The sequence below is a fragment of the Streptomyces sp. NBC_00878 genome (assembly GCF_026341515.1).
Classification (GTDB): Bacteria; Actinomycetota; Actinomycetes; order Streptomycetales; family Streptomycetaceae; genus Streptomyces.
In genome coordinates this window covers 1-56,438 of sequence record NZ_JAPEOK010000003.1, presented here as the reverse complement: position 1 = coordinate 56,438, position 56,438 = coordinate 1, and the positions used below count along the sequence as shown (strand labels likewise).

The window sequence follows — 56,438 nt, the reverse complement described above, 5'->3', positions numbered from 1 at the left end:
GGGCGAGGATGCGCCGCCGGTCCAGAGGATCGACACGTCGGAAGACCAGGTTCTGGTCGACGAGCTGGTCGACCAGCTTGGTGAGGGTCGGGGGCGGCAGGAAAGCCGCTTCGGCGACCGCCGCCATCGGGTGCCCCGCACCGTCGGAGAGCAGGGAGAGCACCCGCCAGGCGTCGAGCGAGCAGCCGTGCTCGTCCAGGGCGGCCTGGAGCCGGCGCGCGGCCAGTCGCTCGGCCCGCGTCAAGAGGCGCATGAGGTCCTGGGACCGAAGCGGAGGTGGGGTCGGCATCCTTCTCCTCGCTCGCGGGGGTCAGCCCATCGTACAAGTCCCGCTTCCCACAAGGATCTCCCGCATCTGCCGCCGCAGGGCGTGCGGGTGCCGCACGTCCGGACCCGGCCGCCGCACACTCCCGGCGCGGATCTGTGCCGCGGCGGGCGTGGACCGTACCCCGAGACGGACTGGAGTTCACCGGGCGTTCCCGGAATCATGCCCCCATGGTCCGGCTCGACCCGCCTCCGCTCGACTGGTTCACGGCCGACGACTCGGTCGTCAGCGTGGCGCTGGTCTTTCCCATGCAGGGCGCCGCCGGGATCTTCGGACCCACGTGCGAGTTGTGCGCGCGGCTCGCCGTCGAGGAGGTCAACCGCTCGGGCGGGGTGCTCGGCAAGGAGCTGCGGCTGCTGCCGGTCGACGGCGGCGCCGAACCGCACCGCATCGCGGAGAACGTCGAGGCGCTGGTCGACCTCGGCATCGTGCAGGGCGTCACCGGCTGGCACATCTCCTCCGTACGCCAGGCGCTGGCCCCGCGGATCGCCCACCGGGTGCCCTACGTGTATACGGCGCTGTACGAGGGCGGCGAGGACACGGCCGGAGTGTTCCTGACGAGCGAGACCCCGAACGACCAACTGCGGCCCGCCATGCACCTGCTGGCCCGCGAGCACCGGGTGCGCCGGTGGTTCGTCGTCGGCAACGACTACGTCTGGCCGCGCCGCACGGCCCGCGCGGCACACCACTACGCGCGCGAGTCGGGCGGCGGCATCCGCGCGGAGGCGTATCTGCCGCTCGGCACCCACGACTTCGACGGGGTGCTGCGCCGGATCGAGCGGTCGGACGCGGACGCCGTGCTGATGCTGCTCGTGGGCAGCGACGCGGTCCGCTTCAACCGGGCGTTCGCCGCGTCTGGCCTCGACGAGCGCTGCCTTCGGCTGAGCACCTTGATGGACGAGAACATGCTGATGGCGAGCGGCCCCACGGCCACCGCCGGCCTCTACAGCACGGCCGGGTTCTTCGCGTCCCTCGCCAATCAGGACACCCTCGACTTCCACGGCCAGTACGCCGGGCGATACGGAGTCGAGGCGCCGGTTCTCGGCAGTCTCGGCGAATCGTGTTACGAGGGCGTCCTGTTGCTGGCCGCGCTCATCGACCGGGCCAGGACCCTCGACGTCTCCGCGATCGGCGCGGCGGCGGACACCGTCTCGTACGAGGGCCCGCGCGGGCTGCTCCACCTGCGCGGCAGTCACGTACGCCAGCGCATCTACCTGGCGCGGGCGGACGGCGTGGACTTCGACGTCGTGGCCCAGCTGGATCTTCACGAAACCCGGCCTTGACATGCTCGCGCCTCCGCGAAGATACTTCCCACAGGAAGTAATTAGAATGCCTCGGGCGAACTGTGAATTCATGGACAGAATTCCGCCTGAGGCATTTTTTGTTGCCCGGTGAGAGCCGGAAGATACCGCCGGGAAAGTAAGGCGAAACGCCGCGGAAACAGGATGACTTGAGGCTGTGGACCGCACTTCAGGAGGAGGTTGTCCTCCCAGCCCGAGGGGGTTCTTTTGTCCAGCGGTTCCAGCCGTTCCAGCGATTCCAGCGGTTTCCACGGCTTCCAGGGGTCCGGTCCTTCCCGACGCCGGGTGATGGCGGGCGCCGCCGCGCTCGTCGCCGTCGTCACGCTCGCCGCGTGCGGCGCCAAGACCGACACCGCGGGCGGCACGTCCGACGCGGCGGCCAAGGCCGACACGAGCGGCGACACGGTCAAGGTCGGCCTGCTCAACTCGCTCTCCGGCACCATGGCGATCAGCGAGGTGACCGTACGCGACTCGCTGAAGCTGGCGATCGACGAGATCAACACCTCGGGCGGCGTGCTCGGCAAGAAGATCAAGCCGATCAGCGAGGACGGCGCCTCCGACTGGCCGACGTTCGCCGAGAAGGCGAGCAAACTCATCAAGGAGGACCGGGTCGCGGCCACCTTCGGCTGCTGGACCTCGGCGAGCCGCAAGGCCGTGAAGCCCGTCTTCGAGAAGAACAAGTCACTGCTGTTCTATCCCGTGCAGTACGAGGGACTTGAGGAGTCCCCGTACATCTTCTATACGGGTGCCACCACCAACCAGCAGATCGTCCCGGGGCTCGACTACCTCAAGAGCCAGGGCAAGAAGAGCATTTACCTCGTCGGCAGCGACTATGTCTTCCCGCGCACCGCCAACAAGATCATCAGGGCGTACGCGAAGGCCAATGGCATGAAGGTGCTCGGCGAGGACTACGCGCCGCTGGGGTCCACCGAGTTCAGCACCATCGCCAACAAGGTGAAGGCGTCGAAGGCCGACGCGGTCTTCAACACCCTCAACGGCGACTCGAACGTGGCCTTCTTCAAGGAATACAAGTCGGCGGGTCTGACCGCCACGAGCATGCCGGTGGTCTCGGTGTCGATCGCCGAGGAAGAGGTCAAGTCGATCGGATCGCAGTACCTGGCCGGGCAGTTGACGGCCTGGAACTACTACCAGACGACCGCGGGCGAGGCGAACACCAAGTTCGTGAAGGCGTACAAGGCCAAGTACGGCCAGGACAAGCCGACCAGTGACCCGATGGAGGCCGCGTACACCTCGGTCTACCTGTGGAAGGCGATGGTCGAGAAGGCCAAGTCCTTCGACCCGGAGAAGGTGAAGGCGGCCTCCGACGGCATCACCTTCGACGCTCCCGAGGGCAAGGTAACCGTGGACGGCGCGAGCCAGCACATCTACAAGACCGCCCGGATCGGAAAGATCGGCACCGACGGGCTGATCGAGCAGGTGTGGGACTCCGGCAAGGCGATCAAGCCGGACCCGTACCTGAAGGGCTACTCCTGGGCCTCCGGCCTCTCCTGACCGACCGTCACGTGGGGTCGGCCTTCGGCAACGAAGACCGGCCCCGCGTCCGCCTCCCCGGAGCCGCCGCATGACCGTGATCCTCGGTCAGACCTTCACCGGCATCAGCATCGGTGCCGTCCTGCTGCTCATCGCGCTCGGTCTCTCGCTCACCTTCGGCCAGATGAACGTCATCAACATGGCCCACGGCGAGTTCATCATGGCTGGCGCCTACACGACGTACGTCCTCCAGAAGTCCATCTCCAGCGCGGGCCTCTCGCTGCTCGTCGCACTGCCGGTCGCCTTCCTGGTGGCCGGCGGGCTCGGCGCGCTTCTTGAGTGGCTGCTCATCCGCCGCCTGTATCTGCGGCCGCTCGACACGCTGCTCGTCACCTGGGGCGTCTCGTTGATGCTCCAGCAGCTCGCCCGGGACATCTTCGGCGCGCCGAACGTGCAGACCCGCGCGCCCGATCTGCTCACCGGGAACATCACCGTCATCGGCGGCGACGATCCGCTGACCTTCGCCAACAGCCGTCTGTTCATTCTGGGGTTGGCGATCACGGCGGTGGTCGCGCTGTCGCTGACGCTGCGGCTGACTCCGCTCGGCCGCCGGATCCGCGGGGTCGTGCAGAACCGTGATCTGGCCGAGGTGTCCGGCATCTCCACCTCGCGGGTGGACCGGACCGCGTTCTTCCTCGGGTCCGGGCTCGCGGGAGTCGCGGGAGTCGCGCTGACGCTGGTCGGTCCGATCGGTCCCACGATGGGCACCAACATCATCATCGACGCGTTCCTGGTGATCGTGGTCGGCGGCATCGGACAGCTCAAGGGGACGGTCATCGTCGCGTTCGTCCTCGGCGTCCTGCAGTCCGTCCTGGAGTACTCCACCACCGTCAGCGTCGCGAAGGTGCTCGTCCTCGTGGCCATCGTCGCGTTCCTCCAGTGGCGGCCCCAGGGGCTGTACACGCTGCGTACGAGGAGTCTGGTATGACCCTGCTGCCCCTGCTCAAAGGCCGGTCGGCGCGCGCCTGGGGCGGATTCGCCGCGGCTGCCCTCGCCCTGTTCGCGGTAGCCCCGCTGGCGCTCTCGGACTTCCGGCTCGGGCTGCTCGCCAAGTACCTGTGCACCGCGATGGTCGCCGTCGGCATCTGTCTGGCCTGGGGCCGCGGCGGGCTGCTCACCCTCGGGCAGGGCGTGTTCTTCGGGCTCGGCGGCTACGCGATGGCGATGCATCTGAAGATCGCCGACGCGGGTCCTGGCAACCTTCCCGACTTCATGCAGCTCTACGGCACGGCCACCGAACTCCCTTGGTGGTGGCGGCCGTTCGAGAACCCGCTCTTCGCCATCGCCGCGACCGTACTGCTACCGATGGCCGTCGCCGCGATCCTCGGTTCGTTCATCTTCCGCCGCAGGGTGAAGGGCGCGTACTTCGCGATCCTCAGCCAGGCGCTCGCCGCGGCCTTCGCGATCTGGCTGATCGGCCAGCAGGCCACGACCGGCGGCACCAACGGACTCACCGACATCCAGGGCTTCTTCGGCTACGACCTCAACGACCCGGTCAACCAGCGGATGGTGTACTTCATCATCGCCGCCGCGCTGTTGCTGCTGATCGCCCTCGCCCGGCAGCTGATCCACAGCCGCTACGGCGAACTCCTCGTCGCCGTACGGGACTCGGAAGAGCGGGTGCGCTTCCTCGGGTACAACCCGGCGAACGTGAAGCTCGTCGCGTACGTCGTGGCCGCAGGCATGGCCGGGCTCGCGGGCGCGCTGTTCGTGCCCGCGGTCGGCATCATCTCCCCCGCGATGATCGGCATCGTGCCGTCGATCGAGTTCGTCATCGGTGCCGCGGTCGGCGGGCGGGCGAGCCTGGTCGGCGCGGTGCTCGGCGCGATCGGGGTGGCGTGGGCCAAGACGGCACTGTCGGAGGAGTTCCCGGCGGCCTGGACGTACTTCCAGGGCCTGCTCTTCATCGTGGCCCTGGCGTTCCTGCCGGGCGGTCTCGCCTCGCTGGTGGGGATCGTACGGCGGCGCAGGTCGTCACGCGCGACCGGGGACTCGACCGGGGGCAAGACACCTGCCCTTCCTCTTGGAGAAGCAGCATGAGTGAACTCTCGGGCCTTGAGATACGCCGACTACGGGTGTCCTTCGACGGGTTCACCGCCGTCGACGGGGTGGACCTCGACGTGCGGCCGGGCGATCTGCGCTTCCTGATCGGACCGAACGGCGCGGGCAAGACCACGCTCGTCGACGCCGTCACGGGTCTCGTGAAGGCCGAGGGCTCCGTGCTCTTCGGGGGCAAGGAGCTGCTCGGGCGGAGCGTGCACGACATCGCCCGGTCCGGGATCGGCCGTACATTCCAAACGGCCACCGTCTTCGAGGAGTTGACGGTCCTTCAGAACCTGGACATCGCGGCCGGTGCCAGGCGCGGCGTGCTGACGATGCTCCGGCGCCGCAAGGGCGTGCCGGAGCCCGTCGCACGTGCGCTGGACACGGTCGGGCTCACGGAGCTGGCCGACTCCCCCGCCGGGACGCTCGCGCACGGGCAGAAGCAGTGGCTGGAGATCGGCATGCTGCTCGTGCAGGACGTACGGCTGCTGCTGCTCGACGAACCGGTCGCCGGGATGAGCCACGACGAACGGCAGGCCACGGGCGAGCTGTTGGAGCGCATCAGCGAGGAGCGGACCGTGGTCGTCATCGAGCACGACATGGACTTCATGCGGTCCTTCGCGCGCAGCGTCAGCGTGCTGCACGCGGGCAAGGTGCTCAGCGAGGGGACGGTGGCCGAGGTGCAGGCCGATCCCAAGGTGCAGGAGGTGTACCTCGGGCACGCGGCCGTCCAGGACGCCGAGTTGATCCTGCCGGAGGAGCCCGAGCCCGCGGGTGGCACGGCGCCCGGCGCGGCCGTACAGGAACAGGAGGCGTGAGGCGGACATGAAGCTGGAGATCGACGACATACGGGTCGGCTACAACCGCAGTCTGGTCCTGCACGGAGTCTCCGTGGAGGTGCCGGACGACGGTGTCTCCGCGGTGCTCGGGCACAACGGCGCGGGCAAGAGCACGCTGCTGCGGGCGGCCGTGGGACTGCTCACCCCGTCGAGCGGTGCGATCCGTCTCGACGGCGAGGACGTCACACGCCGCAAGCCCCACGAACGCGTGGCGCGCGGCATGGCCTACGTGCCACAGGGCCAGCAGGCCTTCCCCCATCTCACGACGGCGGAGAACCTCCAGTTGATCGCGGACGGCCGTAAGCGCGGCAAAGCGGCGATTGCCGAGGCGCTGGATCTGTTCCCCGCGCTGAGGACTCTGTCGGGGCGGCGGGCGGGGCTGCTCTCCGGCGGTCAGCGGCAGCAACTGGCCATCGCCCGGGCCCTGGTGACGGACCCTCGGATTCTTCTGCTCGACGAGCCGACCGAGGGCATCCAGCCTTCGGTCGTGGCGGAGATCGAGGAGACGATCCTCGCGCTGGCCGCCCGCGGCGGGCTCTCGGTGCTCCTCGTCGAGCAGCACGTCGGCTTCGCGATGCGGGCGGCGCAGCGCTACTACGTCCTGGAGGCCGGGCGGGTCACGTCGTCCGGTGAGGGCGGGCAGGAGGCGGAGCGGTCGGTGCGGGAGGCATTGAGCGTGTAGCGGTTCACTCCACGTTGAGCGCGTAGCGGCTCACTCCACGTTGAGCGTGTAGCGGCTCACTCCACCTGAAGCTCCGTCCTGCGGCGCTCCAGGTGGGCGCGCTCGGCCGGGTTCTCGGTGAGGGCGATGGCCGCCTCGTACGCCGCTGCCGCTTCCGTCGGCCGCCCGGTGCGCCGCAGCAGGTCGGCTCGTACGGCGTGGAAGGCGTGGTAGCCGTCGAGATCGAGGGCGTCGACGAGGGCGAGGGCAGTGCGCGGGCCCTCGGTCTCGGCGACCGCCACCGCGCGGTTGAGGGCGACGACCGGGTTCGGGGCGAGGATCATGAGCTGGTCGTAGAGCGCGAGGATCTGGCCCCAGTCGGTGGCGGCCGCGGTGGGCGCGTCGCTGTGGACGGCGTTGATCGCGGCCTGGATCTGGTACGGGCCTGGTCGGTCCAGGCGCAGGCAGCGGCGCACCAGGGACTGTCCCTCGGTGATCAGGTCACGGTCCCAGAGGCGACGGTCCTGGTCGGCGAGGAGGACCAGGTCTCCGTCGGGGGTCTCCCGGGCCGGGCGGCGCGCCTCGATCAGGAGCATCAGCGCGAGCAGCCCGAGGACCTCCGGCTCGTCCGGCATCAGCTCGGCGAGGAGGCGGCCGAGGCGGATGGCCTCCGCGCAGAGGTCCGCCCGGCCCCCATACCCCTCGTTGAAGATGAGGTAGACGACGGCCAGCACTCCCCTGACGCGATCGGGGAGGTCGGCCTCTCGCGGGACGCGGTACGGGATACGGGCGTCGCGGATCTTGGCCTTGGCCCTGACCAGGCGCTGGGCCATGGTGGGCTCGGGGACCAGGAAGGCGCGGGCGATCTGGGCGGTGGTGAGCCCGCCTAGGAGTCGCAGGGTGAGGGCGACCTGGGCCTGGGTGGCGAGCGCGGGGTGGCAGCAGGTGAAGATCAGGCGGAGCCGGTCGTCGCGCACGGGGCCCTCCTCGGGCGGTGCGTCGGGGGCGTACAGCTGGGCCGCCTCGGCGTGCCGGACCTCACGCGTGGACTCGCGGCGCAGCCGGTCGACGGCCCGGTTCCGGGCGGTGGTGATGATCCACCCGGCCGGGCTCGGCGGGATTCCCGTCTCCGGCCACTTCCGCACCGCCGTGGCGAAGGCGTCCTGGACCGCTTCCTCGGCGAGGTCGATGTCGCCGAAGAAGCGGACGAGGACGGCGACCGCACGGCCGTATTCCGCGCGGAAGACGGCCTCGATGGCGGCCTTCGCGGTCATCGGTCCTCAGTCCTCTGTCCTCACTCCCATGCCCTCAGCCCTCGGCCTCGCCCATGAAGGGCCGCACCTCGATGGGAAGCGTGGTCGCCAGCGTCGCCTTGCGGCCCCATTCGAGCGCCGCGTCGAGGTCGGGTGCCTTGATGAGACAGATCCCGCCGAGGTATTCCTTACTCTCCGTGTACGGGCCGTCGGTGATCAGTACGTCCCCCTTGTCGGCCCGCAGCACGGTGGCCGTCTCGGGCCCGTGCAGTCCCCCGGCGAACACCCAGGCGCCGGCCTCCTTCAGTTCGGCGTGGAAGACCTCGAGGTTGTGCATGATCCCTTGCAGGACCTCGGGTGCGGGCGGCTCGCCCACCGGCTGCATGACGCTCAACAGGTAGTGCTTCATGACGCTCCTCCTTGGTGGTCTCTCACTGACTACACGAAGGGGGAACCGCCGGATCGACACACGCCACGACATCCACGGAAGATTTTTTCGGTCACCGCCCCGGCGCACCCGCAGGTGTGTAGTACTGGGCCCGGACCCGGCGCAGCCACGCCTCGACGGGCGCCTCGTCGGGCTGTTCCGGCAGGGCGCTGCGGGTCTCGTCGAAGGCAGCCTCGTAGTGCTTGAGCAGGGGCAGCGCGGCCATGGCGTCGGCTGCCACCTGTTCGCCGAAGCGGTGGTACTCCTCGGGTCCTCGACGCGGATGCTCAGACGCCCGGTGGCGTACAGCTCGAAGCCCTGATGGCACAGGCGGCGCAGATGTCGGGCATGCTTCGCGGTCCGCTTTCGGGTGTCCGCGGAGAACGAGCTGTCGCCACGGTCGTAGAGGCGCTTGAACTGCTGGGTGGCGTACCCGAGATAGGCGTCGCGGACGCGCTTCGCGGACAGCAGCGTCGTGCGGATGCCGATGAGTTCGTCGCCCAGCTCCGTGCGGACCTCGTACAACTCGTCGGGCAGCCAGACGAGTTCCATGACGGTCGGATTGCCACTCAGGGCGAGCCGACACCACTTCCGGGCCTCGTGGAGGCAGACATCAGGTCGCGTGCTCGTGTAGGTCTCGGGCTGTGGCTTGAGCCCATGTAGGTCCGCTGTGGGCGCGGCAAAGAGTCCGAGTCGGTCGACGTCTGAGTCTGGGCGAGCCAGGCCATATGCGGTGCTGCCCACGATGCCGGACAGCAGGGTGGCGCCGCGAGGGAGCTTCACGAGATGATCTCCAATGCGGTGCGGGCCTTGCCTGACAGCGGAAGGTCTGCGTCTGTGCACATCCACGCAAAAAGGTCCCGAGCCTTGCGGGCCTTGAGGGCGAACGCGACCGTCCGGGCTCCCACCTGCTGTACATGACCGCCGGTGATGGGTAGGACGGACCGCATGCCCTCGATGAACTCGGGGGTGCCGATCACCTTGAAGCGCCCACCCTCCGTTGCCGAGACATGGCCATCGCCGTCGACATACCCCCGCACGAACGGCCGCGCGAGATGCGCCGGGGGTGTCGGCCACTGGAGAGTCAGCGACTTGCGCGGGGTGATCTTCCAGACGTTGGCGAGGTCGGTGACGTGCTGGGCGGAGCTGACATGTAGCCGATGGCTCGGCTGGCTGCCGGTCCGCTGAACGCCGATGCTGCGTCGATGGCCGATCAGGCTGGCAGACGCCTTCACCAGGTGTGCCCCGGCGTCGCCGGACAGCGAGAGCTGCCAGATCCGATGACCCCGCACACAACCATCAGCCGCAAGGAGGCCAGCCAGCCACGCGGTGGGCGCAACGTCGCCAGCAAAGAACTCGTGGTCGAAGTCGCTGCGGTCCGGGCGCGGCTTCCAGCCGTTGGCGCGGCGGTTGGCCTCTCGGTGGCAGGTCCGGCAGGCCCGCCATCCTTGCTTGGTGATCCGCGTGTTCTCCTGGGTCCAGGCGTGCCCGAGCTTGCAGGCGTCGCGGAGTCTCCTGGTCACCTCTGCCCCCATTCATCGCTCTCGGCCTGCTCCTCGGGGGCTGCGGACACGAGCGCGGCGAAGCCTCGACAGGGGCTGCGGAATATGGCGAACATGCCGAGGCGGTCCACGTCCGAGCCCGCGTAGGCCAGGCTGTAGGCGGTGGAGCCGACGATGTCGGACAGCAGGATGTTGTTCTTGGCGGTCACGGCTGTCGCCCCTCTCCCCCGCCACCTTGCTGCCTTGTGCGAGCTGGGCGGCTCACACAAGGTCATCACCCGGGGGACGGCCGCGTACAGCGATTTTCCGAGGGCGCGGGCGGCGTTCCGGGGGAACTGGGTGACGACCGTGCCCCCGGATCCTCAGTTCGCGAACGGCACCTGCGCCGCGGGGGCCGGGCGCTCGGCGAACGGGTGCCGCCACAGCCCCTGCGCGGCCAGCCGGGGCAGGACGCCCTCGCCGAACCAGTACGCCTCCTCCAGGTGCGGGTAGCCGGAGAGCACGAACTCGTCGATGCCGAGGCGGTGGTACTCGGCGATGCGTTCGGCGACCTCGTCGTGGCTGCCGACCAGGGCGGTGCCCGCGCCGCCGCGCACGAGACCGATACCGGCCCAGAGGTTGGGGTGGATCTCCAGGCCAGTGGGGGTCCCCCCTGCTCCAACGGAGTTCAGAGCTTGGGGGAGGTTGCCGCCACCGTGCAGGGCGAGCATGCGCTGCTGCCTCTCGGACTCGCTGCGGGCGAGACCGGCCTGTACGGACTTCACGGTCTCCGGGTCGAAGCCGGCCAGCAGCCGGTCCGCCTCCGCCCATGCCTGCTCGGACGTGTCACGGGTGATGACGTGCAGCCGGATGCCGAACCGGACGCTACGCCCCTCCTGCTGGGCCAGCGCGCGGACCCACGCGATCTTCTCGGCGACCTGTGCGGGCGGTTCGCCCCACGTGAGGTACACGTCCACGTGCTTGGCCGCGACCTCGCCCGCGATGGGCGAGGAGCCGCCGAAGTAGACCTCGGGGACGGGGTCGGGCACGCGGGCGAGGCGGGCGTCCTCGACCTGGAGGAACTCGCCGGACAGGCCGACGGTCTTGCCTTCCCACAAGTCCCGGACGATCTGCAGGAATTCGCTGGTACGACGGTAGCGGGCGTCCTTGTCGAGGAAGTCGCCGTAGGCACGCTGCTCGTGGTTCTCCCCGCCGGTGACGACGTTGAGGAGGAGCCGTCCGCCGGACTGGCGCTGGAAGGTCGAGGCCATCTGCGCGGCGAGCGTCGGCGAGACGAAGCCCGGCCGGAAGGCGACCAGGAACTTCAGCCGCTCGGTGTGCCGGCTGACCATCGCGGTGGTCAGCCAGGCGTCCTCGCACCAGGCGCCGGTGGGTGTGAGCGCGCCGACGAAGCCCAGGTCCTCGGCGGCGCGGGCGATCTGGCTGAGGTAGGCGACCGTGGGCGGCCGATCCCGGCCGGACGCCGTGGCCGGGGTGCCGTGGCCGCCGCCGACGACATGACGGCTGTCGCCGTTGGTGGGCAGGAACCAGTGAAAGGTGAGGGACACGGGTCCGTTCTCCGATCGAGGGGTGCTGGCGGGGTGTCGTGGGCGGGATGCCCATGGACGGGGTGCCGTGGGTGATTCCGGCTTCGGCGTGGGCGTTCCTCCTGGTCTCAGAGCAGTCCATGACACGGAGGCAGCGTGCGGTTCAGTACGTACCGGCCGATGTGCTGGATCTTCCAGCGGGCCGGGTCGTGCAGGGTGTGGGTGTGGGTGCGGGCGTCGCGCCAATGCCGGTGCAGATTGAGGGAGTTGAGGGCGGACCGGGTGCCGGACACCTCGAAGAGGGCTCCCGACACCTCGACGGCGGTGGTCGCGGCGTGCACCTTCGCGGCGGCCACGGCGATGGACGCCTCGGCGGCCGACGCCTCCGTCAGGTCGGCGCGGGCCGTGTCGACCGCTCGTGCTGCCGCACCGAGCAACTCGTCGGCCAGTGCGGCGGCGACTGCCAGGGCCTCCGCGTCGTCGGCGATCGCCTTGGCGGCGCCCCGTGCGGAGGCGGTCGGGGACACGGTCAGCCGGCCGCTGCGAGGATCGGCGTACGGCCGCCCAGGGCGTCGGAGAACTGGTCGAGCACCTGGGTCAGTGCCTCGTCGGCCGCGGCGGCCACCGTGAGTCCGCCGTCCCCGCCCACCGTGATGTCCTTGTCGAGGGTGAACCAGCCCTGGACGATGTGCCGGGCGCCCATGGAGCTGAGCACCGGGCGCAGGGCGTAGTCGATGGCCAGCACATGGGCGGTGGTGCCGCCGGTGGCCAGGGGCAGCACGGTCTTGCCGCCGAGGGCGTACTGCGGGAGCAGGTCGAGCAGCGCCTTGAGGACGCCGGAGTAGGCGGCCTTGTAGACGGGGGTACCGATCACGATGCCGTCGGCACGGCCGAAGAGCTCGGTGGCCTCGATGATCGCCGGATGCCTGAAGTCGGCGCCGAGCAGGGCCTCGGCGGGGATCGTACGGACGTCGAGCGGGACCACCTGGTGGCCCTGCGCGGTCAGCCGCGTGTCCAGGTGGCGCAGGAGCCGGTTCGTGCGGGAGGAGGCGGAGGGGCTGCCGGAGACGGACAGGACGGTGGCCATGGGCCCTCTTTCGGGACAGAGGGGTGCCTCCGTGCGGGAGACACCACGGGGTGGGCGGTCACGCGTGGACGGGCGCGGACTCGGGCTCGGTGTGCGGGAGTTGGGCTTCCGGTTCACGTACGAGGGGCGGTACGCGGCGGCCGAAGTACTCGGCCTTTTCCCTTGTTGCGGGGAATTCGGGCAGGTCGAATTCGGTGGGAGCCGATGCGCTGCCGAATTCGGGCGACGTAAAGCGACGCACGGCTTGTCGGCAGCCGTGGGCGTCGGAATGCCGGGAGGAAGAGGGGGGTGAGGCGCAGCGGATCCGGTGGATCAGGCCGCGCGGCAACATGCGGCGCTGGAGACACGCGCGAGGTCGACATGGCGTCGCCGCGTGAGGTCCAGTCGCATCGTCATGTTCCCGATCGTGGCAGCCGCCGGTCGGGACCGTCAAGGAATACCCGATCGGTCTCGCATCGCGGACCGGCGAATTTCACGAAGGTGTGACAGGGCAGCCCTTGAACAGGTCGGAGCGGGCGCAGCATTCTGCTGCGGTGCGAACAGAGCAGCTGGAATACATCGCGGCGGTCACCCGGCTCGGCTCGTTGCGCCGGGCCGCCGAGGAACTCCACCTCTCCCAGCCCGCGTTGAGCGAGACCGTACGGAATCTGGAGCGCGAACTCGGGGTCGACCTCCTGGAGCGCAAGCGGACCGGCGCGAGGATGAGCGCGGAGGGGCGGGAGCTCCTGCCGCACATCATCAACGTCCTCGACGCGGTGGACCGGCTGCGGGGCGCCGCGGGCGAGCAGCACCGCATCAGCCGGATGGTGCGCGTCGGCACGGTGAACGCGGCGACGGTGCCGCTGCTCATTCCGGCCGTACGGGAGTTCCGGGCCACGCACCCGGCGACGCAGGTGGAGGTCGTCGGCGCCCAGCAGTCGGAGATCCACCGGGCCCTGTCGGAGGGCGGTTTCGACCTCGGTCTGGTGAACCACCTGGAGGGTGATGACGTGGCCGCCGACTTCGAGGCCACGGAGCTGCTGCGCGGACGGCCGGTGGTGTGCGTACGGCCGGACAGTCCACTCGCGTCGCTGTCGGTGGTGTCCGTGTCCGACCTGCTCGCCGAGCCGCTCATCGCGATGCGCTCCGGCTATGTGATGCACCGGTACGTGCACCGTCTGCTGGGCGGTCGTGAGCCGTCCTTCGCCTACTCCACCGACGGCGCGGAGATGGGCAAGCTGATGGTGGCGGAGGGGCTGGGGGCCACGGTCCTGCCCGATTTCAGCGTGATCGACGACCCGCTGGAGCGGCAGGGCACGATCACCTGCCGTCCGCTGGCCGACGACTCGACGCGGGTGCTGCTGATGCTCCAGCGGCGCAAGGCGGACTCGGTGCCGCGGGCCGCCCACGATCTGCACGAGGCCTTCGTGCGCCGGGCGGCGGCACTCGGGGGGACGGTGACCGGGCGACCGTGACACGGCGCGGACCGGGTGACACGGCGCCGATCATGACCGGCGCCGGTCGGGTCTCGCCTCCGGCAGGGACCACCCCGCGCGGGAATCAGTCCTCGTCGAGCGCCGGTACCACCACGAGGAAGGTGTCCGACTTCAGGTCCATCACGACCGCCGCAGGCTGCCCCTCGGCGCGACGCAGCGCCGCGTACTCCTCCGCGGGCCATGATCCGCGCGGGGCTCCCGCGGGGAACCTCTCCAGCACCTTCGTGCCCATGACGGCAGCCACCTCCAGCATCGACCAACGGCTCTTCTCGAGTTCGTCTGCCCCCCATCTGCGAAAACATGTGCAGGCACCCGCGACCCGGATGGCCGCAATGGCCCGATCGGCGCATCCAAGGGGGCCTTCACCAGGGAAGTGATCAGGGAGGGACACCGAAACGGAAGGCTGAGAACTCATGAGCAGTGACGTCTGGGAAGGCGGGCTGCGGTGCCTGGTGACGGGCGCGACGGGGTACATCGGCGGCCGGCTCGTCCCGGAGCTCCTCGCCGCGGGCCACCGGGTGCGCTGTATGGCCCGCTCCCCCGGCGCCCTCCGCGACCACGAGTGGGCGGGCGACGTCGAGGTGGTGCGCGGGGACGTCACCGACCCCGCGTCCGTCGCCGGGGCGATGCAGGACATCGACGTCGCGTACTACCTGGTGCACGCCCTCGGCACGGGCAAGGGCTTCGAGGAGGTCGACCGCAGGGCGGCGCGCACCTTCGGGGAACAGGCACGGGAGGCGGGCGTACGCCGGATCGTCTATCTGGGCGGGCTCACCCCCGCCGGGGTACCGGAGAAGGAGCTGTCGCCGCATCTGCGGTCCCGGGCCGAGGTCGGCCGCGTCCTGCTGGACTCCGGGGTGCCGACGACCGTGCTGCGCGCGGCGGTCATCATCGGTTCGGGTTCGGCGTCCTTCGAGATGCTGCGCTACCTCACCGAACGGCTGCCGGTGATGGTCACTCCGAGCTGGGTCCGTACGCGGATCCAGCCCATCGCGGTACGGGACGTGCTGCGCACGCTGGTGGGCGCCGCGCGGATGCCGGACGACGTCAGCCGGGCCTTCGACATCGGCGGTCCGGAGATCCTGACGTACCGGGAGATGATGGTCAGATACGCGGCGGTCGCGGGCCTGCCGCGTCGGCTGATCGTGCCGGTGCCGGTGCTGACGCCTGGGCTGTCCAGCCACTGGGTCGGGCTGGTCACGCCCGTACCGAGTTCCATCGCGCGCCCGCTCACCGAGTCACTGCGCCACGAGGTCGTCTGCCACGAGCACGACATCGCCCGGCATGTGCCCGACCCGCCGGGCGGGCCGATCGGCTTCGAGGAGTCGGTGCGGCTTGCGCTGCGACGCGTCCGGGAGGCGCGGGTCGCCACGCGCTGGTCGTCCGCCTCGGTGCCGGGTGCCCCGAGCGACCCGCTGCCGACCGACCCCGACTGGGCGGGCGGCAGCCTCTACACAGACCGGCGCGAGTTGTCGGTCGACGCCCCGCCCGAGGCCCTGTGGCGGGTGATCGAGGGCATCGGCGGTGACAACGGCTGGTACTCCTTGCCCCTCGCCTGGGCCGTGCGCGGTTGGCTGGACCGGCTGGCCGGCGGGGTGGGCCTGCGCCGAGGGCGCCGCGACGCGGCACGCCTGCGGGTCGGCGACTCGCTCGACTTCTGGCGCGTCGAGGAGATCGAACGAGGACACCTGCTGCGGCTGCGCGCCGAGATGCGCCTGCCGGGCCTCGCATGGCTGGAGATGTACGTCGACACGGACGACGACGGCGGCGTCCGTTACCGCCAGCGCGCCCTCTTCCATCCGCACGGACTGCTCGGCCACGCCTACTGGTGGAGCGTGTCGCCGTTCCACGCGGTCGTGTTCGGCGGCATGGCCCGCAACATCGCCCGGACCGCGGCCAGGACGGAGCCCGCTGCGGCGCGGCTCGGCACGCCCGGGGGCTGATGGCCGGTGCCCGACGCCCACCGTCCCTGCCTGTCCCGCGCCGCCCCCGCCCCCGCCCCGTCCCGGCCCGGAATTCGGGAGTCGTGTCATGAACGTCTCGGTCGTCCTGTTCACCTCCGACCTGCGACTGCACGATCATCCACCGCTCCGTGCGGCGCTCGACGGCTCCAGCGCGGTGGTGCCTCTGTTCGTCCGTGACCGGGCCGTCGACGAGGCCGGATTCGCCGCTCCGAACCGGCTGGCGTTCCTCGCCGACTGTCTGCGGGATCTCGACGCGGGACTGCGTGAGCGCGGCGGCCGACTCGTGTTCCGGTCCGGCGATGTCGTCGACCAGGTGTGCAGGGTGGTCACGGAGACGGACGCCGACGAGGTCCACATGGCGGCCGGTGCGAGTGCCTACGCCCACCGGCGTGAGGAACGGCTGCGCACCGCCCTGGAGTCGGAGGGGCGCCGGCTGCACGTGCACGACGCGGTGGTCACCGCGCTGGCACCGGGGGCCGTGACCCCGGCCGCCTCCGACCACTTCGCCGTCTTCACGCCGTACTTCCGGCACTGGGCACGCCGGCACCTGCGTGACGTGCTCGGCGCACCCCGCACCGTGCACGTACCGGAGGGCATCGGTTCGGAAGCACTTCCTGGGCGCGGGGATCTGTCCGGGCTGTCGGAGGGGCTGGCCGCGGGCGGCGAGACGGAGGGCAGGAACCAGCTGACGGCCTGGCTGCGGGCCGGGATCGGCTCGTACGACGATCGCCACGACGACCTGCCCGGGGACGCCACCTCGCGCCTCTCCCCGCACCTGCACTTCGGCACGCTGTCTCCCGTCGAGCTCGTCCACCGGGCGCGGAAGGCGGGCGGGCCGGGCGCCGAGGCGTTCGTACGGCAGCTCGCGTGGCGGGACTTCCACCATCAGGTGCTGGCCGCACGGCCGGACGCCGCCACGGCGGACTACCGCACCCGGCGCGACCTGTGGCGGTCGCAGACCTCGGCCGCACAGGACATCGATGCCTGGAAGGAGGGGCGGACCGGCTATCCCGTCGTCGACGCGGCCATGCGCCAACTACGGTACGAGGGCTGGATGCACAACCGGGGACGCCTGCTGACCGCGAGCTTCCTCACGAAGACGCTGTACGTCGACTGGCGGATCGGCGCCCGTCACTTCCTGGAACTGCTGGTGGACGGCGACGTCGCGAACAACCAGCTCAACTGGCAGTGGGTGGCGGGAACCGGCACCGACACCCGGCCCAATCGGGTCCTCAATCCGGTCCTCCAGGGCAAGCGGTACGACCCGGACGGCACGTACGTCAGGCGCTGGGTGCCCGAACTCGAAGGGCTCGACGGGGCCGCCGTGCACGAGCCGTGGAAACTCGAGGGCCACGAACGCGCCGCCCACGACTATCCCGGCCCGATCATCGAACTCGCCGACGGGCTGGCGCGTTTCAGACATGCTCGCGGGCAGGCCTGAGGCCCCGCCGGTTCCTCGGGCCACCGGTCCCGGTACGCACGGCCGGTTCGCCCAGCGCACGGGCCGGCCGCCGGGGACGGTCAAGAGCCACGTCCAACGCGGGCTGTATCCGCTGCGTCACTGTCTGCGTGCGGGCTACGCATCTCCAGGCGCCTCCGACCCGCCCACCTCTACACATAAAGAAGAAATAAGAGCAGAATGTACGTACGCGGCGTCTACCGCATACCGCACAGTCGCGGTCAGGCCTGCAGAGACAAAGGAGTCGAGTCATGGCCAACGTCTCGAACACCCGGGGTGACATCACCAGCCACCCTGATGTATCCGAAATGCGGGACCGTTACGCCCGCATGCTCGGTGGTCGCGATGTGGCGCTCGTGGACGGACCGGTGTTCCTGCTCGGTCTGTACTGCGCCACCTCCCCGTGGATACTCCACTACACGACAAGCCAGCCCGCACTCGTGACGCACAACCTCATCATGGGCATCGCGATAGGCGTACTGGCCCTCGGATTCACCACCACCCCGACCCGGATGTACGGCCTGAGCTGGGCCATGTGCGCCATGGGTACGTGGTTGATCATCTCGCCCTGGATCGTCGGCGAGAGCCCTGACACGGGCGTCGTGCTCAACAACATCATCATCGGCGCTCTCGCCGTGGTGCTGGGGTTCCTGTGCGCGGCCACGTCCGCGAAGAGCACATCACAGACGTAGCAGGACGTCTGCGCCGATGAGGACCGTCGGCCGGTCCGCGCGTTCACGCCGCGGGCCGGCCGACGCATGTGCGCCCGGCCCGGTCGGCGCTACGGCACCAGCCACGGCTCCTGCGGCAGCGGACTGCCCGTTTCGAGGAGCGACTTCAGGTTGGCCAGCACGGCGGGCCAGCCCGCGGACACCTCCTTGACCGCGGTCTCGTCGGCGAGGTCCTCGTGCGTGACAGTCAGCCGGACGATCCCGCCGTGCGGCCGGATGTCGTAGGTGACCCTGGAGTGCTTGTCCTGCTGCCCCTCGTCCTCGGGCGCGGCCCAGGTGGCCACCAGCCGGGTGGGCCGCTCGCTCTCCACGACGGTGCCGACCACGTCGGCGATCCCCGATCCGTCGATGCGCCGATGCTCCCACCGGGAGCCGGGGCGCCAGTCCTCGGAGACGTTGCTGTGACCCCAGTACGCGGCGGTCAGGTCGGCGTCGGTGAGCGCGTCCCAGACCTTCTCGGGTGTGCTGGCGATGTAGGTGACGTACACGAATGTCGGCTTGTCGCTCATGTCTTCCTCGGCTCGTCGCTTGACCGCACTGAGCGCGCGCAGACGCGGGCGCTCGAACTTGTCGATCCACCGCTCCTGGATCTCGTGAAGCGGTACGGGGTTGAGGTAGTGCAGCTTTTCCCGCCCCCGCCGCACCGTGCTGACCAGGTTGGCCGCCTCCAGGACGGCCAGGTGCTGGGTGACCGACTGACGGGTCATGTCGATGCGCTCGCACAGCTCCCCCAGCGTCTGTCCGCCGTGCTCGTGCAGCCTGTCGAGCAGCCGCCTGCGCGTCCCGTCGGCCAGGGCTTTGAAGACCTGGTCCGTCTCCGCGTCCCCACCCGGCACTGGTCCGCTCTCCGGCTCTGGTTCCTCTTCCTCATCCGATCGCACACTCAACGTTATGCAGGTAATTACCTGCATGTCAATCGTTCGGTACCGTCCGCCGTCCCGTCCGGTGCCGTCTGCCATCCGGGGTACCCCGGCGATATTCGCTGGCAGCGCGCGGCCGGCTCGCTCACACTGTCGCGGTGAGCCGAACTTTCAGTGCGTGGGTGACGTCGGGTGAGGACTTCCTCGGCGCCGTCGGCCCCTTCTCCGTCGACGTGCCGTGGTGGTCCGAGGTCGAGCCGGTAGTCCGGCGACTGCAACAGGCGCTCGGGGTGCGGGTGTTGGTGGTGCGCCTGCTGTCCGTGGACGGTGGGGAGGGCGGGCGGGACGGTCATGTGACGTACCACGTCGAGGCTTTGGAGCGCCCCGGTGTACTGCTCCAACTCCCGGCCAATCCAGGGCTGTTGCACGGGGACGACCCGCTGCGGACTCCCTGGGCGCGGATCGACGGGCTGCGGGAACTGCTCGACTGGTCGACGCGCACCCTGGCCTCGGCGGGGCGGCCGGTGACCGGGCCGGTGGAGCAGCGGCGCACGTGGAATCTGGCCGGGCTCTTCCGGCTGCCGACCGGCCGGGGCCCGGTCTGGCTGAAGGCCACTCCGCGCTTCGCCTCGGACGAGGTGGAGGTCATCGCCGCTTTCGCCCGGGTCGATCCGGGTCTGGTCCCGACCGTTCTCGGCTCCGCCGACGGCCGCTTCCTGATGGAGCACATCCCCGGCGAGGACTGCTGGAAGGCGTCGGCGGAGACCGCCGCGTCCGGGGTGCGGCGCTTCGTCGCGGCGCAGGCGGCCCTCGCCGCGTGGCCGGAGGAACGGCCCGCGAGTCTGCCGGACCGTCGTACGTCCGTCTTCGCCGAGCGGGTCCGTGGGTTGCTCGACGGCCCTGTCTCCGCCGAGCTGACCTCCCACGAGCTGGACGTGGCACGGGAGTTGACGCATCGTTGGCGGCTGCTCGACGAGTGCGGGCTGCCGGACACGGTCGTGCACGGTGACTTCCATCCCGGCAACTGGCGCAGCGACGGCGGCCCGCCGGTGGTCGTCGACTTCGCCGACGCACACTGGGGCAACCCGGTCCTGGACGCGCTGCGCGTCCACTCCTTCCTCTCCGAGGCCGTACGCGCGGATACCGCCCGCGTCTGGGCGGACGCGTGGCGGGAGCAGGTGCCGGGCAGCGATCCGGCCCGCGCCCTGGCCGTCGCCGAACCGCTCGCCCCTCTCGCGTACGCGGTGCGCTACCAGGAGTTCCTCGACGGCATCGAACCGTCGGAGCGGGTCTATCACCAGGGCGACCCCGCCTCGGTGATCCGCGAGGCCGTGCGCCGCGCGACCACTCCCGACCAGGGTCTCGCCGATCTGGAGCGCTCCGTGGTGCGGTGAGCGGCACGCACGCACCCTTGGCCGCCGTCGGCCCGCGAGGCAGGATCGCCTCATGGACAGCCCGCTGACACTCGCCCCGCCTCCGTACCTGCGGCTCGAAGGAGAGGGTATTCACCTGCGCGAATGGTCCGAGGACGACATCCCCGCACTGGTCGCGCTGTACGACGACCCCGAGATCGCCCGCTGGACCCCGGTGGCCTCACCGTTCGACACGATGGCGGCGCAGTTCTATCTCACCGAGGCCCAGGAGGCGCGGGCGCAGGGACGCAAAATGCAGCTCGCCATCACCACGGACGGGGTCCTGCCCCAGGGCGAGGTGCTGCTGTTCCGCAGCAAGACCGACGAGCGGGACGTCGAGATCGCCTACGGCGTGGGAGCCGCCCACCGGGGCAAGGGGCTGGCCTCCCGGGCCGTCCGCCTCGTCTCCGCGTACGCCGTGCGCCACACGGGAGCGCGGCGCGTGGTGCTGTGCATCGAGGAGGACAACGCGGCCAGCATCGCCGTCGCCCGGTCCACCGGCTTCGCACTCACCGACGACGCGCCCGTCCTGCGGGCATCAAGGGGACGGGAGATCACCCTGCGGACGTGGCGCCTGGCCGACCACACCGCCTGACCTTTCGGGCGATTCTCGATCGCCGTGACCGGCCCCCGGCTGGCAGGCTGCTCCCATGAGTCATGCGGAGGTTCTGCTCATCGGTGGGCGCGCCGGCGTCGGGAAGTCGACCGTCGGCTGGGAGGTTTCGGCCCGGCTGCGGCGGGCCCAGGTCGCCCACGCCGTACTGGAGGGTGACTTCATGGGGCAGGTGCATCCGGCGCCGGAGGACGACCCGCACCGGGCGGGGATCACCGAACGCAATCTGGCGGCGGTGTGGGGGAACTTCGCCGAGCTCGGCCACCGGCGCCTCATCTATACGAACACCGTGAGCGTGCTGGCCGAGGCGGCGGGCATGTTCGAGCGGGCGATGGGCGATGACGTACGGCTCGTACGAGTGCTCCTCACGGCCGGCGACGCCACCGCCGCCAAGCGGCTGAAGGGGCGCGAGCTCGGCTCCGAGCTGGAACAGGAGCTGCGGGGCAGCGCGCACAAGGCCCGCCTGCTGGAGGAGCGGGCGCCCGCGGACACCGTACGCGTGGTGACGGACGACCGCGAGGTGATCGACATCGCGCGTGAGGTGCTGGCGGTCACCGGCTGGATCGGCGACGGCGCCGGCTGAGGGGAACTGCCCGGACTGTACTCACGTCTTGGGGGCACTCGTATCAGTAAGGAGTATGACGAAAAGGGGCTGAGATGGAGATCTCGGGCATCATCAGTGCCATCGTGATCGGCATCATCATCGGTGTGCTGGGCCGGCTCGTTGTTCCGGGCCGTCAGCGCATCGGCATTCTGTGGACGATCGGGGTCGGCATCGTGGCCGCGCTCATCGGCTCGGCGCTGGCGAACGCGTTCGACGTGTCCGACACCAATGGGGTGGACTGGATCGAGTGGCTGATCCAGATCGGGCTCGCGGCGTTCGGTGTCGCGGCTCTTGACCGGTCGAAGGCGGGCCGCCGCTGACCACGACAGATCGCGGCGCATCGCGCAGTGTTGTTGCAGGTCGTCCTCCGTCACGGGTAGCGTCTGCGGGCTTCCCCCGCAGCCCGCACCGCACCGCACCTCAACCGTGACGGAGACGCCTTGCCGCATCGCATCACCGCGCTCACCGACGCCCAGGCCGGCGCGTCGAGCCGCCGTCTGGCATGGCTCGCGTCCGACGACGAGGGGGCACCGGTCGGGTCCGCCTTTCTGCGGCTGTTCACCAAGGAGGGGCAGGAGCATCTCGCCGAGCTGGAGATCGCCGTGCACCGGACCGAGCGACGGCGTGGTGTCGGCGGCGCTCTCCTGGACGCGGCCGTCGCGGCGGCACGCGACGAGCGGCGCCGCTCCGTTCTCGCCCAGGCCGAGACCGACGCCCCCGGCGACCTCTTCCTGGCGGCGCGCGGCTTCCGCGAGGTACTGGCACTGACATACGCACGGCTCCCGCTGGCCGACGCCGACCTCCACCGCATCGACGAGATCGCCGAACAGCCGCATGAGGGCTATCGGTTGATCGAGTGGGACGGCACGGTGCCGCCCGAACTGGCGCGTACCTTCGCCGAGTCGCGCCGGGCCATGGACGACATGCCGATGGACGGAACCGACTACGGCACGGTCGTCTGGGACGTGGACCGGGTGCTCTCCGCAGCCGAGGCGATCGCCAAGCGGGGTGAACTGCTGCACACCGTCGCCGTGGTGGACACCGCGGACGGGTCGGTCGTCGGCTTCTCCGAACTCGTCGTTCCGGGCACCGGCCAAGGGGACGCGCAGCACTACGGGACCGGTGTGCTGCCCGAACACCGAGGCCACGGTCTCGGTCTCTGGATGAAGGCGCGGTCCATCCGACAGGCCCGCGAGCACCACCCGGAACTCGGCGGCCTCCTCACGGACATGGCCGACAGCAACACGCACATGCGCGGCATCAACGACACCCTCGGCTATCTGCCCACGCACCAGGCGGTGCAGTACCAACTCGATCTGTGAGAAGGCGTGCTCCCGCGTCCGGCAACACTCAGCGACCGGCCGTCATCTCAGCGACGGGCCGACATCGCGGCGAACCCGTCACGGCAGGCCGGATACCTCGGTTACGGGGCCACGTACATGTACGGCGTGGTCGTCGTCAGTGGGGTGAAGCCGAGGCGTTCGAGGATGGGGCGGCTGTCGTCCGAGGCGTCGACCTGAAGGTAGCGGTAGCCGCGCTCGGTGGCGATTCGGGCGCGGTGTGCGACCAGGGCGCGGTAGATGCCGCGGCCGCGCCAGGCCTCGACGGTGCCGCCGCCCCACAGTCCCGCGAACTGTGTGCCGGGGATGAGTTCCATACGGGCCGAGCTCACCGGCACGTCACCGGCGAGGGCCAGGACGACGACCACGGTGTCCGGCTCCTCGGCGAGCTGGGTGAGCAGCAGGTGCCGGAGCCGGGAGCTGTCCGTGCCGAAGGCCTGCTCATGGACGTTGGCCACGAGGTCGACGCCCGCGGCGTCGGTGACGGCCCGCAGCTCGATGCCCTGCGGCGGCCGGACGTCGAGGTCCAGCTCGCCGACCTCGGCGATCATCAGCGTCTCCACGGGTTCGGCCGTGAAGCCGGCCGCGCGCAGCCGTCGGCCCAGATCGACGGGCCGGTCGTGCGCGTACAGCTTCCACTCGAACTCCAGGCCCAGGCCCGTGAAGTGGCGCACTTGCTCGGCGATCGCCGCGTCGGCGTCGGCCTCCGAGAGGTCCGACCAGAGCACCCCGTTCCAGCCCTTCTCGGGTCCGACGTGCCGCACCACCGCTCCGACGCGCTCCACCACGGAGTCGAGGCCGAAGGGGCGCGCGCCCTCGCGCATGTCCCGGTCGAACAGGGCCAGTACCGCTGTGTGATCCATTGCGTCACTCCAGCATCCTCAGAACGGGCGGGCAACGGAGTTTCGGGCGAGTCGGTGTCCCGGGCGCCAACCGGGTGATCATTTCGCGTCGTGGAAGACCAGCCCGAGCGTGCGCCGTCGCCCGGAGCGGACGGTGCTCACTCCGTGCCGCATGGGGCCGGTGGACCAGCCCCGCCTGGAGGCCACGGGCCGGTCGCGGGTGGTGAAGATCAGACCGTGGCCCTGGGGCAGGGTCGTGGACGATCCCCTGGACTGGGCGCGCGGGCGCTGCTCGGTCATGATGAACTCGCCGCCCGTGAAATCGACTCCCGGGACGTCGAGGCCGATCACGACCTGGAGCGGGAAGAGCAGATCGCCGAACACGTCACGGTGCAGGGCGTTCCAGTCGCCCGGCCCGTAACGCAGCAGGATCTGGGCGGACTTGGACTGCCCGGCAGCATGGCATAGCGCCATCCACTCCCCCAACGTGTCGGGCCAGGGCGCGGGGTGGCCGAGCCGCTCGGCCCAGTCGCGCGCGATGGGCAGCAGCCGTGGGTAGAAGGCCTCACGCAACTCCCTTACGACATCCGGCAGTTCGTGCGTGAAATAGCGGTACTGGCCGGAGCCGAAGCGATGGCGGGCCATGTCGATGGTCGCGCGGAAACGGTCGTCCTCGTCGTACAGGGCGGCGATCTCGTGGCACTGCCCGGGGGTGAGGAGCTGTCCGGTGAGCGCGTTGCCGTGCTCGTCGAGTTCGTCGGTCAGGGCGGCCCAGTCCTGCGCTGCTGTCCGGGCCGCCGGGGATGTGGTGTCGTTCATGGTGGGGACTGCCTCGGAGGTCAGAGGAGGGTGGGCTGCAGGACGCCCTCGTGGGTGAGGAGCTGGACCTTGCGCTCGACGCCGCCGGCGTAACCGCGCATGGTGCCGTCGGCTCCGATCACCCGGTGGCACGGGCGCACCAGCAGCAGCGGGTTCGCGCCGATCGCCGCGCCCAGTGCCTGGTTCCGGTCGCGGGGCACGCCGAGCCGCTCGGCGAGCGCTCCGTACGTGGTCGACGTGCCGTACGGGATCTCCTCCAGCGCATGCCACACGCGCTGCTGGAAGTCCGTGCCACCCGGAGTGAACTCGGTGTCGAACTCGGTGAGTTCACCGGCGAAGTAGGCGGTCAGCTGGCGAGCGATGTCCGCGAAGCGGTCCGGGTCGCGCCGCCAACCGGGCTTCACGGCAGGGGCGTTCCGCTGCCCCGGCATGGTCAGCGAGGTCAACGTCACGCCGTCCGGGTCCTCTTCACCGACCAGCAGCAGTTCACCCAGCGGGCTGTCGATCGTCGTATAGGCGGTCATCGTCGCCTCCCTTTCATCCGCTTTTCGTTCTATATCCCACAGTGGGGCGTACCGATCACGGATGCTGGCGGGATTCGGACATCACGCAGCGTCGCCCGGGCAGGGCGGCGGTCACCCTGGCTCGGCGGTCACTCCGGCTCAAGCGAAGAAGCGCGCCGCCGCGTTCTCGGGCGTGTAGAAGCCGAGCGTGCCGTTCGTGAACGGCATGAGGGTGGACGAGGGCGTGGCGCACGCCTCCGTGGGGTGACCGGCGGGAGAATTGGAATCGTGAAGCAGGCGGTTGCCGCTGATGCCGCGAACGTACGCGCCGACTGAGCCGTACGGGAGGGGGCAGGCGGGAAGGGCCGATTCCCCGCCCCGAGGCCAGGAGATGCGATGTCGCAAGACGTACCAGCCCCCGCGCCCTTAGCTCTGCGGGAACGCCTGCCCGAGAAGCGGGCCCGGCCGGCGCCCGCCCGCAGAGACCCGTACTTCGACAACGTGAAGTACCTCACCATCGTGCTGGTGGCCTGCGGTCACGCGTGGGAGCCGCTGACCCACGGCAGCAGGACCGCGACGGCGGCGTATCTGACTGTGTACGCCTTCCACATGCCCGCGTTCGCTCTCATCTCCGGCTATTTCTCCCGGAGTTTCGACATGGCGCCGGGCCGGGTGCGCCGACTGCTGTCGGGCGTCGTCGTGCCGTTCCTCGTCTTCGAGACCGCCTACACGCTCTTCTACCGCTGGGCGCAGGACGATCCGAGCTATCCGCTGAGCCTGCTGGATCCCTGGTACCTGATGTGGTTCCTGGTCGCGCTGTTCGTCTGGCGGCTGACGACACCGATCTGGCTGGCGCTGCGCCACCCGGTACCGGTCGCGCTGGGTTTCGCCGTGCTGGCCGCCGTCTCACCGGACCTGGGCGGGGACATCGCGATCCAACGGGTGCTGGGCTTCCTGCCGTTCTTCGTGCTCGGACTGACGCTGCGCGCCGAGCACTTCGAGCGGCTGCGCACCTGGCGCGTACGGCTGCTCGCGCTGCCGGTGGCCGCAGCGGCACTCGGTGCGGCGTACGCGGTGGCGCCCTGGTTCAGTGCCGGATGGTTCTACCACCGGGGCAGCGTCACGGGCCAGGGCGCGCCGAACTGGGCGGGGCTGTTCACCACCCCTGCGCTGTTCCTTCTCGCCCTGGTCCTGACGGCCTGCTTCCTGGCATGGGTACCGGGCAGGCACCTGTGGTGCACCGCTCTGGGGGCCGGGACGATGTACGGCTATCTGCTGCACGGCTTCGTCATCAAGGCGTCCCGCTTCTGGGACTGGTACGACCACGCGTGGGTGCGTACCCCGCTCGGCGAACTGGCCGTCACGGCGGCCGCCGTGGGGCTCATCACGGTGCTGTGCTCGGGGCCGGTCCGTTCCACATTCCGGTTCGTCGTCGAACCCCGCATGTCCTGGATGTTCAACCACCGCGGCGAGGCCCCGACGGGCGGCGTGCGCCCGACGGGCTAGCCGAGTTCGAGTGTGGTGACTGCGTAGACCCGGGCCGTGGCGTGCGGGCGGACGGGGCCGGTGTACATCCGGGCCGTCTCGAACGACGGAGTCAGACCGTACGCCTCGGCCATGGCGACGCCCGCCACGCTCGTCTCGGGGATGTCGACGGCTACCGGGCGGCCGTCGGCTTCAGCGGCCAGCCCGGCGAAGAGAGCGCGGGCGTCGTCCGGGGTGTCGGCGAACAGCGGTCCGACGCGCAGGGAGGTGAGCGCGGGCCGGATCACGCTGTAGCCGGTGAGCCGACCGTCGACGATACGGACCAGGGCGCGGTGCCCGGGGCCGGTGAGCCAGTGCTGCACGAAGCCCGGTCGGTCGGCGGGGTAACAGGCACTGTCGTACGCCGTGATCGCGTCGAGGTCCGACGCCTCGGCCGCCCGGACACCGGTTCCGTCCGACTCACCCGCGGCCGGGACGTCTCCGAGCACGCCTCCGAACCGGAAGGTCTTGTAGGCGAGTTCGAACCCCGACTGGCGGTAGTTGTCCTGCTGGGCGACCACTCCGTCGAGTCCGATCGTCCGGCCGCCCGCGTGGGCGAGGGCCGTCTTCCAGGTGGTGAGGCCGTAGCCGCGGCCCCGCAGATCCGGACGTACGAGATAGCAGCCCAGGAAGGCGTAGTCAGGACCGTAGTTGACCACGGAGATCGCCGAGACCGGCTCACCGTCGATCCGGCCGAGGAAGAACCCCTCGGGATCCTGGGCGAAGAAGCACCCGCCGTCCGACTCCCCCGGATCCCACCCCTCGTCCGCCGCCCACCCCTTGATCACGGGCCAGTCGTCGAGCGTGGCCTGCGTGACGACGAGGCTTTCGGGGCTGGGAGAAGTCATCGATTGCGCTCCATTCATGCGGGAGGGCCGAACACGGCACGGCACGGTACGGGGGCGGAACACGGCGAGCGGAATGCGGTGATCGGCCGCACCCGCGCAGCATCCTTCCCGATGTCCGAGGTGCGTGGCGCGGCAATGAGCCGGTGTCCTCCCCACGAGGGAGTACCGGCCCGTCGGCCGCGCCTAGGCTGACCGTTCATGGATCTCGTAACACTGCGCCCGGTGGCCGAAAACGACCTGACCGTGATGGAGCGGTTCCTGACCGACCCGGAGGAGACCTCGCCCTTCCAGTGACGACGTGACCCCGGCCCCGGCCAGCTCGTGAGCGTCGTACAGGGGGACGCGAGGCGTGCGGGGACTGGCAGAGGGAGACCCCACCGGGGGGTGTGCCCGGTGGGGTCTTCCGGCCTCGGAGGTGTCACTCGGCTGAGCGCCGGAAGCGGCGGCCGCGATGGTCAAACCATTCGGGCAACCCGTTTCATAGGTTCCCTGCCTCCAGACATGGTCGCGGGCACTCGCCCGCACCGAATGAACGCCGGTGGGCGATGCTGGTTATGGCTTGCCGATTCTTCACGCCATCGGGCGGTGCGCCAGTCGAACTGCCTGCCTGTCCGCGCGCTGCCGCGACCCCGGACAACGGGACCCGCACGGGACACGGCGGAACGGGGCGGAACGTGGGGAAGCACGCGCGGCGGAAAGCGCGGCGCGCAGAGTAAGGCCCCCGGTGCCGGTCCGCTCGCCCAGAGGCGTGGTCGGAGGTGCCCCCTTATCGTGTTCGAGGGGGAATCCCCGGCCTCGCGCCGGGGCGTCCCGGGAGGCCTTCATGCTGTCCACGCACCAACGCCGCGCGTTCACCGGAGCCGTGACGCTGGCCCTGCTGGGAGCCGCGCTACCGTCGGTCGCCACGGCGGACACCGACCGTCCCGATCTGTCCCGCTTCTACGGCCAGCGGATCAAGTGGTCCGCCTGCGAGGGTGACGACCTGCCCAAGTACCTGCAGTGCGGGAAGGTGACCGTCCCGCTCGACTACGCGAAACCGGCCGACGGGACGCTCGACCTCGCCCTGGCCCGGTTCCGGGCGACGGGGAAGTCCAGGGGTTCGGTGGTCCTGAACTTCGGCGGCCCCGGCGGACCGGGAGTCAGCGAACTCACCGCCGGCGGCAAGGACTTTCTGGGCCTGACCGACGGCTACGACGTGGTGACGTTCGACCCGCGCGGCGTCGGCCGAAGCTCTCCGGTCAGCTGCGGTGAGGGGACCGGCGAGGCCACGGACGAGACGGAACCCGACGCGGAGGACAGCAACGACCCGCGGGCGGCTCTCGACCTGCTGCGCAAGGCCGCCGAGGAATGCGCCAAACACTCCGGGCCCGTCCTGCCCCACATAGGCACGGTCAACGCCTCGCGCGACCTCGACGTGATGCGCCAGGCCCTCGGCGACAAGAAGCTCAACTACCTCGGTTTCTCGTACGGAACGCGGCTGGGCGCGGTGTACGCGGCCCAGTTCCCCGAGAAGACGGGCCGGTTGGTGCTCGACGGCGTGGACACCCTCACCGAACCGCTGAGCGAACAGGGCATCGCCAGCGCCCAGGGCCAGCAGACAGCGCTTGCGGACTTCCTCGACTGGTGCACCGAGGACATCAACTGCGCGTTCGGACAGGATTCGCGCACTGCCCGGCGCGACGTGGTCCGGCTGATCGAATCGCTGGACGAGGACCCGGTGCCGGGGGACTTCGGCGAACCGTTCTCCGGCCAGGATCTGGTGGGCGCCATCGGCCAGGCCCTCTACAGCAAGGAGCTGTGGCCGGCCCTCTCGCAGGCGCTGACCTCGCTGGTCCAGGACGGCGACACCCGCGGCATCATGCGGTTCTCCACCGGCGGCATCACGCTCCCCGGAGGCATCACGGTCCCCAGCGACGGTTCAGTCCCCGGCGACGGTGCGGTTCCGGGGGACGGTGCGGTCCCGGGCAACGGCGGGCTCACCAAGGACGGGGAGGGGGGCTTGATCGAGGAGGGCGACATTCCCGTCGACAACCTCCCGGCCGCGCTGGTGGCGATCAACTGCGCCGACGACCCCGACCGGCCCACCGCCGACCAGGTCACCGAGAACATCGACCGGCTGCGTACCGAGTACGAGGAGGCCTCCCCGGTCTTCGGCCGGTACCGCCTCACCCAGGTCCTGATGTGCTACGGCCGTCCGAAGGGCACCAGCTACATCCGCGAGAAGGTACGCGACGTCGACACCCCGAAGGTGCTCCTCGTCGGCACCCGCGGTGACCCCGCGACCCCGTACCGCTGGACCACGGAGACCGCGGCCCGCCTCGGCTCGTCGGCCGTCGTCCTCGACAACAAGGGCGAGGGCCACACCGGGTACGGGTCCTCCAAGTGCGTGCACCGGAAGGTCGACGACTTCCTGTTGTACGGCTCACTGCCCGACGACGGGAGTTCATGCGGGACGGAGGAGTGAGCCGCGGTGTCCGAAAGGGATCTTCGATCCCCGGTTCCCCTTCCCCGGTTCCCCTTCCCCGGTTCCCCTTCCTCGGTTCCCCTTCCTCGGTTCCTCATCTGCTTCCTCAGTTCCTCATCTTCCGCAGCTCCTCGTCCTCCGCGTGCCCGTTCACCCATTCGGCCATATGGTGCGTTTATGGAGCATGTTCTCAGCCCCACCACACTCACCGAGCTGCGCCGCCCGCGGCCCTATCCGGCCGTGTCCGTGCTCACTCCGACGCATCGCCGCGAGCCGGACAAGGCGCAGGATCCCGTCCGGCTGCGGAACGTCCTGGCCGAGGCGAAGAAGCAGCTCGAATCCGACCCCGCGGTCTCCCGTGAACGGCGGATGGACGTCGTCGAGCAGTTGGAGCAGGCGCTCACGGAGGTCGATCTGGTCCACGCCGAGGACGGCCTCGCGATCTTCGCGGCCCCCGGGGAGCACCAGGTGTGGTCGCTGGCCCGTACCGTGCCGGAGCGCGTCGTCCTCTCGGACACCTTCCTGACCCGCAATCTCGTCGCCGCGCAGGCCGCCGAGCGCCCGTTCTGGGTGCTGGCCGTCTCCGCGGACCGGATCTCCCTGTGGAGCGGCGGCGGGGGACATGTCGTCGAGACCGAGGTGGCCGGCTTCCCGCTGACGCGGAGCCTGGAGGACCCGGACGCCGAGCGCCAGGAACGCGTCGGCGACCTGCCGAGCACCTTCCGCGACGAGCGGACGCGGCATTTCCTGCGGGACGGCGACACCGCCCTCGCCCGCGTCCTGCGCGGCGCCCCGCGACCGGTGTACGTCACCGGCGAGCAGGCCGCGCTCTCCCTGCTCGACGAGATCGGCACCGTCGCCAAGGACGCCGTCCACGTGCCGCACGGCGGTCTCGCGCACGCGAGTGCCGACGCCGTGTGGCAGGCGGTCAGCCCCCTGGTCACGGCCGAGGACCGGAAGCACGCCGACACCGTGACGCGGGAACTCGAAACCGCCAGGGGCCGACGGGCGTTCGCGGCCGGCGTCGACGAGGTCTGGCAGAACGCGACGGCCGGCCGCGTCCGGCTGCTGGCCGTCGAGGAGAACTACCGCGTGACCGTACGCGACGACGGCGGCGACCATCTCGTCCCGGCCGGCACCGAGGACCTGGACGCCCGCGACAACATCGTGGACGAGATCGTCGAACAGTGCCTGGACACCGGCGCGCAGGTCCGCTTCGTCCCGGACGGCACTCTGGGCGACGCGGAGGGCATCGCCGGAGTACTGCGCTACTGAGTCCTCGCGCTCACGGACGTACGCCCCGAGAGCCGAGGCAGCCGCCGCCCTCTTCCGGAATGCCTTGCCATCATTCGCGGCATAAGGTTCATTTCGCAGACCGACCGGCGGCGATCGACCAGTAGCCGAGCCCGAAGCCGAGAGCTAGGACAGCACGCGATGAACGCACTGTCGCCCCGCGGACCCCGCCGGTCGAGCCGCACCCGTTCGGCCGTCGTCGCCCTGGCGGCGTTCGTAGCGGCCATGAGCACGGTCGCGTCGTGCGGCTCCGACAGCGACTCCGGCGGTTCCGACTGTCGGCGGAGGTGGCCCGGGCCAACGAGGCGGTCGAGACGAGATTCGTGGGTGCCGAGGACCTCGCCCCGGGCGAGCGCGCACAGCCGCTCGCCATCAGCCGCAAGCCCGCCGAGCCGGTGCTCACGCCGAAGCTCGTCAAAGCGCAGCGGTACTGACGCGGCGTGCACCGGACCGGCGGCCGCGCACGCACAAGGACGGCCGCATCCCCGCCCCACGCCGGCAGGACCGCCCCATGCCGACAGCACTGGTACCCGACTAACGCACACACGCTCGCCGAACATACGATGGAGCACTCGCGGACACTGCCGTCACTCCACCAACTCGCTTACCCTGTCTACGACTTCACCAGCCGGTCCACGTACTGAATCCGCCCCACCCGCACCCTCCACAAGGACTGCGGCATATGCCACAGGCACCACCGCATCGCGTGTTGCCAAATCCCTTACAGCGCGTCGTGGGCTGTGCAACAGTCGTAACCGGTCCTTCCTTCAGCTTTGGTCGTACCGTGCCTGTATCGGAGTACCTCATGCCGTCCCATCTCTCGGCGGACCACCCTGCCGCCCAGCCGCCCCCGCGCGGCTCGGTCGACGCGCTCATTTCCCAGACGCGCCGGCTGCGTGGCGAGGTGGACGCCGTACGGCGCGACGCGCCGGCCGACGGCACGGACCCGGAGGGACGCTGGCAGCGTGCCCTGTGCGACCTGGCGATGCATCAACTCAGCGATCTCGACGAGCACTTGGCGCAGCTCAGGGACGGCCCGCCGTCCGTGCCCGCCGCGCACGAGGCGGCGGCCCCCGTCGTACGGACCGTGCCGGCCGCACCCTCGTACGGCTCACTGCTCAGCCGGGTCGGCAGCGCCGAGTGGAACCTGCTGACGGACGAGGCGACCTGGTCCGGTGAGCTCTACCAGATTCTCGGCCGCGACCGGGCCGCTCCCCCGCTCACCCTCGACGAACTGCCGTCCGTGGTGCTGGACCAGGACCGGCCGATACTGACGGCGATGGTCACGGACTGCCTCATCGACGCCAAGCCGATCGACGGCGAGTTCCGCATCGTCCGGCCCGACGGCGACGTGCGGACCGTGCACATGATGGGCGAGCCCGTGCTCGACGCGGACGGCGGCACCGCCTCGATGTGGGCGGTCCTGAGGGACGTCAGCGAGCTGCGCCGCAGCCAGCGGACCGTCAGCGAGACCCGTGACTCGCTGCAGCACCAACGCCACTTCGCGCAGACCGAGCGCCGGCTCGCGGTCGAGTTGCAGGAGGCCGTGCTGCCGCCGTGGCGCGGTTCCCTGCGGCTCCCGCGCCAGGGACCCGAGACACTCGACCTGGCCGCCCGCTATCTGCCCTCCTCGACGAGCGAGCTCATCGGCGGCGACTGGTACGACGCTCTCGAACTGCCCGGTGGGGACACGCTGTTGAGCGTGGGTGACCTCACCGGCCGCGGCGTGACCGTCACTTCGGGCATGGCGATGATGATCGGCGCCCTGCGCGGTATGGCCGTGGCGGGGACCGAGCCCGGACAGCTCATGGCATGGCTCAACCAGTTACTCGACGCCTCGGTCCAACCGGCCCTGGGCAGCGCGGTGTGCTGCCGCTACCGGCCCGAGAGCCGCACACTCACATGGGCGCAGGCAGGACACCCCGCCCCGCTGCTGTTCCGCAACGGGACGGGGCGCATGCTCACACCGCCGGACGGCGTCCTGCTCGGTGCCACCTCGGGCGCCGTCTACGGACAGGCCGAGGAAACACTCGAACCGGGCGACCTGCTCCTCCTGCACACCGACGGACTGGTCCCCGGCCGATGGGGGACCCCCCGCTCGGGGCACACGGGCGAAGCCGAGAGCGGCGGAGGCATCGCGGGCGTCAGCCGTCTCCTCGACCTGGCCCCCCGTTTCGGCGAGGCCCGCACCGCACAGGACTGCGTACGGACGGTCGTGGAGGAGTTCGGCGAGACGGAGCGCGAGGACGACGCCTGCGTACTCATCGCCAGGGTTGCCACCTGACACGGGGCGCGACCCGACGACAGATGGCGGCGTGATCGGCGACCAACGACAGACGGCGCTGTGAACCTCTGCGGCGCACCGGCCCCCTATGCCCGTGCGCTGTTGCCGCCCCTGGCCTTCAACGAGCCCTTGGGCAGCGCCAGTTTGATCTCCTCACGCAGCTCATTGATCTTCGGATAGCTGGAGTACTGTCCCGTCAGCCGGTACATCTCACGCAGGCGGTCCCAGGTGCGATGGGAGGAGTTCGAGCCCATCGACGTCAGGGCCAGGCGTGCGTACCGATCGGCCTGTTCGGGGTCGTCTGCGATGAAGCAGGCGGACGCGAGCGAGAGGTGGTCGAAGATCTGCGACCGGTCCCGGCCCTTCTCACGCAGCTCCAGCGCCTCCTTGGCGTGGCGCTGGGCGTCGGTCGCCGCGGACGGGTCGTGCTCCGCGAGTGTCCGGTAGGCCAGGGCCTGCATCCCGTGCATGTCCGCCTCGTCGAACAGCTGCATCCAGCTCGGCGGCGGCACGTCACCCTTGTCCGAGACGAAGAGGTCCTCCGCCTCCCCCAGGGTGCGCCGCATGGCCTGGCCCTTGCCCATCGACGCCTGTGCCCAGGCCTCGATGGTGTAGAGCATGGCCTGGGTGCGCGGCAGGACCTCGTCGCCGGATCCCGACTTGGCGAGCTTCATGAGGTCGAGCGCGTCGTCGGGCCGGCCCAGGTGCACCATCTGGCGGGCCGCTCGGGAGAGCGCCTCGCCCGCGCGGGGCCGGTCACCGCCTTCTCGGGCCGCGTGCGCGGCGATGATGAAGTACTTCTGAGCCGTGGGCTCCAGGCCGATGTCGTGCGACATCCAGCCCGCGAGGACGGCGAGGTTGGCGGCGACGCCCCACAGGCGCCGCTGCAGATGGTCGGGGTGTCGGTAGGAGAGCATGCCTCCCACTTCGTTGAGCTGTCCCACGACGGCCTTGCGTTGCAGGCCGCCGCCGCGGGCCGCGTCCCAGGCCCGGAACACCTCGACCGAACGCTCCAGTTCCTCGATCTCCTGCGACCCGATGGGGGCGGCCTCGTAGCGATCGAACCCGGCGGGGTCGGCGTGCAGGGGATTGTCGATGTCAGGGGTGTCGGCCGCGAGGGCCGGATCGGAGCGCAGCCAGTCGTGCATGGCGCTGCTGAGTGCGGATCCGGCGGTGAGCGCGGCACCCGCGCCCACCAAGCCGCGTCGGTTGAGCATGAGGTCCATTCCCGTGAATTCGGTGAGGACCGCGGCGGTCCGCTCGGGCGCCCACAGCACACCGTCGGGATGTTCCGTACTCCCGCCGCCCTGCCGTTTCCCCGTGCGCCCGTGCCGGACCAGACCGAGATCCTCGATGGTCACGACACGGCCGAGATGCTCGGTGAACAGTGCTGCCAGCACCCTCGGCACCGGATCGCGCGGGATCTCTCCCATGTCGATCCATCGCCGCACTCGTGAAGTGTCGGTCGCCAGCTGGGGGTGGCCCATGGCCGCCGCCTGCCGGTTGACCATCCTCGCGAGTTCCCCCTTGGACCAGCCGGCCAGGCCGAACAGGTCCGAAAGGCGGGTGTTGGGTTGTCCGCTCACGTCAAGCCCCCAGGTTCTCGGCTGAATTGACAGTAACCGTCTGTCAGTTGCTGAGCGACTATTCGCCAGGGTCCGCCAGGCCACGCCAGATGGTGTGCCACTGGGCAACGGGTGTCAGGTAGGAACGCGCCACCCCGACCCGGTCGCCGAAGGGACATTCCCCAGGGTGCACCCCGGCGGCCGGGCCGGGTAGCGCGGTAACTCGCAGGCACACGAAGGGATCTGTTTCGCCCATGTACGCAGCATCGTCCTCCGTGTCCGCTCCGCCCCGGTCACTGCACGCCCGCCCGGTCGGCAGCGGCCCTTACCTCGACCCCGTACGCCCTGCGGCTCCCGTGCTCGGTGCCGGTCGAGCACGACGCGTGCCGGGGCTCGGCACCCAACCGCTCAGCGGGAGACTCGACTTGTCCGGCCCTCAGGGCGCGCAGCTGCGCACGGCGATCGCGTCGGTGCACCGGATCTGTCCGGAGTTCACTCCGGTGCAGGTGCTGCGCCGCAGTGGCCGCTCCGTGCTCCTCGTCGGCACGACGGGGCGCAGCACCGCCGTCGCCAAATGCTTACTGGACCACTCTCCGGTGTGGACCGAGCGCATCCGTCATGAAATAGCGGCATACCGCTCGTTCGTGCGGCACCGGCCCCCGGTGCGGGTGCCGCGCCTGATCGCGGCGGACCCGGACAACTGCACACTGGTGATCGAGCGGATGCCGGGGCGGGTGGCGGCGTTGCAGCGGCATCCGGCGGAGGCCCCGCCGCGCGCGGACATCAGGGCTGCGCTCGGCGCGATCTGCCGACTCAACGCGTGGCGGCCACCGCCGGGGACGTTCGCCGCCCCGCTGGACTACGCGGCGCGGATCTCCCGGTATCACGAGCTGGGGTTGCTCACCGACCGGGACATGGGCGATCTGCAGAAGCTGGTGCACGGCATCGCGCACTCGTCGGGACGTCAGGGCATGGGCCAGTTCTGCCACGGCGACTCCCTCCTGTCGAACATCCTCCTTTCACCGGCCGGTCCAGTGCTGGTGGACTGGGAGCACGCGGGCTGGTATCTGCCGGGGTACGACCTGGCGACGCTGTGGGCGGTCCTCGGGGACGCGCCCGTCGCCCGGCGGCAGATCAGCCAGCTCGCGCAGTCGGCGGGACCCGCGTCGCGTGACGCGTTCCTGGTGAACCTGATGCTCGTCGTCACCAGGGAGATCCGTACGTACGAGACGGCCGTGCAGCGTTCGATGCACGAGACGACCCCGGCGGCACCGGGACCGGCCCACCCGGGTGCTGCGCCGTCCGGCGAGGAACAGCGGCTGCTGCTGAGGCGGCTGCACGACGACTGCCAGATGGCCCGCAAGGCCGTCCGAGCGGCGGTCGGCACTCGCTGACGGGGATGGTGGTCCGCGGTGCGCCCGGTACGGGGGCGCATCGCGGACCTTCGTCGTGTCGGGGGACTCCAGTCGGGACATTCACCCGAACAGGCCACAGGTTCACTCCACTGACGCCTCGCGGACCCGGGCGCCACCACCGCGACACGGGCGGCGTCCGGCGCTGACATGGGAAATCGATTGTCTCTGGGCATGATTGACGGATCGTCGGAGAGCCGGTACCACTGACGGACGCCCGGCCCCGCACGCATCATCACGACCGATTCGTCACAGGAGGCCCGCTTTGCGAAGATCCCCCACCGACTCCAGCCCCTCCACCGGGCACAGACGCGCGCGCAGGGCGGCAGGTGCCATCGCCTCGGCGGCCCTGCTGCTGCCGCTGCTCGGCGCCGCCCCGTCCGACAGCGACCCCGAGACATCCTCCGCGCGGCTGCAGAACTCCTTCGCCGACGCGGCCGCCGAGTACCACGTACCGCGGAATGTGCTCCTCGCCGTCTCCTACCTGCAGTCCCGCTGGGACGCGCACGGCGGAGCTCCGAGCGTCACCGGCGGGTACGGGCCCATGCATCTGACCGACGCGCGCACCGCGATCGCCCGGACGGTGTCACCGCACCACAGCGACGCCACGGAGGACGCGCGCGGCGACGACTCGCGCACGGCTCTGCGCCCCGACGCCAAGGTGCCGGAGAACACCCAACTCCCGGCCAGGCTCAAGACGTTGACGAAGGCGGCCGAGCTCACCGGCATCCCCGCGGAGCGGCTGCGCACGGACTCGGCCGCCAATGTGGCGGGCGGTGCCGCGCTGTTGGCCGCCGCCCAGAAGCAACTCGGCGAGCCGCTCAGCGACGACGCGGCCGACTGGTACGGGGCGGTGGCACGCTACTCGGGCGCCGACGACACGGCGACGGCGGCGACGTACGCCGACGATGTCTTCGACGTGATCCGCCGCGGCGGGCACCGTACGACGGACGCGGGCCAGCGGGTCGCGCTCACGGCCCAGCCTCAACTCCGGCCGGACACAAGCCAGTTGGAAAGGGCGGGACTGCGCAAGGCCCGCGCGGACGGCACCGAGTGCCCGACGACCGTGTCGTGCGAGTGGATTCCGGCACCGTACGAGGAGTTCGGCGACGGCGACTACGGCAACCACGACCTTGCCGACCGGCCCACGTCCCAGAGCATCGACTACATCGTCGTCCATGACACGGAGGGCGCCTGGGAAGGCGTCATCGCCACGGTGCAGGACCCCACCTATGTGTCGTGGCAGTACAGTCTGCGCTCCACCGATGGGCACATCGCCCAGCATGTGAAGGCCAAGGACGTGGCCTGGCACGCGGGCAACTGGTACGTCAACGCCAAGTCGATCGGCCTGGAGCACGAGGGGTTCCTCGCGGCGCCGGATGCCTGGTACACGGAGGCGATGTACCAGTCGTCTGCGCGGTTGGTGACGTATCTGGCGAAGAAGTACGGCATCCCGCTGGACCGGCAGCACATCCTCGGGCACGACACCGTGCCGGGACCGACAACGGCGAACATCCCCGGGATGCACACGGACCCGGGCCCGTACTGGGACTGGCAGCACTACTTCACCCTGCTCGGCAAGCCACTGGGCGCCGACCCGGGATCCACCGGCGGGCTCGTCACCGTGCTGCCCCAATACGCCAAGCACAAGCCGGAGTTCACCGGCTGCGTCACCAGCGGCAAGCTCTGCGCGGCGCACGGTTCCAGCGCCGTACGACTCCACACCGAGCCAAGTGAGAGCGCGCCGCTCGTCAAGGACATCGGTCTGCGGCCCGAGGGCGACGACTCGACGACCAACGTGAACGACCTGGGTTCACGCGTCTCCACGGGCCAGCGGTACGCGGTCGCCGGACACGACGGTGACTGGACCGCGATCTGGTTCCTCGGCCAGAAGGCCTGGTTCAAGAACCCGGCGACGCAGCCGACGGCGGTGAACGCGACCGGTCAGGTCGTGACGCCGAAGGCCGGGCTGACCGAGATCCCCGTGTACGGACGCGCGTACCCGGAGAAGGATGCCTACCCGGCAGGCGTGCCCGTCCAGGCGGTCTCGCCCCTGCCGTACAAGGTGCTCGAGGGGCAGAAGTACTCGGCGGGCAACAAGGTGCCGGGCGAGTACTTCTACTCGCCGACCTTCGACACGGCGCCGCACCGGGTGGTGCGCGGCTCGGACATGTACTACGAGATCCAGTTCGGGCACCGGGTGGCGTACGTGCGCGCCGCCGACGTACAGGTGATGCCCTCGGCCTCGTAACGGGAGCGGGTCACTTCGATGGTTCGTGCAGTCCGAAGGCGGAGCCCTGGTCGTTGCGAGGCTCCGGTGTCGCCGCCGTGCCAGCCGCCCGGCACTCCGTCGGTGGAGGTGGCGAAGCCTCCGCCTTCGGACGTGCCGGGTTCGAAGATCCAGCCGAGGAGGGATCCGTAGAAGGCGCGGCCCCGCTGGGGGTCGGCCACGCCGATTTCGAAGAAGGTCGGTTCGCCCGTCATCGCGCGTCTCCTGTCGCGAGACATGTGTCGGCCGCCTGAAAGCCACCGTACGCGGGACGGCAAGCGGCCCGCCGTGCCGCTCTGGTCAGCCTTCGATGCGGCGCAGTCGTTCGGCGTCGCAGGTGCGGGGGCAGGTGGCGCAGGCCTCGGCGGGGCGGATCGTGTAGTAGAGGCAGCAGCCCAGGCGGGTGCGGGTCGGGTGCTGCCGGCCGTCGCTGCCGGTGAGATGGCGGAAGTCGGCTCCGCCGGGGAAGGGCTGCACGGCGGTGGGCAGCAGCGCGCCGGCGGCCCGTACGGCGTCGGCCTCCTGGCCGAGCATGCGGCCGAGGTACCAGACGCCGGAGACGAGGTCGTCGGCGACCATGCCCCACAGGGCGCGCGGCCCGCGCCGGATGAGTGGGGCGATCGCGGAGAGCAGCGGTTCCATGTGGTCGGCGACCGCCACCCTCAACTCCGCACGCAGAGCCTCCTCGTGAGGGACAGTCAGCGCACCGGGGAGTGCGGCGGCCGGGTCGTCCGGCAGACAGGCGAGGTCCGGTCCGGGGCTGATCCCGAACACGCCGGTCGTCAGGTCGAGTCGTACGTCCTCGGGGCGGATACGCGGTACTCGGCCCGTGAGGTACCAGACGCCGCTCATCAGCAGGCCGACCGACCACGCGTAGTCGTGGAGCGCCCGCGAGGCGGCGACGTCCCGGCGCGGGGTGTGGTCGTAGCGGTCCTCGATGCGGACGGCCTCGGCCAGGACGAAGGCGTCCAGGACCACTTGATCCTTCGTCAACTCCGCGCCACTGACACCCATTTGAGTGACAGCGGGAGCCGGATCAACCACTCGCACCGTCAACGCCTCGCACACCTCACCCAGTTGTCGATACGTGGCGGCGAGCAGGCCGGACACGGTCGTGGCCGCACCGGTCGACGGAGTCTCCAGGGCCACAGTCATCGGTACTCCTGTACATGAGGGGCGAAGCGCGAAAAGCAGGTAAGGCTTACCTTAGTATAGAGATCACCGACAGCAGTGCGTGATCGCACCCCTGGAGCAACGATCAAGGGAGGCGCACGTCACACCCCTCCCTAGCTGGTTGAAACGTAAAGCATGGCCCATTTAAGCTCACTAACTGTGACCGCGATCGAACAGGCCGCACCCGCGCGCGTGCCACCGCGTGTCCTCCGGCGCATACCCGTGTCCAGCGTCGACGTCGAAGCCTTCGCGTTCCGCGCCGACAGCGGCACGCTGCCGACCGCGTCCCACGAGCGGAAGTTGTTCCCTCGCATGCGTATCTATCTGCTTGCCCTCAACCCGACCGACTCCGTCACCGAAGGGTTCCTGCCCGCCGCGGCACGGCTCGGCCTGGACGTCACGCTCCTCACCGACCAGCCGGACGCGCACCGGCGCACATATCCGGAGATCGAGATCCTGGAGTGCGACGTACGCGACTTCCACGCCGTCGTCACCCGGATATCCACTCATCACCGGCCGCACGCGGTCTTCACCAACAGCGACCATCTGCAGACCCAAGCCGCCCTGGCCGCCGACTACTTCGGCCTGCCCGGCAAGGACTGGTGGGTCACCCTGCGCACCAAGGACAAGGCCGAGATGCGTCGCCACCTCGCCTCCGTCGGTGCGGACACGGTGTGGTCGACCGAAGTCACCGATCCCGCGGACCTGACCTCCCTCGACGTCCCGTACCCCTGTGTCGTCAAGCCGCGCGAGGGCGTGGCCAGCGAAGACGTCGTGCTGGTCCGCGGTTTCGAGGAACTGGTGGCGTGCTGTACGGAGATCAGGAGCCGTCGCCCGCGGGCCGCCCTGGTCATCGAGGAGCATCTGCCCGGCGAGCTGTACACCCTGGAAACGCTCGGCGACGGTCATGTGCGCCTTGTCCTGGGCGGTTTCCATACCGAGGTGTCGCCGCCGCCGTACTTCATCGAAGAGCGGATGACCTTCGTTCCGGCCCATCCCGAGCCGGTCGTCGCCCAGGTGCTGGCCCAACTCGACGCGCTCGGCGTGGGATTCGGCGCCTGCCACACCGAATTCGTGGTCCACGAGGGCCGGGCGCGGATCATCGAGGTCAACTACCGTGCCATCGGCGACCAGTGCGACCTGCTGCTGGCGCGCCTGCTGGAGATCCCGCTCTTCGAGCTCATTCTCCGTACGCACCTGGGTGAGCGCATGCCCTCGGACCTGGGAGCACGTCGTGACGGCGCGGCCCGGCTGGAGTACCCCTGCGCCGAGAGCCCCGGGACACTGACCGCCGCTCCTGCCGCCACCGAACTGACGGTTGACGAAGTGCAGTTGACGTACCGTCCGCTCCGGCAGGTCGGCGAGCGGCACGAGGTGTACCGCACCAACCGCGACTACCTCGGCGTAGTGCGAGCCACGGGTACCGACCAGGAGGCCGTGGACAAGGCGGTGGCCGCGTTCCTGGCCGGGCAGCGGTGGGAGATCCAGCGGTGACGGCTCCGACGGCGGTGGCCGACGACTCCTCCGACGCCGGAGACGAGGGCAGGGGCGGGGGTAGGGACTGGGGCAGAGGCCGGGGCAGGGGCCGGGGCAGGGGCCGGGGCAGGGGCCGGGGCAGGGGCGGCGAACGGCCGGAGACTTACACCACCGAGGGCGAACTGGTGACCCGGGTACTCAGCGCTCTGCTGCGTGAGGACGTGGTCGGCCTGCGCACGCGCAGCACGCTCGTGCGCAGGCCGGACGGCGCCTGGCTACAACTGGCCGATGGGCAAGGGCGGTTCCTCCTGCTGCCCGTCGTCGAGGACGGGTTCCAGTGTGAGTACGCGGCCCGATTGCCGTTGCTCGTCGGAGAATCCCAGGAAACCGTGCCCGTCCCATACGAGACGTGCGACGAGATCCTTGGCGCGCTGCGCGCCCTCGCCGACCCCATCGACCAGGACGGATTCGACGCCTTCGCGGAGGAGTGCCGCCAGACACTGGCCACCATGCGGCTGCACGACTCGGTCCGGGCTGAGGTGACCGAGCAGCTGACGGAACGTCATGGCGCGACCCCTGCCGACTGGACCGGACCGAACGGCGGACTGGCGTACGACACCCTCGCCGCCCACCTCGACCATCCCGTCTACCCCACGGCACGGGGCCGCTCCGGGCTCACCGAGGAGCAACTACGGTCGTACGCACCGGAGTTCAATCCACGCTTCGCACTGCGCTGGCTCGCCGTGCCCCGGGAGTCGCTCAGCGGCACGCTTCCGGAACGCTGGCCCACGCCCGAGCGGCTCGGGCTGGCGGGGCTCGAAGGTACTCATGTGGCCCTGCCCGTCCACCCGTTGACCGTCGGCACCCCGCTGGAGGGCGCCCTGCGTGCCACAGGCCTGGCGGACCGTGCGGTGCTGGCCGAGCGAGCCCACCTCGAAGTCGTGCCGACCCTCTCGATGCGTACGGTGGCACTGTCCGCCGACCCGTCCCGGCACATCAAACTCCCCTTGCCGACCGCCACGTTGGGCCTGCGCAACCGGCGGACCATCAAGCCTGGGACACTCGTCGACGGGGCCGCGGGGCAGCGTCTGATCGAGCGGGTCGTCGCCCGCGAACCCCGCTTCCGGAGCACGATCCTGCATGCCGACGAGACCGTGTACGCGCATGCCGGTCACGAACTGCTCGCCGCGCTGTTCCGGCGTTACCCCGCCGGTCTCCAGGACTCCGTCGTCGTGCCGATGGCCGCGCTGCTCGCCGAAGCACCCGGCGGCCGACTGGTCGTCGACCACCTCGCCGACCGCTTCTACGGCGGTGACCCGCTCGCCCTGCTGGACGCCTGGCTCGTCCTGCTCTTCGACTGGCAGACCACGCTGTTCAGGTACGGGATCGCGCTGGAGTCGCATCAGCAGAACATCTCGCTCGTCCTCGACCGGCGAAGCGACGGGCACACGCGGCTGCGGCTGCTGTTGAAGGACAACGACGGGCCTCGCATCAACGCCGCGCGGCTGCGCGAGAGGTTGGGCGATCCGTTGGACGAGCCGTTGGGCGGGCGATTGGGCGACGACGCACTCGGTGGGCCGTGGGGCTTCGACGACGCCCGGACCTTCGGCGAGAGCGACCAGCCGGTCGTCGACCTGTTCACCACCGTCACGGTCCATCTGTGCGCGGGCGCCTACGCGTTCGGGTTCGCCCGGCACGGCCGCGCCCCGCTTCCGGTGCTGCTGCGGCTCGTACGCGACCGGCTCGCCGAGGCGATCGAGCGGCTCGGGACGGGAGCGGGCGAGCCCGGTGCCGTGCTGCGAGCCCGGGTGTTGGACTCACCCCGGCTGCCCGTCAAGGCGATGGTCACCGCGGGAACCCTGCTCACCAAGGAACGTTCGGGCGCGGCGGACATCAACAAGCACTACACAAATGGCCCGAACTACCTGCTGCGGACCGGGGATTCGGCATGACCGCAGAGGTTCTGCGTCTGCGGTCGCCGCCGTCGCACCGATCACCGTATGCGCGACCGTTCTCCGCTCTCTTTGTACCCGCTGGAGCCGCACATGCCCTCGCTGACCGAGTCCCTCGGTAGCACCCTCACCACCACCGCCACTCCCACCGCGCCGACCGAACTCCCGTCCCCCGACGAGGCCGTGGCGCACACCCTCCTCAACTGCCTGCTGCGCGAGGTGTCGGGCCCCGAGCGTCAGACCGCCTTCACCGTCGGCCATCTGCTGCTTCGACTCCCCCGCCGCGGTGTGCTGCTGCGCGTCGCCCTGCGCCGCACGTCACTGCTCGGCGCGCACCGCTTCGCCGGACCGGTGAGCGAGCAGACGGACGACGGTGGCTGGAAGGTGGTCGGTTGGCGGCGGCTGGCCGAGTACACGCAGGACGAGCTGAGCCTGCGGACCGGCGTGCACAACGAGGAGTTCCTGGAGCAGATCCGCTCCAGTCACTGGACCATCGCCGCCTCACTGGCCGTACGAACCGGGGCCAGCCCGAGTGCTCTCCCCGTACGAACGGAGACCGGCCCGAACGCCATCCCCGTACGGGCCGTACGAACCGGGTCCGACTCGTTGGCGGACGACACGCCCGTCGCCGCCTATCTCGCCTCCGAGCAGTCGCTGCTGTTCGGGCACCGTTTTCACCCCACGCCCAAGGCGCGTACGGGGGACGCGGACTCCTGGCTCGCCTACTCGCCGGAGTTCGGTGCGGCGTTCCCCCTGCGCTACCTCGCCGTACGCGAGCACCTCATCGCGGAAGAGGCCGCGGAGCCCGGCGCCCTGGACGCGCTCGACCGGCGGGACCGGCCGGACCGGCACGACCGGCACGACCGGCACGACCGACCGGACGGCGACGACGTCCCCGACGGCTACCGGCTGCTGCCCGCCCACCCCTGGCAGTACGCGATGCTCCGCGAGCACCCGGCGCTGCGGGCGGCCCTCGGGCATGGGGACATCCTCGACCTCGGCCCGGGCGGCAGGCCCTACGCCGCCACGGCGTCCGTACGGACGCTGTACGACGGCGAGTCGTTCCTGAAGTTCAGCCTGAACGTCCGGATCACCAACTGCCTCCGCAAGAACGCGAGTTACGAGTTGTCGGGTGCCGTCGCACTCACCCGCGCCCTGGGCCCGGCCCTGGCCGACCTGGCCGAGCGCTTCCCCGGCAGCGCGGTGCTCCGCGAGCCCGCGTACCGCAGCCTCGCGCTTCCCGGTCCGGACGGAACCCCGGACCGCGAGCTGCTCGAAGGCTTCGGCGTCATCGTCCGCGAGGGCCTGACCCGGCATCTCCTGCCCGGCACCACTCCGCTGCTCGCGGCGGCCGTCGCGGACGAGTACCCGACGAGTCCCGCGCACGTTTCGCGCCTCCTCGACGGGGCCGGTCCGCAGGCCGCTCTTGACTGGTGGTCGGCCTACCTCAGGCTGCTTGTGCCGCCGGTCCTGGCCGCTTACTTCGACCACGGTCTGGTGCTGGAACCCCATTTGCAGAACGTGCTGATCTGCGTGGACGGCGACGGTATGCCCGCCCAGGTCCTCTTCCGCGACCTGGAGGGCACCAAGCTCGTGCCCGAGCACCACGCCGAGACCCTCGCCGCGCTGCCGCCCGAGGTCGCGGGGCCCCTGACGTACGACGCGCAGCGCGGCTGGGACCGGGTCGCCTACTGCCTGCTCGTGAACCACGTCGCCGAGCTGCTCGCCGCCCTCGCCGACCTGCACCCCCATGCCGAGGCGGCTCTGTGGGCGGAGGTCCGTGCCACCCTCCGGACGTACGCCGACCGGTACGGCTGCCCGCCGCCGCTGGCCGCGCTGCTCGCCGGAGTGCCCCTGCCCGCCAAGGCGAACCTCCTCACCCGCTGGGAACGAAAGGCCGACCGCGAGGCCGGATACGTCCGCCTGCCCTCACCACTCGGCGAGGACATCCTGCGCCACACGACCGGGAGTACCCGTTGACCATCCTCACCACCGCCGTACGGGACCGTGTGCTCTCCCTGCCGTCCGACGAACTCCCCGCCTACGTCTACGACTTGGCCGCTCTGCGCGAGCACGCGGCCGCCGTGCGGGCAGCTCTGCCCGAGCGTGTCGAGCTCTACTACGCGGCCAAGGCCAACCCGGAGCCGGAGATCCTGGCCGCGCTCGGCCCGTACGTGGACGGCTACGAGGTCGCGTCGGGCGGCGAACTCGCCCATGTCGCCAAGGCGGTTCCGGGCCGCCCGCTGGCCTTCGGCGGTCCGGGCAAGACGCCCGCCGAGATCACGACCGCGCTGGAGAGGGGCGTGGAGCGCTTCCATGTGGAGAGCGAGTACGAGCTGCACATGCTGGGCGAACTGGCCCGGCGGGTCTCGCCCGACGCCCGGGTCGCGGTTCTGCCGCGCTTCAACCTCCCTGTGGCATCCGGCTCGTTGGCCGCGAGTTCGCTGGCGATGGGCGGCCGTCCCACGCCGTTCGGCCTCGACCCGTCGCATGCGGACGCCGTCGTGCGTCTGCTCACCGACGGCACGTATCCGCATCTCGAACTCCGGGGCGTTCACGCCCACTTGGCCAGTGGACTGCGGGCTCCGCAGCAGCTCGCGGTGGCCGAGTCCATCGTGAGCTGGGCCGTGCGGCTGGCCGAGCGGCACAGGGTGCGGCTCGCCGAGGTCAACGTCGGCGGGGGAATGACGGTCGACTACGCCGCTCCCGAGGACCGTTTCGACTGGGTCGCGTATGGCGAAGGGCTCGCCGAACTCGCCTCCCGGTACCCGGATCTGACGGTGCGTATCGAACCGGGGCGGGCGCTGACGGCGTACTGCGGCTGGTACGCCACCGAGGTGCTGGACGTGAAGGAGAGCCATGGCGAGGAGTTCGCCGTGGTGCGGGGTGGCACGCACCACCTGCGCACGCCCGCGACCAAGGGGCACGACCAGCCCTGCACCACGCTCGCGGTGAAGGACTGGCCGCATCCATGGCCGCGGCCGGTCGCGAGACGTGAACTCGTCACGCTCACGGGCCAGTTGTGCACTCCGAAGGACGTCCTGTCCCGGAACGTCCCGGCACCGGGGCTGAGGGCGGGCGACCGCGTGGCGTTCGCCCTCGCGGGCGCCTACGCGTGGAACATCTCCCACCACGACTTCCTCATGCACCCGCGGCCCGGGTTCCACTTCCTGAACGGCGTGGAGGGGCAATCGGCTGGGGGGTGAGGGGGCACGGAGGGAGGAGGCATGGCGTGGGGGGCACCGGGTCAGGGAACGGCCGGCTGGAGTCAGCCCTGCTGGAAGAGCTCCGCGGGCAGGGGCTTGAGGAGCGCGTACAGGTCGTCGGTGATGGGCCGGTCCCAGGCGGCGATCGTCACCAGGACGTTGTCACTGCGGTCGAACTGGACGCACGAGATCCGCGTCTCGGAGAGCTTGAGGCGGCGCACGATGAGGAGGTTGTCGCCCTGCATCACCGGCATGTCCTCGGCGCCGACGACCGTGACCTCTTCCTCGTTCTCCAGCGCCAGCAGCAGCTGCGCCACCTCGAACGGGACCTCCCCCTCGGCGACGTCCCGGGCCGGTGAACCCTCCGGCAGATTGCCGATGATCATCGCGGGGCCACGACCGCCGAACAGGTCGTAGCGCAGGAACACACCCTGACAGCTTCCGTCGGGCGCGGGCAGCAGGCCCGCGCCGAGATTGCCGGGCCAGTCGCCCGGGTCCATGGCCAGAACGTCGAATTCAGGCCCGGCGGGAGTGGCGCTGCGGCGGCGGAGGAAGGACATGCCGCAATGGTACGTGCCCCGAGGGCTGGACGGGTGTGGGGTCGACGGTCGTTGGCCAGCGAGCGTTGGCCATCACGCGGTGACTGGGGGCCGGTGTGCCGACGGGCGTTGACCAACGCGTGGTGACTTCGAGCCGTTTTCGTCGCCGCTTGTTTGCCAACGCTCGTTGCCTCCACTGTCGGCGTGAGCCATCGGGCGCTTACCAACAAGCGTTTGCCAACGCTCGTTGGCTTTGCGTTGGCGTGTTGGCCGACGCTGATTGGCCCACGCCGGTAGGCCCACGCTTGTGGGCCGACATCTGTAGGCCGACATCTGTAGGCCCACGGCCGTTGTCCCACGCCTGTGGGCCCACACCCGTAGGCCACCCGCCTTAAAGGTCCACGCCCGTAGGCCAACACCGGTAGGCCGCCCGCCCTACAGGCCCACACCTGTTGACTACCCCTTCGCTCCCTCTCCCCTTACCCCTCCCCAACCTCTCCCGCTACCGCTCCCCCTCTCTCACGCTCCCCCTCCCTCACGCTCCTCCTCCAACGCCGCCCCCAGCCCCTCCCGATCCGTCCCCACCTTCCGGTACACCGCCGACAGCAGTCGCACCACCGTCGGCTCGTCGGTGTGGAGCTCCTCCGCGATACCGGCTGAGGTGTGGCCGCGCACGGCGGATTCCGCGGCCGCGCGTTCGCGGGCGGTGAGCGTGTCCGTCTCGGTGCTGTGGAGGCGTCGCGGTCGCAACCCACCGGCGGCCAGTTCGTCGCGCGCGGCCTCGACCAGCCCGTCGGCGCCGCACTGCACGGCCGCCTCCAGCCCCCGGTAGAGGTGCTCGGCGGCCTCCTTCGGGCGGCCCGTGTGCCGTAGCTCCGTGCCGAGGGCGACGAGGGCGCAGGCCAGTTCGTACGCGGCCGGTGAGCGTTCCAGGTGGCCGACGGACTCTTCGAGGAGCTTCACGCGGGTCGAGCCCGAGGAGACGTCTGCCGCGGCACGCAGTGCCTGGCCGATCGCCGACGGCGCGCCGAACAGCCGGGCCCGACCCACGGCCTCGAACGCCGTGGTCACCGCCCGCTCCGGGTCGTCGTAGCTCTCCGCACGGGCGAGGTGCAGCTGCCAAGGGCACCAGGACGGATTCCGCATGCCGCGCGGATCGAGGCGGCGCCCCGCCGCGGCAAGTTCGGCGGCGGCATCCTTTGTCAGCCCCCTGGCCAGCAGCAGCTCGCCGTGCACGGTCTGGGCGTCGGGGAAGACGACGGCGGCGGGGAACGGTTCCCCGAAGGCGTACTCGTCGGCGGTCTCCGTGGCCTCGGTGATCCGGCCGCGGGCGAGCAGGATCTCGATGAGGGTGCCGACCGCGTACCAGTGGGCGGGCGTGCCGGGCCCGACGCGTTCGGCGAGCCGGAGCCCCGCGCGCACGAAGTCCTCGGCCTCGGCGAGACGGCCGCGGCGGAAGCGTACGTACCCGAGGAGGGTGTAGCCGAAGGACAGGTGGGCCCCGTGCCAGCCCTGCCGTTCGAAGTCGGCGATTCCGGCGGCGAACAGTTCTTCGGTGCGCCCGGGCCGGTCCGCGTACATGAAGGTGAGGGCGACCAGGACGGGTACCTCGAAGCCGCGGTCCGCCTCGGCCCAGCCGAAGCCGCCGGCGAGGGCGCGTTCGGCGTGCCGGATCGCGATGTGGGCGGGTTCGCCGCGCAGGGTGGCGTCCCAGGCGCGCAGGCCGATCACATAGCGCTCGGTGAGGTCGCGGCCGGTCAGCCGGTCGGCGAGCCGGGCGAGGCGGCGGGAGCGGGCCGGTGAGTCGGGCTCGTCGGCACGGAACGCGTCCCACATGAACTGCTCGGACTGCATACGCAGCCGTACGCGGGCGTCGCCGGTCACCTTGGTCTCGCGGGAGAGGGTGTCGGAGGCCTCGTCGAGCCGGTCGCTGTGGGCGAGGACCTGGGAGAGCCGGTAGACGATGTTGTGCCGCAGCTCGGTGTCGGCGATGGGCTCTTCGAGCGCGGCCCGCAGGTGGTTGACGGTGGTCGCGGGTTCGGTGAGCAGGGAGGCGCTGCCGAGTTCGTACAGGAGAGCGGCCCGTTCGCCGATGGGCGGCGGTTCGCGCAGGGCGCGGGCGAGGTGGCGGCGGGCGGTGTCGGGTGCTCCGGCGCGGAGGGTCTCGCGGGCGGCCGCGCGCAGCTGCTGGACGACCCAGGTGTCGCCGTCGGGGTGGGTCTCCATGAGATGCCGGGCGGCGGCTGACGGGCCGAGGCCCGCGTCGACGGCACACCAGGCGGCCTGGCCGTGGAGGGCCACCCGTACGCCCCGGGGGATGGCCCGGTAGACGGCGGTGGCGATGAGCGGGTGGACGAATTCGAGCGTGCCCGCGGCCGTCACGGCGCCGGTGAGGATGCGGGCGCCGCGCAGGGCGTCCGCCGCGTCGGCGGCCTCCTCCGAGCCGAGGCCCGCGACGGCCGCGGCCAGCGTCGGTGGGATCTCGGTGCCGAGGACGGCGCAGGCCCAGGCGAAGCGGACGGTCGAGGTGCCGAGGCGTTCGAGGCGGGCGACGAGTCCGCTGCCCTTGACCGCGGCGGCCAGGTCGCGCAGCAGATGGGCCCCGGCCTCGGTGGGGGTCAGGCCGCGGTCGCGTACCTTCGCGGTGAGTTCGACGGCCTCGAACGGGTTGCCCGCGGTGACGGCCCAGCATTCGCGGCAGAACGCGTCGTCCGCCTGGGTGCCGAGGGTCTCGCGTACCAGATGGGCGACGGCGGTGGCGCTCAGCGGTTCGAGGTCGAGGGGGCGCCCGCCTGCCCGGCCGGGCAAGCCCCTGAACGGCTCGGCGTGGTCCGGGAGTTCGTCGGGCCGGTAGGCGACGACGAGCAGTAGCGGCAGTTCCTCGGCGCGGGGTGCGAACGCGGCGAGCCACTGGAGTGACTCGGCGTCGGCCCAGTGCGCGTCGTCGAGGAGGAGAACCATCGGGGCGCGTCGTACCGCGAGGTGCGTGAGCACCCAGTCGAGGCCGTCGCGCAGGCCCTGCTGGTCGGGCGGTGCGCCCTCGGCGGGGGCGCACAGGCCGAGAGCGGGTCCGACGATGGCGTACCAACTGCCCAGCGTGGCACGGAGTTCGGCCTCGGGGACGCCCGCGAGCTGGGGCTGGAGAAGCTGACGTGCGACGTGGAAGGCGACGTGCTGCTCCTGGTCGCCGCCGCGCGCGGACAGCACCGTGCAGCCCTTGGCGGTGGCGCGACGGCGTACTTCGGCGAGAAGGGTGGTCTTGCCGATTCCGGCGCGTCCGGCGAAGGCGAGCAGCCCGCCGCGGCGCCGGTCGTGCGGTTCGGTGACGTCCCACTGGGAGCCGGAGCCGTCCCGACGAGGGTTGTCGGTACCACGAGAGCTCTCCGTACGACGAGAGCTTTCGGTATGACGAGAGCTCTCGGTACGGTGGCCGACGGCGTCCGTGCGCAGCCCGGTGACCTCGCCCAACGCCTCGTCCACAGCGGCGAGTTCGCTCTCGCGCTCGAAGAGCGTCCTTCTGCTTCGCATGCCGCCTTGCCCCATGACGCACCCCCTGCCACGGTGGTGCAACCGGCGCGGGGAGTCGGTGCGCACCGTGACCTACAAGCAGCTCAGCGTACGCCCGGAGCCTGTGGCGCGGAGCTGTTCGACCACTACTGACCGGAGTGGTTGGCCAGCCGTTCCAGGAGGGCCACGGCCTCGGCGGCACGCTCGTGCGGGACGAAGAGGTGATCGTGGTGGAAGCCCGCGACGACGTTGCAGCTCAGGCCCGCTTCGGCCAGTGCCTGGGCGACGGCGGCGGTGAGGCCGACGGCGTCCAGCGCGGAGTGGATGCGCAGGGTGATCCAGCCGGCCACGTAGTCGTACGTGAGGCGCGCGGCGTCGGCTTCCTCCTGCTGGACGACGAGGGTGAGGCCCTCGTCCTCGACGACGGTGACGACCGGCGAGAGTCCAGGGGGCGCCGTGGTGCCGGGGATGGTGGTGAAGACGAAGCGGCCGGGATGCAGGACGGGTGCCATACCGCTCAGCAGTCGACCGAGATCACGTTCCGCGTTCATACCGCCGGGGCCGCTCATACCTGGAGACTATGCCGTTTTCTTGTGTCGTTCGTGGTGACGAGCGACACGGGCACGGTCGCCGCGCGAAGGTTTACGGAACGTCTTCCTCGACGTCCTGGGGCCAGCCTCTGTCAGGCATGGCCCCAGGAAAAGGGTCGAAGATCGCGTTGCCCGGAAAAGGGTAGGGAAAACGCCCCTCTTGTCGGGTCAGGCTCCCCCACGTCCTCTCACGTGAGGTCGAACTCTCCCTCCCGCGCCCCCGACACGAACGCGCCCCATTCCGCGGGCGTGAAGATCAAGGAGGGGCTTTCCGGGCGGCCACTGTTGCGCATCGCGATGAAGCCTTCGACAAAGGCGATCTGGACATCCCCCAGTCCGCGGCTGCTGGAATGCCAGTCGGCGCTGCTGAGGTCAAGCTCCGGCTTGTCCCAGCCCGCGAGCGGGTGCTGCTGGATGGTGCTCTCGGCCACGTCCGTGCTCCTCCCGGTTCGTCGTCCGCGGCCAGCCTAGCTTTCGGTCACTGCCGCGCACAGGCCACGACAGGGCCCAGCCTCAAGAGGTCGGCGGCGTGGCTCCGACCAGCCACATCGAGAAGAACTGGGATCCGCCGCCGTAGGCGTGCCCGAGGACCCGGCGGGCGCCGTCGATCTGGTGTTCTCCGGCCTGGCCACGCACCTGAAGTGCGGCTTCGGCGAACCGGATCATCCCGGACGCCCCGATCGGGTTGGTGGACAGCACGCCGCCCGACATGTTCACCGGCAGGTCACCGTCCAGTTCGGTGACTCCGGATTCGGTGAGTTTCCACCCCTCGCCCTCCGCGGCGAAGCCGAGGTTCTCCAGCCACATGGGCTCGTACCAGGAGAACGGGACGTACATTTCCACCGCATCGATGTCGCGGCGGGGGTCGGCGATGCCGGCCTGCCGGTACACGTCGGCCGCGCAGTCCTTGCCGGCCTGTGGCGAGACGAAGTCCTTGCCCGCGAAGAGCGTCGGTTCGCTGCGCATCGCGCCGCCGTGCATCCAGGCGGGCGGATGCGGTGAACGGGCCGCTCCCGCGCGGTCGGTGAGGACCATCGCGCAGGCGCCGTCGGAGGACGGGCAGGTCTCCGAGTAGCGGATCGGGTCCCAGAGCATGGGCGAGGCCTGGACCTTCTCCAGTGTGATGTCGTGCTCGTGGAGATGCGCGTAGGGGTTCTTGAGCGCGTTGCGGCGGTCCTTGTACGCGACGAGGGAGCCGACCCCGTCGGGCGCGCCGGTGCGCCGCATGTACGCGCGTACGTGCGGGGCGAAGAAGCCGCCCGCGCCGGCGAGCAGGGGCTGCTGGAAGGGGATCGGCAGGGACAGGCCCCACATGGCGTTCGACTCGGACTGCTTTTCGTAGGCGAGGGTCAGTACGGTGCCGTGGACGCGGCCCGCGACGAGGTTCGACGCGACGAGCGCGGTGGATCCGCCGACGGAACCCGCGGTGTGGACGCGCAGCATGGGTTTGCCGACCGCGCCGAGGGCGTCGGCGAGGTAGAGCTCGGGCATCATGACGCCCTCGAAGAAGTCGGGCGCCTTGCCGATGACGACGGCGTCGATGTCCGCCCACGTCAACTCGGCGTCCGCGAGAGCACGTTGGGCTGCCTCGCGGACAAGTCCCGCGATCGACACGTCCTTTCGGGCCGCGACGTGCTTGGTCTGGCCGATCCCGACGACGGCCACGGGCTCCTTGCTCATCGCGGGTCTCCCTCCAGTACGGCGACCAGGTTCTGTTGCAGACACGGGCCCGAAGTGGCGTGCGCGAGGGCGCGGTTGGAGTCGCCCCGGTGGATTCGGGCGGCCGCCTCGCCGATGCGGATGAGTCCCGCGGCCATGATGGGGTTGGCGGCGAGGGGTCCCCCGGACGGGTTGATGTCGACGCTGTCGTCCAGCCGCAGGGCCTTGCGCAGCACCACCTCCTGGGAGCTGAACGGGGCGTGCAACTCGGCGGTGTCGACGGGCCGTTCGAACACCCCGGCCCGTTCCGCCGCCAGCCGCGCGGACGGCGAGTCGGTCAGGTCCCGTACGCCGAGACCGTGTGCCTCGATGCGGTGGTCGATGCCCCGGATCCAGGCGGGCCGCTTGCACAGGTCACGGGCCCGCTCGCCCGCCGCGAGGATCACCGCGGCCGCCCCGTCGCCGATGGGCGGGCAGTCGCCGGTACGGAGGGGACGTACGGCGTAGTCGCCTCGCGGCACCGAACCCCTCAGCTGAGCATGGGAGTTGCCCGCGGCCGAGGCACGGCTGCGGGCGGCGACGGCGGCCAGCGCGGGCTCGTCCGTGTCGCCGGCGTCGATGAGGACCTGCGCCTGGAGAGCGGCCAGGGCTATGGAGTCCGGCCACAGGGGCGCCACGTAGTACGGGTCGAGCTGCCGGGTCAGTACGTCGCGCACGGAGCCGGGGGACGACTTGCCGTACGCGTACACGAGCGCGGTGTCGGCCTCGCCGGTCAGGAGCTTCGTCCAGGCCTCGTACAGCGCCCATGCCCCGTCCATCTCCACGTGCGACTCGGAGATCGGCGGCCAGGCGCCGACGCCGTCGAGCGCCATCGTGAAGGAGAAGGCGCGGCCCGCGAGATAGTCCGTGGAGCCGGAGCAGGTGAAACCGATGTCGCTGGTCCTGAGCCCGGTCCGGTCCAGGACCTCGTGCAGGACCGGCATGAGCATCTCCACCTCGGAGAGCTCGTCGCTGGTGCGCAGATGGTCGGTCTGCGCGAAGGCGACGACGGCGATGTCCCTCTGCGGCCTCGGCGCGGGCATCTACACCAGCTCCTTGTACGTCTCGTAGTCCGCGTCGGGTTCGCCGGTGGGCCGGTAGTGGTCGGGGAACCGGCCCCCTTCCGACCACACCGGTTCGACGCGCAGGCCCATCCGCACCTGGTCGTAGGGGATGCCGCCGATACGGCCGTGCAGGGCGAGGTCGGCGCCGTCCAGGGCTATGTGCCCGTAGACGTAGGGCACTTCGATGTCGAGGTTCTTCGCCTTGATGTTGACGATGCAGTACGTCGTCACTGTGCCGCGAGGCCCCACCTCGACCTGTTCCAATGTGGCCACACCACATGTGGGGCACGCACCCCTCGGCGGGACGTACACCTTGCGGCAGGACGGGCAGCGCTCGCCCACGGCCCGGCGGTCGGCGAGCGCCTCGATGTAGCGGGACTGGGCACGGCCGGGCGAGTAGGTGTAGTCGAGGCGGGCGGGAGCGACGATGCCGGTCACCATGTCCTCGAACCGACCGTCGCTGCCGGTCAGTTCGGCGGGTCCACCGTCGTACGGTTCGAAACAGGCGATGTCCGTAATGGCACCCGACCGTTCCTCGGCCCACCGGACGCGGACCCGCATCCCGGTACGTACGGCGTCGGGGCCCGGGGCGTCGAGGGCGTGCAGCAGGGCGGTGTCGGCGCCGTCCAACCGCACCAGGACCCAGGCGAAGGGCGTGTCGAGAGGCTGCCCGCGACGCGGCTCGTGGTTCCAGGCCCAGGTGCTGACGGTCCCGGTGGACGCCACCTCGACCAGCTCACCGAGCTCCTCGGAGGTGACGGGGTCGTACTCGACGGGCGGGACCAACGTCTGCCCGTCACCGGTCTTCACCCCGAGCACGACACGCTCCCGCAGGCCGGTGAGAAACGCGCTCTGGACGGGGCCGAGGGAACGAGTGAAGGGAAACTCGACAACCAGGGGAGCTTTGAGAACTTCAGGCACGGGGTCTCCTCAAGGGACGCGGGGCTGTGGCACTTGCGGCTACGACGGGCGCCCTCAGGGACGCGGGGCTGTGTTCGATATGCGGCTCCTCCCCCACTCTCGGCTTCGCTCGAACGGGGGGACCCCCATCGTGGGCGCGACCAGCCACGACGAACCCGCAGCCATGAGCCGGCCCCCAGCGGAGTTCACTCCCGCCGATACACCGCCGGCCGCTTCTCCGCGAAGGCCTTGGACCCCTCCTTCGCATCGGCCGTATCGAAGATCGGCCACCCCCTCTTCAGCTCGGCCGCAAGCCCGTCCGCCTCCGTCATCTCGGCGGTCTCGTACACCGACGCCTTGACGGCCTCGACGGCGAGCGGACCACAGGCGTTGATCTGCCCGGCGATGGCGAGGGCCTTCTCCAGGGCCGTCCCGTCGGGGACCACATGCCCGATCAGACCGATGCCGGCGGCCTCCCGTGCCGAGTACGGACGGCCGGTGAGCAGCATCTCCAGCGCGTGCGTCCGCGGGATCTGCCGCTGGAGCCGGACCGTCGAGCCGCCGATCGGGAACAGGCCGCGCTTCACCTCGAAGAGCCCGAACGTGGCGGACTCCCCCGCGACCCGGATGTCGGTCCCCTGGAGGATCTCGGTACCGCCGGCCACGCAGTGGCCCTCCACCGCGGCGATCACGGGTTTGCGCGGCCGGTGGTGGCGCAGCATCGCCTTCCAGTGCAGATCGGGGTCGGCCTTGAGGCGGTCCCGGTACTGCTGACCCTCCATCCCCTTGCCCGCGAGGGCCTTGAGGTCCATGCCCGCGCAGAACGCGCCGCCCGCGCCGGTGAGGACGATCGAGCGGACGGCGTCGTCCTCGTCCGCCTCGACCCAGCCGTCGTGCAGGCCGACCAGCATCGGCAGCGAGAGCGCGTTCTTGGCCTCGGGCCTGTTGAGCGTGAGCACCAGTGTGGCGCCTTCGCGCTGCACGGTGAGGTGTTCCGTCCCACCCATTGCCGTCCTCCCGTCTCAGGAACGAGAACAGGTTGCAGGAGGGGAGGGACCAGTTCAAGGGTTTTCTGACAGACAGTCAGATTTCTTCTGCGCGGACCCTTCACAGTTGTGGCGGCCTTTGCTCTGATGACCGGCGAAGCGATGACGCACGTCCATTCGTCGATGCTTGCCGGGGTCAGGAGGAGCGGTGGAGTACAACCTTGCCGACCTGTTCGAGTCGGTCGTCGACGTGGTCCCCGACCGCGAGGCACTCGTCTACATCGACCACCCCGGCACGGGCGCGGAGCGCCGCCTCACCTACGCCGAGCTGGACGCGGCGGCCAACCGCATCGCGCACCACCTGATCGACAGCGGCATACGCCCTGGTGAGCATCTCGGGCTGCACCTCTACAACGGCATCGAGTACCTGCAGACCGTCCTCGGCTGCCTCAAGGCGCGGATCGTGCCGGTCAACGTCAACTACCGCTACGTGGAAGAGGAGTTGGTCTACCTCTACCGAGACGCGGATCTGGTGGCGCTGGTCTTCGACG

54 protein-coding genes and 1 pseudogene (1 of these 55 running past the window's edge) are annotated in these 56,438 nt (G+C 70.4%); 27 read left to right on the top strand and 28 right to left on the bottom strand.

Features of this window, described 5'->3' with window-relative positions; genetic code table 11:
* Positions 1-253 carry the 5' portion of a MarR family winged helix-turn-helix transcriptional regulator gene (locus OHA11_RS47190; protein ID WP_266508746.1) on the bottom strand. Its footprint begins 158 nt before the window's first position, so 253 of the gene's 411 nt are visible here — the first part of the coding sequence; the start codon lies at positions 251-253; the stop codon falls past the left edge of the window.
* Positions 254-495: 242 nt separating this feature from the next.
* On the opposite strand from OHA11_RS47190, the gene OHA11_RS47185 reads away from it, so the two are divergent.
* From OHA11_RS47185 to urtE, 6 genes are all read left to right on the top strand, one after another.
* Positions 496-1,608, top strand: a complete 1,113-nt coding sequence (locus OHA11_RS47185) for a substrate-binding domain-containing protein (RefSeq protein ID WP_266508744.1) — start codon at positions 496-498, stop codon at positions 1,606-1,608.
* Between the two features lie 306 nt (positions 1,609-1,914).
* Entirely contained in the window at positions 1,915-3,138 is a 1,224-nt protein-coding gene (gene urtA, locus OHA11_RS47180) for an urea ABC transporter substrate-binding protein (protein WP_266508804.1), read from the top strand.
* Positions 3,139-3,208: 70 nt separating this feature from the next.
* Positions 3,209-4,105: an urea ABC transporter permease subunit UrtB gene (urtB, locus tag OHA11_RS47175; RefSeq protein ID WP_266508743.1), complete on the top strand. Its 897-nt coding sequence runs from the start codon at positions 3,209-3,211 to the stop codon at positions 4,103-4,105.
* A complete protein-coding gene (gene urtC, locus OHA11_RS47170; RefSeq protein WP_266508742.1) occupies positions 4,102-5,217 on the top strand; it encodes an urea ABC transporter permease subunit UrtC in 1,116 nt (371 codons plus the stop codon). Before urtB ends, urtC begins: the two co-directional genes overlap by 4 nt.
* A complete protein-coding gene (gene urtD / locus OHA11_RS47165) occupies positions 5,214-6,038 on the top strand; it encodes an urea ABC transporter ATP-binding protein UrtD (protein WP_266508740.1) in 825 nt (274 codons plus the stop codon). The genes urtC and urtD overlap by 4 nt, the downstream gene beginning before the upstream one ends.
* Positions 6,039-6,045: 7 nt before the next feature.
* Positions 6,046-6,741 (top strand): urea ABC transporter ATP-binding subunit UrtE, encoded by a 696-nt coding sequence (gene urtE, locus OHA11_RS47160; protein WP_266508738.1) that lies wholly within the window; start codon positions 6,046-6,048, stop codon positions 6,739-6,741.
* Positions 6,742-6,797: 56 nt separating this feature from the next.
* Here the strand turns inward: urtE and OHA11_RS47155 are convergent, their stop codons facing one another.
* The 10 genes and pseudogenes from OHA11_RS47155 to OHA11_RS48600 form a co-directional block, all read right to left on the bottom strand.
* Positions 6,798-7,994 carry an RNA polymerase sigma factor gene (locus OHA11_RS47155; RefSeq protein WP_266508737.1) on the bottom strand — a complete coding sequence of 399 codons (1,197 nt, stop codon included), beginning with the start codon at positions 7,992-7,994 and terminating at the stop codon, positions 6,798-6,800.
* A 34-nt stretch (positions 7,995-8,028) separates the two neighbouring features.
* Entirely contained in the window at positions 8,029-8,382 is a 354-nt protein-coding gene (locus OHA11_RS47150) for a YciI family protein (RefSeq protein ID WP_266508735.1), read from the bottom strand.
* 91 nt (positions 8,383-8,473) lie between these two features.
* A pseudogene (locus OHA11_RS47145) lies at positions 8,474-9,183 on the bottom strand (nucleotidyltransferase domain-containing protein).
* Positions 9,180-9,923: a hypothetical protein gene (locus OHA11_RS47140; protein ID WP_266508733.1), complete on the bottom strand. Its 744-nt coding sequence runs from the start codon at positions 9,921-9,923 to the stop codon at positions 9,180-9,182. Before OHA11_RS47140 ends, OHA11_RS47145 begins: the two are co-directional and overlap by 4 nt.
* Positions 9,920-10,111 (bottom strand): hypothetical protein, encoded by a 192-nt coding sequence (locus OHA11_RS47135; RefSeq protein ID WP_266508810.1) that lies wholly within the window; start codon positions 10,109-10,111, stop codon positions 9,920-9,922. The genes OHA11_RS47140 and OHA11_RS47135 overlap by 4 nt, the downstream gene beginning before the upstream one ends.
* Before the next feature lie 153 nt (positions 10,112-10,264).
* A complete protein-coding gene (locus OHA11_RS47130; protein ID WP_266508731.1) occupies positions 10,265-11,449 on the bottom strand; it encodes an LLM class flavin-dependent oxidoreductase in 1,185 nt (394 codons plus the stop codon).
* Between the two features lie 107 nt (positions 11,450-11,556).
* On the bottom strand, positions 11,557-11,961 hold the full coding sequence (locus OHA11_RS47125; protein ID WP_266508802.1) for an acyl-CoA dehydrogenase family protein: 405 nt from the start codon (positions 11,959-11,961) through the stop codon (positions 11,557-11,559).
* Entirely contained in the window at positions 11,958-12,515 is a 558-nt protein-coding gene (gene ssuE / locus OHA11_RS47120; protein ID WP_266508729.1) for an NADPH-dependent FMN reductase, read from the bottom strand. Before ssuE ends, OHA11_RS47125 begins: the two co-directional genes overlap by 4 nt.
* Positions 12,516-12,573: 58 nt before the next feature.
* On the bottom strand, positions 12,574-12,756 hold the full coding sequence (locus OHA11_RS47115; RefSeq protein ID WP_266508728.1) for a hypothetical protein: 183 nt from the start codon (positions 12,754-12,756) through the stop codon (positions 12,574-12,576).
* A 71-nt stretch (positions 12,757-12,827) separates the two neighbouring features.
* A complete protein-coding gene (locus OHA11_RS48600; RefSeq protein WP_353962986.1) occupies positions 12,828-12,905 on the bottom strand; it encodes a putative leader peptide in 78 nt (25 codons plus the stop codon).
* A gap of 143 nt (positions 12,906-13,048) precedes the next feature.
* On the opposite strand from OHA11_RS48600, the gene OHA11_RS47110 reads away from it, so the two are divergent.
* Positions 13,049-13,969 (top strand): LysR family transcriptional regulator, encoded by a 921-nt coding sequence (locus OHA11_RS47110; RefSeq protein WP_266508727.1) that lies wholly within the window; start codon positions 13,049-13,051, stop codon positions 13,967-13,969.
* A gap of 85 nt (positions 13,970-14,054) precedes the next feature.
* Here OHA11_RS47110 and OHA11_RS47105 read toward each other — a convergent pair whose 3' ends face one another.
* Positions 14,055-14,243 carry a hypothetical protein gene (locus OHA11_RS47105; RefSeq protein ID WP_266508725.1) on the bottom strand — a complete coding sequence of 63 codons (189 nt, stop codon included), beginning with the start codon at positions 14,241-14,243 and terminating at the stop codon, positions 14,055-14,057.
* A gap of 160 nt (positions 14,244-14,403) precedes the next feature.
* Here OHA11_RS47105 and OHA11_RS47100 point away from each other — a divergent pair, with 160 nt between their 5' ends.
* The 3 genes from OHA11_RS47100 to OHA11_RS47090 all read left to right on the top strand — a co-directional run bounded on the left by OHA11_RS47100 (position 14,404) and on the right by OHA11_RS47090 (position 18,105).
* Positions 14,404-15,933 (top strand): SDR family oxidoreductase, encoded by a 1,530-nt coding sequence (locus tag OHA11_RS47100; RefSeq protein WP_266508723.1) that lies wholly within the window; start codon positions 14,404-14,406, stop codon positions 15,931-15,933.
* An 88-nt stretch (positions 15,934-16,021) separates the two neighbouring features.
* Positions 16,022-17,395, top strand: a complete 1,374-nt coding sequence (locus OHA11_RS47095) for a deoxyribodipyrimidine photo-lyase (RefSeq protein WP_266508722.1) — start codon at positions 16,022-16,024, stop codon at positions 17,393-17,395.
* A 269-nt stretch (positions 17,396-17,664) separates the two neighbouring features.
* Positions 17,665-18,105 (top strand): SPW repeat protein, encoded by a 441-nt coding sequence (locus tag OHA11_RS47090; protein WP_266508721.1) that lies wholly within the window; start codon positions 17,665-17,667, stop codon positions 18,103-18,105.
* Positions 18,106-18,194: 89 nt separating this feature from the next.
* Here OHA11_RS47090 and OHA11_RS47085 read toward each other — a convergent pair whose 3' ends face one another.
* Positions 18,195-18,980, bottom strand: coding sequence for a metalloregulator ArsR/SmtB family transcription factor (locus OHA11_RS47085; RefSeq protein WP_266508801.1), 786 nt, complete (start codon positions 18,978-18,980; stop codon positions 18,195-18,197).
* A gap of 182 nt (positions 18,981-19,162) precedes the next feature.
* Between OHA11_RS47085 and OHA11_RS47080 the strand changes: the two genes are divergently transcribed.
* The 5 genes from OHA11_RS47080 (at position 19,163) to OHA11_RS47060 (ending at position 22,955) form a co-directional block, all read left to right on the top strand.
* Positions 19,163-20,398, top strand: coding sequence for an aminoglycoside phosphotransferase family protein (locus OHA11_RS47080; RefSeq protein WP_266508719.1), 1,236 nt, complete (start codon positions 19,163-19,165; stop codon positions 20,396-20,398).
* 52 nt (positions 20,399-20,450) lie between these two features.
* The gene (locus OHA11_RS47075) at positions 20,451-21,011 is read left to right on the top strand and encodes a GNAT family N-acetyltransferase (RefSeq protein ID WP_266508718.1); all 561 of its coding nucleotides are present in this window, start codon (positions 20,451-20,453) and stop codon (positions 21,009-21,011) included.
* A 55-nt stretch (positions 21,012-21,066) separates the two neighbouring features.
* Positions 21,067-21,612 carry a hypothetical protein gene (locus OHA11_RS47070; protein ID WP_266508717.1) on the top strand — a complete coding sequence of 182 codons (546 nt, stop codon included), beginning with the start codon at positions 21,067-21,069 and terminating at the stop codon, positions 21,610-21,612.
* Positions 21,613-21,686: 74 nt separating this feature from the next.
* Positions 21,687-21,953: a GlsB/YeaQ/YmgE family stress response membrane protein gene (locus OHA11_RS47065; RefSeq protein ID WP_266508716.1), complete on the top strand. Its 267-nt coding sequence runs from the start codon at positions 21,687-21,689 to the stop codon at positions 21,951-21,953.
* Between the two features lie 120 nt (positions 21,954-22,073).
* On the top strand, positions 22,074-22,955 hold the full coding sequence (locus OHA11_RS47060) for a GNAT family N-acetyltransferase (RefSeq protein ID WP_266508715.1): 882 nt from the start codon (positions 22,074-22,076) through the stop codon (positions 22,953-22,955).
* 101 nt (positions 22,956-23,056) lie between these two features.
* On the opposite strand, the gene OHA11_RS47055 is transcribed toward OHA11_RS47060, so the two are convergent.
* The 3 genes from OHA11_RS47055 to OHA11_RS47045 form a co-directional block, all read right to left on the bottom strand.
* Positions 23,057-23,836, bottom strand: coding sequence for a GNAT family N-acetyltransferase (locus OHA11_RS47055; RefSeq protein WP_266508714.1), 780 nt, complete (start codon positions 23,834-23,836; stop codon positions 23,057-23,059).
* A gap of 78 nt (positions 23,837-23,914) precedes the next feature.
* Positions 23,915-24,634: a 2OG-Fe(II) oxygenase gene (locus OHA11_RS47050; protein ID WP_266508712.1), complete on the bottom strand. Its 720-nt coding sequence runs from the start codon at positions 24,632-24,634 to the stop codon at positions 23,915-23,917.
* Positions 24,635-24,654: 20 nt separating this feature from the next.
* The gene (locus OHA11_RS47045; RefSeq protein WP_266508709.1) at positions 24,655-25,158 is read right to left on the bottom strand and encodes a methylated-DNA--[protein]-cysteine S-methyltransferase; all 504 of its coding nucleotides are present in this window, start codon (positions 25,156-25,158) and stop codon (positions 24,655-24,657) included.
* 375 nt (positions 25,159-25,533) lie between these two features.
* Between OHA11_RS47045 and OHA11_RS47040 the strand changes: the two genes are divergently transcribed.
* Positions 25,534-26,643, top strand: a complete 1,110-nt coding sequence (locus OHA11_RS47040) for an acyltransferase family protein (RefSeq protein WP_266508708.1) — start codon at positions 25,534-25,536, stop codon at positions 26,641-26,643.
* Here OHA11_RS47040 and OHA11_RS47035 read toward each other — a convergent pair.
* Complete coding sequence (locus OHA11_RS47035) at positions 26,640-27,509, bottom strand: GNAT family N-acetyltransferase (protein WP_266508706.1); 870 nt, start codon at positions 27,507-27,509, stop codon at positions 26,640-26,642. The two genes, OHA11_RS47040 and OHA11_RS47035, sit on opposite strands and share 4 nt — an antisense overlap.
* 823 nt (positions 27,510-28,332) lie before the next feature.
* On the opposite strand from OHA11_RS47035, the gene OHA11_RS47030 reads away from it, so the two are divergent.
* The 4 genes from OHA11_RS47030 to OHA11_RS47015 all read left to right on the top strand — a co-directional run bounded on the left by OHA11_RS47030 (position 28,333) and on the right by OHA11_RS47015 (position 33,550).
* On the top strand, positions 28,333-29,973 hold the full coding sequence (locus tag OHA11_RS47030) for an alpha/beta hydrolase (protein ID WP_266508704.1): 1,641 nt from the start codon (positions 28,333-28,335) through the stop codon (positions 29,971-29,973).
* Positions 29,974-30,150: 177 nt separating this feature from the next.
* Positions 30,151-31,248 (top strand): chemotaxis protein, encoded by a 1,098-nt coding sequence (locus OHA11_RS47025; protein ID WP_266508703.1) that lies wholly within the window; start codon positions 30,151-30,153, stop codon positions 31,246-31,248.
* 260 nt (positions 31,249-31,508) lie between these two features.
* A complete protein-coding gene (locus OHA11_RS47020; RefSeq protein ID WP_266508809.1) occupies positions 31,509-31,700 on the top strand; it encodes a hypothetical protein in 192 nt (63 codons plus the stop codon).
* Between the two features lie 371 nt (positions 31,701-32,071).
* The gene (locus OHA11_RS47015) at positions 32,072-33,550 is read left to right on the top strand and encodes a PP2C family protein-serine/threonine phosphatase (protein ID WP_266508702.1); all 1,479 of its coding nucleotides are present in this window, start codon (positions 32,072-32,074) and stop codon (positions 33,548-33,550) included.
* A gap of 86 nt (positions 33,551-33,636) precedes the next feature.
* Here the strand turns inward: OHA11_RS47015 and OHA11_RS47010 are convergent, their stop codons facing one another.
* The gene (locus OHA11_RS47010; RefSeq protein WP_266508700.1) at positions 33,637-35,136 is read right to left on the bottom strand and encodes a hypothetical protein; all 1,500 of its coding nucleotides are present in this window, start codon (positions 35,134-35,136) and stop codon (positions 33,637-33,639) included.
* A 233-nt stretch (positions 35,137-35,369) separates the two neighbouring features.
* On the opposite strand from OHA11_RS47010, the gene OHA11_RS47005 reads away from it, so the two are divergent.
* Together OHA11_RS47005 and OHA11_RS47000 are read left to right on the top strand one after the other, a co-directional pair.
* Positions 35,370-36,509, top strand: coding sequence for an aminoglycoside phosphotransferase family protein (locus OHA11_RS47005; RefSeq protein WP_266508698.1), 1,140 nt, complete (start codon positions 35,370-35,372; stop codon positions 36,507-36,509).
* 283 nt (positions 36,510-36,792) lie between these two features.
* A complete protein-coding gene (locus OHA11_RS47000; RefSeq protein WP_266508697.1) occupies positions 36,793-38,778 on the top strand; it encodes an N-acetylmuramoyl-L-alanine amidase in 1,986 nt (661 codons plus the stop codon).
* Here the strand turns inward: OHA11_RS47000 and OHA11_RS46995 are convergent.
* Positions 38,703-39,011 carry a VOC family protein gene (locus OHA11_RS46995; RefSeq protein WP_266508696.1) on the bottom strand — a complete coding sequence of 103 codons (309 nt, stop codon included), beginning with the start codon at positions 39,009-39,011 and terminating at the stop codon, positions 38,703-38,705. The two genes, OHA11_RS47000 and OHA11_RS46995, sit on opposite strands and share 76 nt — an antisense overlap.
* An 85-nt stretch (positions 39,012-39,096) precedes the next feature.
* Positions 39,097-39,951 (bottom strand): (2Fe-2S)-binding protein, encoded by an 855-nt coding sequence (locus OHA11_RS46990; RefSeq protein ID WP_266508694.1) that lies wholly within the window; start codon positions 39,949-39,951, stop codon positions 39,097-39,099.
* A gap of 330 nt (positions 39,952-40,281) precedes the next feature.
* On the opposite strand from OHA11_RS46990, the gene OHA11_RS46985 reads away from it, so the two are divergent.
* From OHA11_RS46985 to OHA11_RS46970, 4 genes are all read left to right on the top strand, one after another.
* The gene (locus OHA11_RS46985) at positions 40,282-41,463 is read left to right on the top strand and encodes an acetyl-CoA carboxylase biotin carboxylase subunit family protein (RefSeq protein WP_266508799.1); all 1,182 of its coding nucleotides are present in this window, start codon (positions 40,282-40,284) and stop codon (positions 41,461-41,463) included.
* A gap of 167 nt (positions 41,464-41,630) precedes the next feature.
* Positions 41,631-43,397 (top strand): IucA/IucC family siderophore biosynthesis protein, encoded by a 1,767-nt coding sequence (locus OHA11_RS46980; RefSeq protein ID WP_266508798.1) that lies wholly within the window; start codon positions 41,631-41,633, stop codon positions 43,395-43,397.
* Between the two features lie 93 nt (positions 43,398-43,490).
* A complete protein-coding gene (locus tag OHA11_RS46975) occupies positions 43,491-45,377 on the top strand; it encodes an IucA/IucC family siderophore biosynthesis protein (RefSeq protein WP_266508693.1) in 1,887 nt (628 codons plus the stop codon).
* Entirely contained in the window at positions 45,374-46,603 is a 1,230-nt protein-coding gene (locus OHA11_RS46970; protein ID WP_266508691.1) for a type III PLP-dependent enzyme, read from the top strand. Before OHA11_RS46975 ends, OHA11_RS46970 begins: the two co-directional genes overlap by 4 nt.
* Positions 46,604-46,665: 62 nt before the next feature.
* On the opposite strand, the gene OHA11_RS46965 is transcribed toward OHA11_RS46970, so the two are convergent.
* The 8 genes from OHA11_RS46965 to OHA11_RS46930 form a co-directional block, all read right to left on the bottom strand.
* Positions 46,666-47,163, bottom strand: coding sequence for a hypothetical protein (locus OHA11_RS46965; RefSeq protein ID WP_055610485.1), 498 nt, complete (start codon positions 47,161-47,163; stop codon positions 46,666-46,668).
* Between the two features lie 498 nt (positions 47,164-47,661).
* A complete protein-coding gene (locus tag OHA11_RS46960) occupies positions 47,662-50,670 on the bottom strand; it encodes an AAA family ATPase (RefSeq protein WP_266508688.1) in 3,009 nt (1,002 codons plus the stop codon).
* 125 nt (positions 50,671-50,795) lie between these two features.
* The gene (locus OHA11_RS46955; protein WP_266508796.1) at positions 50,796-51,200 is read right to left on the bottom strand and encodes an ACT domain-containing protein; all 405 of its coding nucleotides are present in this window, start codon (positions 51,198-51,200) and stop codon (positions 50,796-50,798) included.
* Positions 51,201-51,427: 227 nt separating this feature from the next.
* Positions 51,428-51,670: a DUF397 domain-containing protein gene (locus tag OHA11_RS46950; protein ID WP_123962873.1), complete on the bottom strand. Its 243-nt coding sequence runs from the start codon at positions 51,668-51,670 to the stop codon at positions 51,428-51,430.
* An 82-nt stretch (positions 51,671-51,752) separates the two neighbouring features.
* Positions 51,753-52,919 (bottom strand): thiolase domain-containing protein, encoded by a 1,167-nt coding sequence (locus OHA11_RS46945; RefSeq protein ID WP_266508687.1) that lies wholly within the window; start codon positions 52,917-52,919, stop codon positions 51,753-51,755.
* Complete coding sequence (locus OHA11_RS46940) at positions 52,916-53,980, bottom strand: thiolase domain-containing protein (RefSeq protein ID WP_266508685.1); 1,065 nt, start codon at positions 53,978-53,980, stop codon at positions 52,916-52,918. The genes OHA11_RS46945 and OHA11_RS46940 overlap by 4 nt, the downstream gene beginning before the upstream one ends.
* Positions 53,981-54,922, bottom strand: a complete 942-nt coding sequence (locus tag OHA11_RS46935; RefSeq protein WP_266508683.1) for a Zn-ribbon domain-containing OB-fold protein — start codon at positions 54,920-54,922, stop codon at positions 53,981-53,983. It abuts the gene before it with no gap.
* Positions 54,923-55,107: 185 nt separating this feature from the next.
* Complete coding sequence (locus tag OHA11_RS46930; RefSeq protein ID WP_266508681.1) at positions 55,108-55,908, bottom strand: crotonase/enoyl-CoA hydratase family protein; 801 nt, start codon at positions 55,906-55,908, stop codon at positions 55,108-55,110.
* A gap of 187 nt (positions 55,909-56,095) precedes the next feature.
* On the opposite strand from OHA11_RS46930, the gene OHA11_RS46925 reads away from it, so the two are divergent.
* A partial coding sequence (locus tag OHA11_RS46925; RefSeq protein WP_266508679.1) for an AMP-binding protein occupies positions 56,096-56,438 on the top strand: 343 nt, incomplete at its 3' end.

What these genes read in the sequence shown, in the direction of transcription:
- OHA11_RS47185 (WP_266508744.1), top strand. Translation starts at nt 496, where the DNA reads ATGGTCCGGCTCGACCCGCCTCCGCTCGACTGGTTCACGGCCGACGAC.
- urtA (WP_266508804.1), top strand. Translation starts at nt 1,915, where the DNA reads ATGGCGGGCGCCGCCGCGCTCGTCGCCGTCGTCACGCTCGCCGCGTGC.
- urtB (WP_266508743.1), top strand. Translation starts at nt 3,209, where the DNA reads ATGACCGTGATCCTCGGTCAGACCTTCACCGGCATCAGCATCGGTGCC.
- urtC (WP_266508742.1), top strand. Translation starts at nt 4,102, where the DNA reads ATGACCCTGCTGCCCCTGCTCAAAGGCCGGTCGGCGCGCGCCTGGGGC.
- urtD (WP_266508740.1), top strand. Translation starts at nt 5,214, where the DNA reads ATGAGTGAACTCTCGGGCCTTGAGATACGCCGACTACGGGTGTCCTTC.
- urtE (WP_266508738.1), top strand. Translation starts at nt 6,046, where the DNA reads ATGAAGCTGGAGATCGACGACATACGGGTCGGCTACAACCGCAGTCTG.
- OHA11_RS47155 (WP_266508737.1), bottom strand. Translation starts at nt 7,994, where the DNA reads ATGACCGCGAAGGCCGCCATCGAGGCCGTCTTCCGCGCGGAATACGGC.
- OHA11_RS47150 (WP_266508735.1), bottom strand. Translation starts at nt 8,382, where the DNA reads ATGAAGCACTACCTGTTGAGCGTCATGCAGCCGGTGGGCGAGCCGCCC.
- ssuE (WP_266508729.1), bottom strand. Translation starts at nt 12,515, where the DNA reads ATGGCCACCGTCCTGTCCGTCTCCGGCAGCCCCTCCGCCTCCTCCCGC.
- OHA11_RS48600 (WP_353962986.1), bottom strand. Translation starts at nt 12,905, where the DNA reads ATGCGACTGGACCTCACGCGGCGACGCCATGTCGACCTCGCGCGTGTC.
- OHA11_RS47105 (WP_266508725.1), bottom strand. Translation starts at nt 14,243, where the DNA reads ATGCTGGAGGTGGCTGCCGTCATGGGCACGAAGGTGCTGGAGAGGTTC.
- OHA11_RS47100 (WP_266508723.1), top strand. Translation starts at nt 14,404, where the DNA reads ATGAGCAGTGACGTCTGGGAAGGCGGGCTGCGGTGCCTGGTGACGGGC.
- OHA11_RS47095 (WP_266508722.1), top strand. Translation starts at nt 16,022, where the DNA reads ATGAACGTCTCGGTCGTCCTGTTCACCTCCGACCTGCGACTGCACGAT.
- OHA11_RS47090 (WP_266508721.1), top strand. Translation starts at nt 17,665, where the DNA reads ATGGCCAACGTCTCGAACACCCGGGGTGACATCACCAGCCACCCTGAT.
- OHA11_RS47075 (WP_266508718.1), top strand. Translation starts at nt 20,451, where the DNA reads ATGGACAGCCCGCTGACACTCGCCCCGCCTCCGTACCTGCGGCTCGAA.
- OHA11_RS47070 (WP_266508717.1), top strand. Translation starts at nt 21,067, where the DNA reads ATGAGTCATGCGGAGGTTCTGCTCATCGGTGGGCGCGCCGGCGTCGGG.
- OHA11_RS47065 (WP_266508716.1), top strand. Translation starts at nt 21,687, where the DNA reads ATGGAGATCTCGGGCATCATCAGTGCCATCGTGATCGGCATCATCATC.
- OHA11_RS47055 (WP_266508714.1), bottom strand. Translation starts at nt 23,836, where the DNA reads ATGGATCACACAGCGGTACTGGCCCTGTTCGACCGGGACATGCGCGAG.
- OHA11_RS47050 (WP_266508712.1), bottom strand. Translation starts at nt 24,634, where the DNA reads ATGAACGACACCACATCCCCGGCGGCCCGGACAGCAGCGCAGGACTGG.
- OHA11_RS47045 (WP_266508709.1), bottom strand. Translation starts at nt 25,158, where the DNA reads ATGACCGCCTATACGACGATCGACAGCCCGCTGGGTGAACTGCTGCTG.
- OHA11_RS47040 (WP_266508708.1), top strand. Translation starts at nt 25,534, where the DNA reads ATGTCGCAAGACGTACCAGCCCCCGCGCCCTTAGCTCTGCGGGAACGC.
- OHA11_RS47035 (WP_266508706.1), bottom strand. Translation starts at nt 27,509, where the DNA reads ATGACTTCTCCCAGCCCCGAAAGCCTCGTCGTCACGCAGGCCACGCTC.
- OHA11_RS47030 (WP_266508704.1), top strand. Translation starts at nt 28,333, where the DNA reads ATGCTGTCCACGCACCAACGCCGCGCGTTCACCGGAGCCGTGACGCTG.
- OHA11_RS47025 (WP_266508703.1), top strand. Translation starts at nt 30,151, where the DNA reads ATGGAGCATGTTCTCAGCCCCACCACACTCACCGAGCTGCGCCGCCCG.
- OHA11_RS47015 (WP_266508702.1), top strand. Translation starts at nt 32,072, where the DNA reads ATGCCGTCCCATCTCTCGGCGGACCACCCTGCCGCCCAGCCGCCCCCG.
- OHA11_RS47005 (WP_266508698.1), top strand. Translation starts at nt 35,370, where the DNA reads ATGTACGCAGCATCGTCCTCCGTGTCCGCTCCGCCCCGGTCACTGCAC.
- OHA11_RS46995 (WP_266508696.1), bottom strand. Translation starts at nt 39,011, where the DNA reads ATGACGGGCGAACCGACCTTCTTCGAAATCGGCGTGGCCGACCCCCAG.
- OHA11_RS46990 (WP_266508694.1), bottom strand. Translation starts at nt 39,951, where the DNA reads ATGACTGTGGCCCTGGAGACTCCGTCGACCGGTGCGGCCACGACCGTG.
- OHA11_RS46985 (WP_266508799.1), top strand. Translation starts at nt 40,282, where the DNA reads ATGCGTATCTATCTGCTTGCCCTCAACCCGACCGACTCCGTCACCGAA.
- OHA11_RS46975 (WP_266508693.1), top strand. Translation starts at nt 43,491, where the DNA reads ATGCCCTCGCTGACCGAGTCCCTCGGTAGCACCCTCACCACCACCGCC.
- OHA11_RS46965 (WP_055610485.1), bottom strand. Translation starts at nt 47,163, where the DNA reads ATGTCCTTCCTCCGCCGCCGCAGCGCCACTCCCGCCGGGCCTGAATTC.
- OHA11_RS46960 (WP_266508688.1), bottom strand. Translation starts at nt 50,670, where the DNA reads ATGCGAAGCAGAAGGACGCTCTTCGAGCGCGAGAGCGAACTCGCCGCT.
- OHA11_RS46955 (WP_266508796.1), bottom strand. Translation starts at nt 51,200, where the DNA reads ATGAACGCGGAACGTGATCTCGGTCGACTGCTGAGCGGTATGGCACCC.
- OHA11_RS46945 (WP_266508687.1), bottom strand. Translation starts at nt 52,919, where the DNA reads ATGAGCAAGGAGCCCGTGGCCGTCGTCGGGATCGGCCAGACCAAGCAC.
- OHA11_RS46940 (WP_266508685.1), bottom strand. Translation starts at nt 53,980, where the DNA reads ATGCCCGCGCCGAGGCCGCAGAGGGACATCGCCGTCGTCGCCTTCGCG.
- OHA11_RS46930 (WP_266508681.1), bottom strand. Translation starts at nt 55,908, where the DNA reads ATGGGTGGGACGGAACACCTCACCGTGCAGCGCGAAGGCGCCACACTG.